This is a genomic window from Thiocapsa roseopersicina, from assembly GCF_900106925.1.
Lineage (GTDB): Bacteria > Pseudomonadota > Gammaproteobacteria > Chromatiales > Chromatiaceae > Thiocapsa > Thiocapsa roseopersicina.
This window is the reverse complement of sequence record NZ_FNNZ01000023.1, coordinates 1-57,671: the sequence shown is the minus strand read 5'-3', so window position 1 is coordinate 57,671 and position 57,671 is coordinate 1. Positions and strand designations below refer to the sequence as shown.

Below are 57,671 nucleotides of genomic sequence, written 5' to 3'. Positions count from 1 at the left end.
CGCCCATGACGAGAACATTCGTTGCCTGTAGACAGAAGGTCCACAATCGTGGCAAGCCCCCGGACAGCTTTCTCAATGAGCTGATCAATTGGGGAAGCGCTGCGCCGGACGAGATCTTCGAGCGCAACCCGAACGCGGATGTTTACTTGCGCATTCCACGCCATTCGGCCACCTGTTCCACCGACATCCGGCCGGCGATTCCACCGGCATTCGGCCACCCGTTCCACGGCCATTCGGCCGGGGCAGTCGGAGCGAAGCGACGCAGGTGGGTCATTGTTACTCGGCGGGCACGCTCGGCGTCAACGTCCGGGCGTGGCGTTTGCGCATCGACTCGCCTTTGAGGGTGATCCGGTAGGCGTTGTGGACCAGCCGGTCGAGGATCGCATCGGCGAGGGTGGGATCCCCGATCAGGTCGTGCCAATGCTCGAGGGGCAGCTGGCTGGTGATGAGCGTGGCGCGCTGGCCGTGGCGATCGTCGAGCAGTTCGAGCAGGTCGCGCCGGGCCTCGGCGTCCAGCCCCATCAGTCCCCAGTCGTCGAGCAGTAGTAAATCGGTCTTGGCGAAGCTGCGCATGAGCTTGGGGAAGCCGCCGTCGGCATGGGCGAGGCGCAACTCCTCGAACAGGCGCGGGGCGCGCAGATAACGGGTGGTGAAGCCCTGGCGGCACGCCTGCTGGGCCAGTGCACACGCCAGCCACGTCTTCCCGATGCCGGTCGGGCCGAGGACCAGGCAATTGAGACCCTCGCGGATCCATTGGCCGGTGGCCAGTTGGGTGACGAGGCCGCGATCCAGACCGCGCGGGGTGGTGTAGTCGAGGTCTTCCAGGCAGGCGCTGTGCTTGAGCTTGGCCTGGCGCAGACGGGTCTGCAGGCGGCGATCCTCGCGCAGGGTCAGCTCTCTGTCCACGAGCAGACCGAGGCGCTCCTCGAAGCCCAAGGTGTGGATGTCGGGCAGGTCGAGCTGCTCGCGCAGCGCGGTGGACATGCCGAGGAGGCGCAGCTGTTGGAGCTTATCCAGGGTGGGATGATGCAACATAGGGTCGGACTCCTCTGTGTGGGTATGACGGTCAGTGGAAATAGCCCGGACCACGCAGGTGGTCGTGGGCGGCGGGTAGATCCAGGCTCTGCTGTTCGGGGAGGGCTTGGCGGTCGAGGCCGCGTTGCAGCATCGACTCGATGCTTTTGTAGCGGCAGGCGTTCAGACGCAACGCCCGCGCACAGGCGGCCTCCAGACGATCGTGACCGTAACGCTCGCCCAGGCGCAGGATCCCCAGGCAGGAGCGGAAGCCCTGCTGAGGATGCGGACGGTTGGCCATGATGTGGCCGATGACCCCGGCGGTGGCCGGTCCGGTCTTTTCGGCCCAGCGCACCAGGCGTTCCGGGGTCCACTCGGCGAACTCCCGATGCGCCTTGGGCATGTGCTCGGCCACGGTGGTGTGGCGGCCCTTCAGCGGCGAGCGCACGTGGCTGGCGATGCGTTGGCGGTGGTGAAAGCACTCGACCGTGTGGTCGGTGAGGCGCACGTCCAGCGCCTGCTTCACCAGGGTGTAGGGCACGGAGTAATAGTGCCCGTCGACCTCGACGTGATAATCGATGTTCACCCGTACCCGTTTCCAGGTCGCGTAGACGTAGGGGGTCAGGGGGAGCGGGCGCAGCGCCGGACGATCGATCGTCTCGAAGGCGGTGCGGCGCGAACCGGGCAGTTTCTTGAAGGGCCGCTGATTGAGCCGTTCCAGCAGGGCGGCGATCGCCGTGTTCAACGCGCTCAGGCTGAAGAAGCTTTGGTGGCGCAGGGCCGCCAGGATCCAGCGCTCGACGATCTGCACCCCGGTCTCCGCCTTGGCCTTATCCCGCGGCTTGCGCACCCGCGCCGGCACCACGGCCAGGCCGTAGTGGTTGGCCAACTCCAGGTAGGTGGGATTGAGATCCGGCTCGTAGCGGTGCGCCTTGCTCACGCCGCTGCGCAGATTATCCGGGACCAGAATGGCTGGAACCCCATCGAAGTAGGCGAAGGCCCGCACATGCGAGCCGATCCAGTCGGACAGACCTTGCGACCAGGTCGCCTCGGCGTAGGTGTAGTTCGACGCCCCGAGCACCGCCACGAAGATCTGCGCGGTGCGGATCTCCCCGCTGGCCGGATCGACGACCTCCACCGTGTGCCCGGCGTAGTCGACGAAGAGCTTCTCCCCGGCGCGGTGGGTCTGGCGCATCACCACGTCGAGCGAGCCGCTCCAGTCCTCGTAGCGCTTGCAGAACCAGCTGTAGCCGAAGCCCTCGGGATGGGCGGCCCGGTACTCCTCCCACAGCAGCATCAGCGTCACGCCCGGACGGCGCAGTTCCCGATGCACCGCCGCCCAGTCCGGCACCACGCGGGTGTCGGCCGGTACCGCCGGTGGCGGCGGAAACAGCCGCCGCTCCAGCTCCCGATCGCTCAAGGCCTCGGGCAAGGGCCAAGTCAGCCCCGCGGCGGCAAAGCGCCGTTCGTACTCCCCGACGCTGCTGCGCGACACCTGCAGGCTCGCCGCGATCTGCCGGTGCGACAAGCCGCCCTCGAACCGCAGGCGCAAATACTCGCGAATCTTACGCATGGACAAACGCTCCATCTCGACCCCTTGCTTCGAAAAAGGGGTCGATCCTAGTGGATCGTGGTCCTGCGTCGCCCCCTGCCCGGGGGGTGGCCGAATGGCCGTGGAATCAGTGGCCGGATCGCCGTGGAACGGGTGGCCGAATCAGCGTGGAATCAGTGGCCGAATGCCCGTGGAATGGGTGGCCGAATGGGCGTGGAATACGCATTTACTCGCTGGCGGTCGGCGCCCTTGGCCCTTGGCGGGACCTTAAGCACCGACGCGCGGCGATGCTGGAGGTGCTGCGAGTGCTCGGCGGTTTCGAGAGCAGTTGGGATTGGAGCGAAGGTCGGGATATCAACAATCCCCACTCCGGCACACCGGAGACCGAGGAGGCCGGCATTTTCCAGTGCTCGTGCAACTCCATGGGCTTCGACGCCAGCCTCAAAGAGTTGCTCCAGCAGGCCGCGGGGGACACCAAATGCAAGACGTTCATCGCAGTTACCAAGTCCGACCACCACTTCGCGCTGGAGTACTGCGCGCGCCTGTTGCGGTTCACGGTCAAGCACCACGGCCCGCTCAAGCGCGCGGAGGTTCTGCCATTCCTGTCCCGCGATGCGGTGGCCGAGATCGAATCCTTTCTGAAATGAGGGCCAAGAGTCAGAATCCGCGAACCAAGACGATCCGCAAGGGCGCCGTCTCGGTCGCTTCGATGCAACCGTTCCCCCGGCGCACCTTGCCGCAGTGAGATTGGTGCGCACCCACTTGGACCGACACTTATCGAGGTGAGCCATGGCCTGCACGAAGCCCAACAACACCTTCAAGACCCTAGGCGGCGGTGTACCCGTCCACTACGACCGCATGAACCCACCGTTTCACTATGGTTCCAAGGGAAAGCAGTTCACGCTGGCCGCGGAGAAGTCCCTGGAGAACCTGCTCGACGCGGCCTTTGCGGAGTTATGGCAGAAGTGCCCGCTGGGAAAGGCGGACATCATCCTCACCGCCGGCGCTTTCGTTTGTAAATCCGGCCAGCACGGCAAGGGCAGGGCCTTCGACTGCGACGGGATCTGGTGGGGTGATCGGCTGCTCCTGACCAAGAATTATCGCGCCGATTCGCAGGCCTATCTCGGCGTCGAGGCGATCCTGCGCAAGCACATCGGCACCGTGTTGAACTTCGAATACAACCGGTCGCATGAGGACCACTGGCACCTGGATACCGGCACCAAGCCGGGCTTCAGTGCCTCCAGCAAGTCCCGGGTGCTGTTTCTGCAGATGGCATTGGGAAAGCTGTTTGGTCGCCGCGTGGACGTGGACGGGCGTGTCGGTGACGAGACCCGTGGCGCGGTCCGGGATGTGCTCGAGGCGCTTGGTCTGGCCACCGCGGCCGAGATGAGTACCGACAACAAGACCGACAAGGAACTCGCCCGGAACTGGATGGCGTTCCTCGACGCCGCCGCCGAGAGGGGCCTTGCCACGCTGGCACCCCCCGGCGCGGGCGCCGGTGCACCCCCCACGGAGCCAGACCCGCTGCAACTGCTGGCCCGCCTCCACGATCTGCTGAAAGACGAGCTAGAGGACCATCCGGCTCGCAAGGAGATCGAGCGGGCGGTGGAGAACTTCGCTGAGCACCCGGAGATCGACGCGGTCCTGGCGCGCTTCCAATGATCACACGCCGAGCATCAGGGATCCCGGCAGGTTACCCGCTGCGGCCCGCACACCGCCCGGGCGGGGCTGCGCTGTTCCTGGCGGCGCTGCTCGGAGCTGCCGGCTGCAGCGCGGCGCAGACGTCGCCGCGGGCCATCGTCGATGCCGAGACCGGGCAGCTCTATGGCGGTGTCCGGGATGGTCGCTGGATCGCCGCAGAGGCAATGGATAAAGGTACCTTGGAGGGCGCCGAGCTGGTGCGCTACGCGAATGACGGAACGCGTGGGAACAGTTCGGTTCTGCGCCCAGTGCCGACGGACGAGACCTGCTCCAACCCGACCTATCGGCCGCAGTCCGGGGCGGGGGCGGAAGCGGGAACCTACTTGGCGCCCGATTGGGATGCCGCGCCGCGGCGGGCGACAGTCCTGTCCACCGACAACCCGACCTACCGAGCAGCGCTATCCGACTGGCTGTCGGCCCGGGGCATCGCCGATCCGGCCCCGGCCATTGCGCAATTGGTCCGCGTGGACCTGGAGGGGGACGGTCGCGACGAGGTCGTGCTGACCGCGGAACGCCAACGGGGCAGCATCACCTCTACCCGCGCCGGGGACTATTCGGTGCTGTTGCTGAATCGGCTTCAGGGTGAGCGGGTCGTCACCGTCGCGCTGCGGGCCGATGTTTATCCGGAGGACTGTGTCGCCGAGTGCGCTCCGACCCGCTACCGGCTGTTCTCGACCTTGGACCTCGACGGGGACGGCAGGCTGGAGTTGATCGTCACCAGCGAGGACTACGAGGGCATAGGCCGTGCCGTCTACGGGCTCGATGATCTGACGCAACCGGCCCTTGCCTGGCATTGCGGCCCTTGAGCAAAGCCTTCCCGCGAACCGAAAGCCCGACGAAGGAGGTAATCGATGCAACCGATGACTGTCCGCAACGCAGTAGCGGCAGTTCTATGGCCCTGCACCCAGCTCGCGAGCGCCGCGACATGCACCACTTGGCCAGCGGAGGTCTATCTGCTGCGCCATGCCGAAAAGCTGAATTAGACGAGCGATAGCCCCCTCAGCGGCGCGGGCTGGCAGCGCGCCGGCGGTCTGCCCAAGGCGTTTTAAGGGGTCGAGGTCGGCGCCGTTCTGGTGAGCGACAAGCTCCGCACCGAACAGACCGCGTTGGCACTTATAGAGGCAACCGGCATCGGCTTGCAACCATTTGCCCAACACGCGAGTCGGGGTATCGCCAAGCTCGCGGACGCGATCTGCGAAGCCGGCAGCCAGAGCGCCAAAGCCGTGGTGGTGGTCGGCCATGAGTCGACGGTGCCGAAGATCATGACCGCGATCGGCGTCGCCACGGAGGAAGAGAAGCGCCCGTTGTTCGACGACCTTTTCCGGGTCGCCCCGAGCACCGGCGCTACGCAACCCGGCAGGTACGGCGATTGTCCCTGATCTTGACCGCCTGCCAACCATCCTCAACTGAGGACTGAGCACCATGAGCACGACACTGAACGGCACCTGGATCCATCGCAGCTTTCGCAACGACCTGCCCGTCCCCGCGCCTGCACCGGCGCTGCAACCGATACATCCTGGTCGCCCCCTGGGCGCGGCCGGGCCGCTTCGAGGCATCAACCGAGAGCGACGGCACGGTTCACGGCGAGCTGACGTTTCCCGGTGACATTCGGCTCAGCGTCTCCGGCCGAGCTCACGAGCCCATGCCGGCAGGCAACGGGGACCGTGGACAATGCCTGGCTCCGTGGAGCTGACCGCGACCACCGGCGAGACCGATTACCGCCTCCGCGTCTGGCTCATTACCGATTCCAACGCAATCGCCGGCACTGTCCTGTCGGTCCAAAACGACCTGGCCCACCCGACGGCACCATGGGCTCGTGGACTTTGGTCAAGACAGCGTGAATCGATACCCGGCGTTGGCCGCGACAGTAACGGCAGCCGGGAAGACAGGCGCCCCGCGGCGTCGCTATCTGGAGCGAAGCGACGATGTACAACGCCATTTCTGCGACAGGTCATGGAGTCGGGACGGTGAGTACGGCCACTTTCCCTGATGGGTTTTTCCCCTTAAATCGTCATCTTTCATGAGGGAGAGCGGTGGGCCTCCCTCGGGGTGCTTGAACAACAGCACCCGTCGGGAGAGTCTCTTGTTTGCGAAGACAAAGAGACTCCATCAGTGTGCCACGCCTTCCTTGAAAGCCCCACGTTTTTCGCCGTGTTGCTGCACATCGACGAAGATCTCGCCGAGGCCGCCCGAGAGGCCGGTTGCCCCGCCTGCGGCGGCACGCTGCATCAGGCCGACTACCCCCGTAAGCCGCGCGGCTGTCCGGAGCCATGGCGCGAGGCGTTCGCCACGCGTCGCAGCTTTTGCTGTGCGCAGTGTCGGCGACGCCTGACGCCGCGCTCGGTGCGGTTCCTGGGCCGGCGGGTCTATCTCGGCCTCATCGTCGTGCTGGCCTGCGTGCGTCATCGCGGACAGCACCCCCAAGCGGCAGCCTTGGCCGGTCCCGATCCGTACCCTGCGGCGCTGGCAGACCTGGTGGCGGGAGCAGTTGGCGCAGACCCCGCTGTGGTGCGGCGCGCAGGGGGGCTTTGTGCCGCCGGTGGATCTGCAACAGGCGCCGGGGAGTCTGCTCGAGCGCTTCCTCGGTGATGCCGCGGAAGCCCTGGTGGCGTTGCTGCGCTTTTTGAGTCCCTTGACGAGTCGTTCGTGCAGGCTGCACGAGGGCGGCTGACGCCACGCAGAGGATGCAGCTCGAAGGCGCCGGGGCACCCCGCTAGGCTGATCGCGAAGGTGCCGGAACCCCCGGCGCCGCAGCCTGGAGACCCCTATGTCGATCCCCATCGAGGTTCCGCAACGCGAGCGGTGGGCCCGCGTGCGCTTTGCGATCATTGGCCCCCTACTCGCCGCCCCGCCGCCGGAAGGCGACCTGCAGGCGGCACTCGCCGCCTTGGCCGCCAAGACCTGGCGCCATCCCGTCACCGGCCTGGATGTTCGGTTCGGTGTGTCGACCCTTGAGCGCTGGTACTACGCCGCGCGCGCCGCGCCCGATCCGGTGGCGGTGCTGCGCAATCGCGTGCGCGCCAACCGCGGGGCCTTCCCGAGCGTGCTGCCCGCCGCACGCGAGGCCCTGCAGACGCAGTACCGCGATCATCCCGGCTGGACCGCGCAACTGCATTGCGACAACCTGGCGGCGACACTCGCCGGCACCGCCACCGCGGTGCCGTCCTATCCGAGCGTGCGGCGCTATTTGAAGGCGCACGGGATGGTGCGTCGCGCCACCCCCAAGCGCGATACCGCCGGCGCGCTGGCCGCGCGCGATCGCCTGGAACAACGCGAGGTGCGCAGCTTCGAGGTCGAGCACGTCTCGGCGCTCTGGCACCTGGATTTCCATCACGGCTCGCGCAAGGTGTTGACCGCGGCCGGGACCTGGCTCACGCCGCTGCTGTTCGGGGTCATGGACGATCGCTCGCGCCTGGTTTGTCACCTGCAGTGGTACACGCAGGAAACCGCCGAGGTGCTGGTGCACGGACTGTCGCAGGCGTTCATGAAGCGCGGCCTGCCGCGCGCCCTGATGACCGACAACGGCGCGGCGATGCTGGCCGAGGAGACCGTGGCCGGATTGGCCCGACTGGGCGTCCTGCACCAGACCACGCTGCCCTATTCGCCCTATCAGAACGCCAAGCAGGAGGCCTTTTGGGGCCGCGTGGAAGGGCGCCTGATGGCGATGCTCGAAGGGGAGTCCGGGCTGAGCTTGGACACCCTCAACCACGCCACCCAGGCCTGGGTCGAGCAGGAGTATCACCGCAGCACCCATTCGGAATTGGCCACCACGCCGCTGGCGCGTTATCTGGAGGGGCCCGCCGTGGCGCGCCCCGCCCCGGACGCCGCCGCCCTGCGCGCGGCCTTCCGCATCGAGGTCGCCCGACGCCAGCGCCGGGCCGACGGCACCGTCAGCCTGGCCGGCATCCGCCTGGAAATCCCCGCACGCTACCGCGCCCTGGAGACGGTGCATCTGCGCTACGCGCGCTGGGATCTGGCCCATGTCGATCTGGTGGATCCGCACAGCGGCGCGATCCTGAGTCCCCTGCGCCCGCTCGATAAGGCCGCCAATGCCGGGGAGTCCCGCCGGGCCCTGGTACCCGGCGCCCCGCTCCCGGAACCGAGCGCGCCCGGCGGCATCGCGCCGCTGTTGCGCCAACTGCTCGAGACCCATGCCGCGACCGGCCTGCCGCCGGCCTATCTGCCCCTGAACACCGCCGAGGACGCCCGATGAAGACGCGACTGCTCGCCCTCTACGGCCTGAAATGGCATCCCTTCGCCTCGGAACTGCCGATCGAGGCCCTCTACATCCCCCCGCGCGTGGAGCACTTCCTGTGGCGCATCGAACAGGCGCAGATCCGCGAAGGCGGGTTTGCGATGATCCACGGCGAACCGGGTACCGGCAAAAGCGTCGTGCTGCGCCTGCTCGCCGAGCGCCTCGCCCGGCTCCCGGATCTCACCGTCGGCGCCATCGATCACCCGCAAAGCAGCCTCGGGGATTTCTACCGCGAGCTCGGCGAGCTGTTCAGCGTCCCGCTGCGTCCGCACAACCGCTGGGGTGGCTTCAAGGCGCTGCGTGCGACCTGGCTCGGCCATCTGCAGACCACCCGCCGGCGTGCCGTGCTGCTGGTGGACGAGGCCCAGGAGATGAGCCCCGCCGTGCTCAACGAGCTGCGCCTGCTCGCCAGCGCCCGCTTCGACTCCCAACCGCTGCTGTGCGTCGTCCTCGCCGGGGATACCCGCCTCACCGATCACCTGCGCCGCGAGGAGCTGCTGCCCTTGGGCTCGCGCATCCGCACCCGTCTGGCCACCGAGCACGCCCGCCGCGAGGAGCTGCTCGCCTGCCTGCAGCACCTGTGCGCCAGCGCCGGCAACGCAGCCCTCATGAGCGAGCCCCTGCAGCACACCCTCTGCGACCACGCTGCCGGCAACTACCGCATCCTCGCCACCCTGGCCGCCGAGCTGCTCGCCGTCGCCGCCCAACACGAGCGCCCCCAGCTCGACGAGGCGCTCTTCCTCGAGGTCTTCACCCCGCCCGCCACCGCGACCCCGCGGCGCACGGCCTTGCCACGTTGACCGACTCGGAGTAGCCCATGACACAACCACAACCCCGCCAGACCCTGCAACCGATCGACCTTCCGCCGCTGCCCGACGAGGCCGCTGTTGCCCTGATCGAGGTGCTCCGGGAACTGCTCTTCCAGTTCGAAGGCCACTACTTCGGACAGCTGTGTCGGTATCACGCCGAGCACGCCGCCGAGCACCACCGGCGACAACCCGATCTGTTCGATGACGCCCCGGACTTCGACGATCCGCTGTTGTTCTGATCCCCATCACCGCGCTTGCCCCATCGCGCGATGCCGGCTCGACACGCCGGCCGCGCGAGGCGGGGAGACCGCTTCGCCGACCCCCATCACGCAACTTGATCGCGCCACCATCAAATTGGCTGACCGCACTCAACGGCCGCGACGGGTCGCGGCCAGGTTGTCGTGCGGGCCGCTTGGGCCGCCACGGCGCTGCTCGCCGCGGCCGGCTCCTGGCTGCCGGCGCAGGCGCAGTGCGTGCTGGGCGGGCAGCCCCCTGCGAGGCGTCTGCGGCGCTGATCATCGACTGCCTGGGCGAGGGCGGCCAATGCCTGTTGGTGGGTGACAACGAGATCCGGCGCGCTGTTCCTGTACGGGCTTGATCGGGACGGTCGTCCCCGCGGCGAGACCCGGACGCTGGAGTTGGCGCTGGATGACGACAACGAGCTGTCCGACATCGAGGCACTGACCCGAGCGGCGATGGCACTCTGCTCGTATTCGGCTCGCACAGTCGCAAGTCCGTCGGCGACGCCGCGAAGAGGCGGAACCTTAGCCGCTTCGGGATCATCCGTGCGCTCGAGCCGGAGCCGATTGCCGTTGCGGTCCGCCAATCGGACAAGATCAAGTGCGCTAACCTGTTCGATGACGACATCCGCGACGAGCCCTTGATGAAAGCCGTCTGCAAGGTGATCAAGCGTACCGAGGCCGAAGCCATGGCCGTTGCCAAGGACATCAGGGACAAGGCAATCGACAAGGATGAGGCCAAGCGGCGCTGCAATGCCATTACGCCATACAACGCCGAGGGGGCGGTCGACGTCGCGGCCGCCAGCAGCACCCCGAGCGTGTAGATCGGGCTGCGCTCGCCGCTGCTCGATGCCCATCCCGCAGAGCCCGAGCGGCGCGACTTGGCGTTGCTGCTTCACCTGAATGACCTCAGTGCCTACGAATTCGACCGGGTCGGCGTGCTTGACCTGGACGGACGCGGCGTCCGCGATCTGGCCACCGCTGCCGGTTGGGTCTAGCTCATTGCGGGTCCGCCGCAGGACATGGGCGCGGGCAACGCGCAGCCGTTCCAGCTCAGGCGTTTTCGGGCCGACGACTTGGCCGGGGATGCGATTATTCTCCCCGAGCTGGTGCGCGATGATCTGCCCACCTCGTCCGAACGGCTGGCGCTGATCGGCAACCGCGCCATCGTCGTCATCGTCGTCATCGACGGTGACGAGGGCAAGAAATGTAAGGACACCTGCGCGGTGGCGCGCCGCTACCTGATCGTGACACCGTAACGACAATCTGCAATGCAAGGGTTATCAGCATGATGGACAAACGACCACTCCCCGATCGCCCGACGGCTTACCTGCTGCTCTACGTGCTCGTTTGCTCAGGCTGCGCTACGCGCCTGGCCCCGGCTTACGACGAGCACATCGTCGTCGGCCTGACCAACGCGAATACCCAAGCCATGACGCTGTTCGCCGCTTTTTCGGCAGGGGCGAAACAGGATCAATTCGCCGCTTACAAGGATCGATACGACGGGCTCATCGGCTCGTTGCACGCATTGGAGATGCAGATTCACGCGCGCCCTGCTCCGGCAACGCCTTTGAGACTTGCCGCCGATTTCTCTCGGGACGAGGTTGATGCCTCCGGCCCGCCGGTGGAGCCGATCCAGGGCATGGCGAGAACCATCACCACCACGCGCGACGTGCACGGCGCCAATGGGCTCACCGCAACCGAGGTCGAAGCGATGCGAAGGCAATGGATGATCTATGCGGATCAAGCCTTGACCTACGAAGCCTACCTAGAGCGCTAACGCGGAGGATTACAACATGAGTATTGATGTGCAACAGGTAACCGACGCCGTGATTGCGACAGCCAGCGAGGTCATCGACGCAGACGTGACACTGATCCGCAGTTTTCAGCGCCGGCAGGTGGAAGCCTTGGCGCAGCAGGCCGCCTTCATCGCCGCCGGTATCGCCTCCGGCGACATCACGGAGAATACGCGGGACTTTTTTCTCGACGAGTTGGAGCATATGGCCGAGTCCTTCGTGAAGACCTTGGTGCGGCTATCCCATGTCTTGTTCGAAAAGATCTGGAATGCCGTCATGCAGGTGCTATGGCAGGCGATCGAAGGCGCAATCGGTACTGCCCTGCCCTTGCCGAGGCTTGCCTGAGCTGCGCCAGGTCGGAGTCGCGGTCCACGAGGAAATCGATACAGTGGCGCAGCGAGGGAGGTCCAAACGGGTGCCATGCAGGCGAAGGCCGTTGCGTCCAGCTCGTGTGAGGATAGGAAATTCAACCGTCCTTGGGCGTCTAGAAGCTCGGTGAGGACGGCTCTAGCGGGGGCTCGAAGAGCGGTCAACGCCCCGCCAAGGGGCTAATGGCCGCGCGAGCGGTGCATTCGCGTGGTGGTCCGAGAAATGGGTCGAGATTAAGGGGCGTAGCGGGGGCTCGCGGACGAGGGGACCATACCCTCTCGCGCAGGCTGTCGATTGCCCCATACTGGATGCTGTCAGGCCAGAGGCTGTCGTAAGTCGATGTTTTCACGAGGTCGTGGTTGCCTGTTCGAGCCAGTGTCCAGCAAACACGATACTGAGCCCGAAACGAAGAAACAATGAGTTAACGACCTCTGGCAGCGCAATTTCCGGCCCCTATTGTTCAGTTGTCCGCTAGACAGCGCGCAGAAGACAGCGGCTACCACGCGATACGCTAATCGACTTCGAGCTCGGGCTGAGCGACAAGGTCCCAATCCGCCACCGGCTCGGGCACCTCGTCCCAGGCGGGCGGTCCACGGGCGGGAGAGATCGGGGGTGGGCGTGGTGGCTCACCGATTTGGGTGAGGATCTGCTCGACGGGCGCGGCATCGGCGATGAACGCAGCACTCGGCTCAGCGTCCGCTACCGTTCACAATCCGGCCGTTGCCTCTCTGAGGGCCAATGTCGCTTCTTGGGTCGTGACCGGTCCATCGGTCGCACGACGGCGGGTGACCGTTATCAGGATCGAACGGTCACTCGTGGCCTCTCCGGCACTGACCGGTTGCGGGGCCGGCTCACCCCCACTGACCCGGAGAGGGGAAATCGGGACGCCCGACGGCCGAGCCTGCGCGTCTTGATTGGGTACTGGCCCGTCGCTGATCTGCCGCCCTTCGAGCGCCGTGTTCCTGCGGAGACCGGATCGAAGAGAGCCGGACTCGCGACAAGCCCGACCTCGGTCTATGGTGATCGTTCGGAGCACAGAGCATCCCCGAACCGAAAAGGGCGATGCGCCTGAATCCGAGGAGACTCGCGAGCTTACACGGGGCGGTGTGTCGAGAAGATGCGCCCCGCCGCACCGAGACCCGCACACCACAGGAGGCCAACCGATGACGAAGACACCGACCACCCTGCCCACCCTGTCCATCTTGCTCGCCTTGGTCGTTGCCAGTCCGAGCGGACCGATCCATGCCGACACCGCCGCTGCGCCGATCCAAGCGACCGGCTCGGATTTCGGCAAAGAGCTGCGTTGGCGCGAGCAGATCGTCGACAGCTTGATGGACGGCGAGGCCGTCGATCTCACGGCCGGCGAGGCGACCTTCCTCGGGCTTTATACCGAGGCCGAAGAGGACGCGGGCCGGGGTGCGATCATCGTGCACGGCATCGGCGTTCACCCCAACTGGCCACAGGTGGTCTATCCGCTGCGCACCGCTCTGCCCCGCGACGGATGGAGCACCCTCGCCATTCAGATGCCGGTCCTGGCGAACGAGGCGACCGGGGCCGATTACGCGCCGCTCATCGCCGAAAGTGCCCCCCGCCTCGCTGCCGCCGTCGCCTATCTGAAGGCACATGGCGCCGAGCGCATCGTCATCGTCGCGCACAGTCTCGGCGCCACCATGGTCAACGACGCCCTCGCCGCCCGTCCCGACGACGTCGATGCTTATGTGGCCATCGGCATGTCCAGCAGCGGACTTCAGGCCGGTCGCGACAACGTCGAACTGGTGCGCAGGATCACCATCCCGATGCTCGACCTGTTCGGCGAGAATGATCTGCCGGCGGTCGTCTCGGGGGCCCGGGAGCGCGCCGAGACCGCCGCTGCGAACCCCGGCTATCATCAGGTGCAGATCCCCGGCGCGGACCATTTCTTCGAGGGATATGAAGAGCCCTTGATCGAGACCGTCGTTCAGTGGCTGGAACAGACTGTGCCGACCCCGTAATGGCCGGGGACCGCCTCATGGGGCGACCGCGCAACGACGGCGACGCGGGCTTGGTGACGAGTCGACGACGCCGACTCCGATCAAGTGGCGTGCCCGCCTGACGCTCGAACCGCAGGCACAGGACAACAGGCGAACGCCGGCGATCGCCATGACCGGACCTACGGATCTACGGAGCTTCGGGGAAGCGGATTACGTGGCAACCTCCTCCTCGTCTCCCTCCAACTCGCCCTCCTCGTCCAACACCACCACGGAAGTTGCTGCAGCATCCCCGGCGGCGATCTCCTCCTCCTTGCCTTGGCGGCGCGCGAAATCACGGGCACGCGCTTCGATTTCGACGATGCGTCGACCGACGGAGAGGAGCTCGTTGCGCCAGGTATAGACCGCATCGGCGCGTTGGCGGTTGCTGAAGAGGCCGCTCAGCCAGAGGGTGTCGATGCCGACGGTGAGTCGATCGAGGGCTTGAATCAGATTGGCGTACTGGGAGAGCTGGGGCGAGGAGATGCGAAAGGTCACCCGACTCGGGTTGGTGTAGCGCGGCACGGCGGCGATGCCGTTGGCACTCTTCAATGTCTCCACGCGGGCAATCTCTTCGTCCAAGCGTTGGGCGAAGGCGCCGAGCAGGCCATCGACCAGGCCCTCGACCTCCTCCATCTGCCGGGCATCGCCGATCGCGTGGAGCACCACGTCGATCCCGTAGAGGGCGCGCGCGACACGGATCAGGCTGCGGCCGACGACGCGGTGGGCATGTGCCGATTGCAGGGTGACGGGGACGTGGAATTCGGGGCGGCTGTAACCTCTCGGGGCGGGCATGGGGATGCTCTTTGCGGCTGATCGGGGTCTTCAGCCTATCCCGGTCCCGAGCGCGCTCGCATCGGGGAAAAGACCTCCGAAACGCTGCTTTTCGACCAGATCACGGCCTTGCATTCGCCGTGCGCCTGCGCTGGAATACACAAGCGGTAGCTGGCCGCGGCTCCCCGGGAGCCGAAACGTCCGCCCGGACGTAACAGCCGAAGCCAGGTCCCCTTGATCGCGAGCGGTCGCCGCGAAGGCAACAGGCCTTCAGGTGTCGTCGACAGTCCTTCACGTCGATCGCGCACCCGTCTCCGTCGAACGTTCCGCAACGCACCGACCTCGCCCCGAGGATCGACACCGCGCCGTGTCGCTCCATACGTCTGCACGCCATCCTCCGAACCCCATCGATTCCCCTGTCCCCTGCGCCCGTGACCCGCACGGTCCGCAGCGGACAGGCGATTCTCGAGTCATCCGTTCGGTTCTCCCTGCACGAGACCGACCGACGGGGCCGCTGACCCCGGGCGTTTGCCCGAACACAGCCGAAACCAACCGCCGGCCCTGCCGGCTCACCCGTCCCGGGGAGACTGCCGCTCCCCCGGGGAGAGGTGTGTCTCCTCGGGTTCACCCACCCAATGGAGACCACGCCATGGCTACACGCCGCAGCAGCCCGACCCAAGCCTTGACCACCTCGCTCGTCCCCAGCCGCCTCCCGGTCGCCCCGAGCGTCCTCGCCGAGATCGGCTTGGACGCCGGAACCTGGGCGGTGCTCGCCGACTCGATCTTCCCCAACGCCAAGACACCCGAGGGCGTGATCCTCGCGGTGCGCTATTGCCAGGCGCGCGGCCTGGACGTGATGAAACGCCCGGTACACGTCGTCTCCATGTGGTCGACCGCTCTCGGACGTTACGTCGAGACCGTGTGGCCCGGCATCGCCGAGGTCCAGATCACGGCGGCGCGCACCGGCCTGTGGGCGGGGCTCGACTCGCCGCGGTTCGGACCGGAGCTGACCAAAACCTTCACCGGGACGGTCAAGCGCGACGACAAGTGGACCGAGGTCGCCGTCACCGTGACCTTCCCCGAGTGGGCCGAGACGACGGTCTATCGGATGGTCAACGGGGTGCGCTGCCCCTTCTCCGAGATGGTCTTCTGGGAGGAGACCTATGCCCGACAAGGCCGCGCGGAGGTGCCGAACGAGATGTGGCAGAAGCGTCCGAAGGGACAGCTCCTCAAATGCGCCAAAGCCGCGAGCCTGCGGGCGGCCTTTCCCGAGGAAGCCGGCTACACCGCCGAGGAGATGGAAGGCAAGGCCATCGAGGGCCATGCCCCCGTCGACGGGGCCGTGATCGAGGGCGAGATCGTGACCGCGCAACCGACCACGATCCAACCGCGGGTGACTCCGACAGTCGTCGACACCGCGTCGGTCGACACCGCTCGGCCGAACGGAATCGACGAGACCGCCGTCTCCGAGACCGCCCCGGCGGATCCCGCACAGCGGGATGCCGTCATCGACGCGCAGGTGGCCAAGCAGGTCGCCACGCTCGTGGAGCGGGCCTGCAAGGTCGGCGCCTGGGGTCAGGCCGAGGACTATGCCCGCGCCCGCTTCAACGGGGCGCATCTGGCTTACGCCCTCGCCGAGTTGGAGCAGGCGGCCGCGCTGTCGGTCGTTACGAGGAAAGCCAAGACCGCCGAGGCGCCCGTCGCCGAAGCCGCCTAGATCCCATGACCGCCACGGACGGCGGTCATGGGATTCCGATCATCCACCCCATGGGGCACGCGCTGCCCCTCGGGGACGGTGCCCCGTTCTGTTCAGGAGCACCCATGCACGTCATCGACATCACCCAACGCACCCCCGACTGGCACGCCTGGCGTAACGCCGGGGTCTCGGCCTCCGATGCCGCGGTCGTTCTCGGCGTCTCGCCCTACAAGACGCCGTGGCGGCTCTGGGCGGAGAAGATCGGGATGCTGTTGCCCGAAGACCTGAGCGGCAACCCGATCGTACGACGCGGCAACGCGCTCGAAGACACCGCCCGCCGGGGCTTCGAGGAACGCCACGACACCTTGCTGCTGCCGCTCTGCGGCGAGTCCGACACCCATCCCGTGATCCGCGCCTCGTTCGACGGCCTGGACAACAACGGAATCCCGGTCGAGCTCAAGGTGCCGCACGAGAGCACCTATCTGCAGGTCCTGGAGCACGGCGTCGCCTCGGAGGCTTACCGCCTCTATTGGCATCAGGTCCAGTGCCAGATCCATGTCGCCGACGCCGCCGAAGGCTGGCTGGTGTTTCATCGGGCGCCGGGCATCGCGGTCGACTTTCGCATCCCGCGCGACGAGACCTTCATCCGAGACACCCTGGTGCCGCGCTGCCTGGAGTTTCGGGCGCGCGTGGAGAAGAAGCAGGAACCCGAGCGCGATCCCGAGCGGGATCTCTACACCCCGTCCGGCACGGAGCTGGCCACCTGGACGCGGCTGTCCGGGGAGTACCGCAGGCTCGCCGCCGAGAAGGCCAAGCTCGACGCCGCGCTCAAGACCCTGAAGTCGGGTCTGGACGGCATCGAGTCGCAACTGGTGGCCCTGCTGGGCGACTTCGCGATGGGCGAGAGCGCCGGGCTGAGGGTCCTGCGCTACGCCGTGGCCGGAGCGATCGACTACAAGGCCGCCCTCGCGGACGTTGCACCCGATGTCGATCCGATGCGCTTGGAGCGCTATCGCCGCGCGTCCTCCGACCGGGTCAGGATCACGACCCTGAAGGAAGGCACGGCAAGCGGCCCGTTCAGTGAGGCCGAGGTCCAAGCGCTGCGGCACGCCACCGAGACCGACATGGGCTTTTACTTCTAGCCATGCGGAACCAGGCCCAAGGACGGGCCCCGGATCCGCGGATCCATTCCAAGACACCCCGGCCCCGGTCGGCGGCTGTCCCGTCCTGACTGATGTTTAAGCAGTCTCGATCGGACAACCGAATGACGTGATGTCCCTGCCGGACATGACGACTCCGCGTGCTGAACGGGCCGACTCTCGGCGACACAGCCAATCCCAAACCTCTGCAACCCAAGCCCCCGGGGAGACCTGCGCTCCCCCAAAGGAAGCGTGCGTCTCCTCGGGATCACCCACCCGATGGAGACCACACCATGACCGCCAGCCAACGTTTCGATGTCGCGACCACCTTCAACGTCAAGGCCCGTCCGGGTCTTGAAGTGATCGGTTTCGCCGACGACACCCATCCGCACATCCCGGTGCGCAAGCCCTACGTCTTCAGACCCGAGCTGCTGCGCGACGTGCTGGCCTTCCTGCACGAGGCCGGCGGCGACGGCCTGTTCCTGACCGGCCCGACCGGATCGGGCAAGACCAGCCTGATCCTGCAGATTGCCGCCCGGCTCGCCTGGCCGGTGCAGTCGGTGACCTGCCACGGACGCATGGAGCTGGCGGCCCTGGTCGGCCAGTTCGTATTGGTCGACGGCAGCACCCGCTTCGTCCACGGACCCCTGTCCACGGCGGCGCGCGACGGGCACCTCCTGGTGCTCAACGAGAGCGACCTGATGGACCCGGCCGAGTTGGCGGGTCTGAACGACATCCTCGAGGGCCATCCCCTGGTGATTGCCGAGAACGGCGGGGAGGTGATCCGGCCGCACCCGAAGTTTCGGGTCGTCGCGACCGGCAACACCGCCGGTGCCGGCGACCGCTCGGGGCTCTACCAAGGGGTGCTGCGACAGAACCTCGCCTTCATGGACCGCTTCCGGGTGGTGCAGGTCGGCTATCCGGAGCCCGAGACGGAGCAGGATCTGATCGCCGCGGCGGTCCCGAAGCTGCCCGCGGAGATCATCGCGAAGATGATCCTCGTGGCCGAGGAAGTGCGGCGCCTGTTCCTGGGCGCCGGAACGGAATCCGGAGAGCTGACCGTGACCATGAGCACCCGGACCCTGGTGCGCTGGGCCACGCTGAGTCTGGCGTTCAAAGGCGCACCGAACGTCTTCGAGTATGCCCTGGAGCAGTCCTTGACCGCCCGCGCGGAGCCGGAGCAGCGCGAGGCGATCCACCGCATCGCCGCCGATGTCTTCGGCGACTACTGGGGTGCGAAACCGTGAGCCCTCTGTATCGGCTCTATCGCTACGAGCACGGGGACGGGACCGCCAAGGAATGGGCCTACGCCGATCTCGGCAACGGGACAGCGCAGATCCGTTGGGGACCGGCCGGTCGTCTGCGCCAAACCCAATCCAAGCCGTTGCCGATCGCCCTCGAGCGGGCACGCGAGAAGCGGCTGAAGGGCTACGTCGCCATCGGCCGGGCGGACATCGATGCGACCGGGGCCGTGGCGCTGCTGTCGCGGGACGGTCCGGATCAGCGGGTGACTCCCGCCGGATCCGCCACACCCACGCCCGCCCCCAAGCCAGCCCGCGACATCGCCGCCCTGTTGGGCGCCGATGACGACGGGTTTTACTTCTAACCCATCTCGACACACGGCCGACCGCGGCGCACGTCTTCGCCGCCCGGCGATCGCGTGCGTCCCGGTTCGCCGGGGAGCCCAATTATGCACACGATCACCCACGTCACCGACCGGATCACTCTGGTCATGTTGAACGTCGCCATCTGGTCCGGACGCAAGAAACTGCGTGCCGAAGACCTGAAGCTCGGGACCGAGGTCCCGCCCGAGGAGCTGGTCTCCTTGGGATCGAAACGGGTCTGCGACCCCGAGCCGCTCAAGATCTTTCACCGCATCAAGAAGGGTGCGGAGCGCACCTGCCTGCAGGTCGGAACCCGCTTTCTCGGCGGGTTTGCCGTGCCGCATGCGCACGCCGAGTCGATCGCCGAGAGCTTGGCGGTGCTGAAGATGGAATTCGACACGGAAACACGGTCCTTTCTGGCCGGTTACGACCGGGCGTTGGAGGAGTGGATCTCCAATCTGCCCGCCTGGGAGGAACCGATCCGCCGGGCGATCGAGCCGGCGGAGGTCGTCGGCACACGCCTGCGCTTCGGCTACCAGATCGTGCGGATCGCCCCGGCCGAACAACCGGGGACGCTCGAGGAGGAGGTCCAGGGGCTCGGCGACGGCATCTTCGCCGAAGTCGAGCAGATGGCCCGCGAACTCGAAGGCAGCTTCGAGGGCAAGGAAAAGCTGCATCGCCGTGCGCTCGGAACCTTCCGACGCATTCGCGAGAAACTCGCCTGCCTGTCCTTCGTGGACCGGCGCATCCATCCGGTGGTGGACACCCTCGATGACTGGATCGCCCGCCTGCCGGACGGCCCGATCGACGGCCCGATCTTCAACGAAGGCATGGGGCTCGCACTGCTCCTCTCGGACGCCGAGCGCATGGCACGCCACGGGGCGGGCCAGTGGGCGGTGCAACAGGGCGGCGTACCGAACGAAAGCGACATGGCATCGGACGCTACGCCGAACGAGGTCACGCCGTTGCCGCTCGTTCATGCGGGCACGGAGCTATCCGCTCCGCGCGCCGTGCAGTCTGCGATGGACTTCGAGGCCGAGATGGACGCCTTATTCGGCGATATGCCGATTGAGGCCGAGACAGGCTCCGAAGCGCGGCTCAACCAGCCGGACAACCCGCCGGAGCCCGCGTTCGCCAGGCCCGTCGAGGAGACGATCGCGGACGTCGAGGGCTTCTTCTTCTGATCCGAGCCTGAACCCGAGCCGGCGCATCCGCGCCGGCTTCGCATCATCCCACCCGACCGGGGTACACCGACCCCGCCGGGGTGGTGTGCCCCTTTTTTCACTCAGGAGCACACCATGACACCCAAGACCTTGACCGACGCACTGCCGATCGTCGCCGCCGCCTACGGACGCAAATTCGGTATCCCCGTTCGGGTCGGCGGCACGCAGGCCCGTACCGACGGCGGCGTGATCGTCATTCCCGCGATCGGGACCGACCCGACGGCCCGGACGCTGGCGTGGGGCTATCTGGCCCACGAAGCGGCCCATGTCCGCTACACCGACTTCGCCCTGCCGAGGGCGCACGCGCCGCTGGAGCGGTTTATCCAAGGGGTCATCGAAGACATCCGGATCGAGGGCGAGCTGATCGCCGCCTATCCGGGGACCCGCAGGACGCTCGATGCGGTCGTGTCCGCCTTGGTGGCCGACGGGTCGCTGTCGGCAGTGGACGAGACCGAGAGCCCGTCCGACATCCTCGGCAACGGGGTCCTCGCCCTGGCGCGGCACCGTTACCGCAAGCAGGAGGCGCTGGCGAGTCACGCCAAGGAGGCCGACCGCGCCATGCGGGCGGTCTTCCAACCGCGCTTCGTCCACCGGCTGCAGGGACTGATGTCCGAGATCCCGAGGCTGGCGGGCACGGCGGCGTCGATCGACCTCGCGCGGCGGATCGTCGGGTTGATCGAGGAGGAATCGCAGGAGCCGCCGCCTCCGGCGCCGCAACAGTCCGACGCGGATCGCGGTGCGGGTTCCGACCCGGCATCCAATCCGGACACAGGGAATGGAGCGTGGCAAAACGATGACGATGCGCGGGAAACGTCCACGAACAGTCGGTCCGGAGACGACACCGAACAGGGTGATGCCGGAGACGGAGGATCCGAGAACGACGCATCCGCAGACGATGGAGTTGACGATCGGGACGAGGAAGGCGAGCAGGGCCAAGACGGTCGACCTGCAGACGCCGGGACCAACGACCCCGGCAGGACCACGGCAAGCAACGACGCCCGCCGTGCACTGCAGCAGGCGCTCTCCGCCACCGACGACGAGCTTCCGGAGGATCTCTTCGCGTCGGTCGCCCAAGCCCTGAACGGGCAACACCGCGATTCGGCGACGCTGCTTCCCGCAGCGGAGGCGTATGTCGGGGACCTGCAATCGGGACGGATGGCCCTGGACCGCGTCAAGGGACACTCGGCGAAACTCGCGGCCCGTCTGCAGGGCTTGATCGAGACCCGCACCCTGGAACGCGCCCGAGCGGGTCGACACGGACGATCCTTGAGTCCACGTCACCTGCACCGCGCCGGTGTCGGCGACCCGCGGGTGTTTCGGATCCGGGAGCAGGCGATCGCGCCGAATACGGCGCTGCACCTGTTGGTGGATCTGTCCTCGTCCATGAGTGCAGGCCGAGATGCGATCGCGTTGGATGCGGCCGCGGCGTTGGCGCTGGAGCCCGTCAAAGGCGTCTCGCGCGCGGTGACGGCGTTCCCGAGCCTGCAGGGTCAGTCCGACAAAGTGACCCGGATCCTCGCGCACGGCGAGCGGGTGGCGTCCCGCGTCGGGGCGTTCGTCCAACGCGGTCGCGGCGGCACGCCCATGACCGGGGCGCTGTGGTTCGCCGCGGCGGACCTGCTGGCCCGTCGCGAGACGCGCAAGGTGATCATCACCCTCACCGACGGACAACCCGACGACGTGTGCACCGCCGCCGACCTGATCGAACGGGCCGGCGCGGCCGGCATCGAGATGATCGGCGTGGGCATCGCCGTGGACGTCGGGCGTCTGTTCCCGGTTGCCGTGCGCATCGATGCCGTCGCGGATCTGAAGACCGTGTTGTTCGGGATTGCCGAGCAGCTCCTCCTGACCTGACCCCTGAACTGACCCCATCCATCGGACCCGCGGGCCGGCCGTCCTTCTCGGACGGTCGGTCCGGGTCCGGGAGGTGTGCTCGCCGTGGGCGCGCTCCCGCGTTCATCGCAAGCACGGTTCCCCGGATTCTCGCTGTCGAGGATCTCCGAGAAGCGGTCGCTGGCCGCCCGGTCCGCCGGAAACACAGCCGAACCCACTGATCCAATCCACCCCGCGGGGAGAGGCACTCTCCCCCGGGGACGGTGCGTCTCCCCTTCACCGGAGAGACGCATGACCACACCCCACCCCGCCCGCGCACTGACGGGCATGATCGAAACCCTTGCGCGTCGCGGCGACCATCGCCCCGACGAATGGCTGCGCTTCCTGACCATGGATGTCCTCGCCGGCTTCGGCGAGCGACTCGAAACCCCCTGGGACGAGCGGCGCCACACGGCGCTGTTCGAGCTCTCCGGCCTCTACGGACGGCTCGTCGCCGAGAACCCCTGGCGCGACATCCTGGGTACCGTCTACATGGAGCTGAGCGCGCACGGCCAAAGCAAATGGATGGGGCAGTACTTCACGCCCCAATCGGTCGCGGATTTCATGGCCGAGATCAACACCGGCGACTTGGATCCGTCCGCGCATCCGAAGGACCGCTTCATCACGATCCTGGAGCCGACCAGCGGTGCGGGAATCCTGCTGCTGTCGGTCTGCAACAGCGTCGCGACGACACACGGTGTCGAGGCGCTGCGGCGTCTGTCGCTCACGGCGATCGATCTGGATCCGCTGTGCGCGCGCATGACCGCCTGCCAGCTGCTCGCCAATGCGGCCCTGCACGGTCCGCTCGGGGAGATCCTGGTCTACCGCGGCAATGCGCTCGGCAACCCGGCCGATCTGGAGGTGGTGACGCATCGCCTCGCCTCACCCCGACACGTCGTCGGTACACCCGAGCCGATCCCCGAGATCCTCCCGGCCCTCGCACCACAACGCCTCGCGGCCGTCACGGCGGCCACCGAGAGCCGTCAGTTGAGCCTCTTCGACGACGCGGCGCTGCCGCCGCTGCAACGCACGGCCTAGCGCGCCGACAGCCATCCACCCCGCGGGGACATCCTTCCCGCACGGGGGGACATGTCTCCCCGCTCGACCCCGGAGACACGACCCATGAAGAAACCCCAGCTGTCACTGCCCCTGGAACCCGACCACATGCGCCGGGCCGACTTGCCGGAAAGCGATCGGGAGCTGGTGGCCAACGCCATCCGCTGCCTGGAGCAGAAGTACCTGGTCAAGCAGGACTGCCTGACCAACCCGGAGGCCACGCGCAACTTCCTCAAGCTGCGGCTCTACGGCCTGCACTACGAGGTGTTCGCCTGCCTGTATCTGGACAACCGCCATCGCGTCATCCGCTACGAGGAGCTGTTCCGCGGCACCATCGACGGGGCCAGCGTGCATCCCAGAGAGGTCCTGCGCAAGGTGGTGGAGACCGGTGCGGCGGCGGTCATCTTCGCCCACAACCACCCCTCGGGCGTTCCCGAGCCCTCCCAAGCCGATCTGCGCCTCACCCAGCGCCTGCGCGAAGGTCTGTCGCTGTTCGACGTGCGGGTGATCGATCACATGATCGTCGGCGACGGCGAGGCCGTCTCCATGGCCGAGCGCGGCGTGCTCTGACAGTCGATCGACCATCGCAAAGAACCCGATCCACTCAACCCCGCGGGGCCCATCTCCCCGTCGGGGAGGTGTGCCCCGCCCGACCTCGGAGACACACCGCATGAACCATTCGAGACGACAGATGACCATCGACGCACAGACCGTCCGCGAACAGGCCCGCGGACGCTGGAGCGGCATCCTCGCTCGGCTCGCGCCGACCCTGGAGCCGGCACTGGCCCGGCCGGGTCGCCACGTACCCTGCCCGGTCCATGGCGGATCGGACGGGTTCCGGGTCTTCCGCGATGCGGCGGAGACCGGCGGCGGGATCTGCAACAGCTGCGGCCCCCGTCGCGACGGCTTCGCGCTGCTGATGTGGGCCAACGACTGGGGCTTTCGCGAAACCCTGGAGGCAGTCGCCGGGGATCTGGGCATCGACGCGGGACACCCGCGGACCATCGATGCACGGCCGAGACCCGTCGTCGTCTCTCCGCCGGCCAACGATGTCGGAAAGGACGCCGGCTCGGCCGAGGCCGCGCTTCGGCGCGTCTGGTCCGAGACCCTGGACCCGGACGACCGGCAGGCCCTCCCGCTGCGGCGCTATCTGTCCCGGCGCGGAATCGATGCCGAACCCGACCCGCGCGTGCTCCGGTTTCATCCGGGGCTCGCCTACTACGAGGGCAGGACGAGAGTCGGCACCTTCCCGGCGCTTGTGGCCAAGGTGTCGGATGCCGAGGGTCGGTCGGTGTCGCTGCACCGGATCTACCTCGATCGCGCGGGACACAAGGCCCCGGTCGCGCACCCGAAGAAGATGATGCCACCGATCGGCACGGTCTGCGGGGGAGCCGTGCGGCTCTACCCGGCCGGTCCGACACTGGGGATCACCGAAGGGATCGAGACCGCACTGGTGATCCGCCAGCGCACCGCGATGCCGGTCTGGGCCGGGATCTCCGCGACCCTGCTGCAGCGGTTCGTGCCGCCGCCCGGGGTCGGGCTGATCGTGATCTGGGCCGACCTGGATCGCTCGGGAACCGGGGAGCAGGCCGCCCTCGCGCTGCGCGAGCGGCTTGTCTCCCGAGGCGTCCGCGTGGCGCTGCACCTGCCCAAAGGGCCGATCCCGGAGGGCAGCAAAAGCCTCGACTGGTGCGACCTGTGGCGCCTCGACCTGCGCGCCGTGGCCTGACCAAGCGGTGAGCTCATCGACCCGCACCCCGACGGGTGCGCGATCGGCGAGGTCATCCGTCAACCCAAGCAAACCCGCCGGGGCGCAAGCTCCGGCGGGTTTTTTGTTGCGGCATCGAGCAGCGCGCGATACTGAGCCCCTTTCGGCTGTTCACCGACGATGCCCGATGAGCGAAACGACAATATTTGATTGGTTCGACGCCGGCAGTCGCGTCCTCGAAGGCGCTCGGACGTCCGACCTGTTCCCGCCGCTCGACGACGCCCAGGCCCAGCGTGCGTGGCTCGCCGGGTTCGCGGGCGCTTGGGCGGAACGCAGCGGCGACGAGGCCGCCGAGGATGCCCTGGTCGCGGCGCTGGAGGGGCGCCCTGCCCTGCTGAGACAGCTTTGGGATCGGGGTCCGGGCAAGATCGCGCGCAGCTGGTCCTGATCTCGAGGGATCCAGCGGCATCGCCGGTCATGGCCGGGGTGTCAGTCCGACAGGTGGAGCGCGAGAAGCGGCACCAGGTTCAGCAGCAGGATGGCCAGCTTGTAGGCGGCCATGCCCGCATAATGAATCGCGTCGAAGGTCTCGACCGAGAGCCTGAACCATCGACTGTGCAGGCGATACATCCAGTCGTGAGCAAAGGCGAAGCCCACGAACCACAGAAGCAGAAATCCGTAGTTGATGCCGACACACCAGAGCAGGAAATCCGTGATGCCTGTCGTCGTCATACATCACCCCCTTAGCCGCTGATCGAAGAGCGTGCGCCGAGCGGGCGGATCCACCGCAAGGGCATGCGCACTCGGAATATGGCGAGGCTCGCGGTGATTGCGGACGCATCCTCGCCGTGCTCGGTTCTCTCGCCTACAGCAACTCTATCCGGAAGCCTTGGTGTCGATATTCATGTTGCCCTCGTCGATGAACAGGGCACGAGGTCCAAGCGAAACGCGCCCCTTTCGATACCACCGCCAAGGTGGTTCGGATCACCAGCCTGCCGGGCCTAGCATACGTGAGCGATGCCAGGTCGGGCGGCAAACGCTTGCCGCCCCGTGGAACCGAGACGGAAGATCTAGCCCTCCCGGACAGCTCCCAATCCCTCGAGTTGGCTCACGAGCGCCACCTTCACGGCGACGGGAAGGACCCAATTCCGATAGGGCGCTCCTTTGTAGCGGCCACCGAAGGACTTGGCAACCGCCTTCAGGATCGGGTTCACTCGCTCGTTGAACGGCCACCAGAGGCATAGCCCCCACGCCTGAGACACGAGATGGACCGGCGTCCCATAGAGCCGAAAACGAGTGCGCTCAGGCACTCCGGACATGATGACCGGTTTCTCGAAGGCCCTGGCAACCGCCTCGCATCGCGCCTGATCGACGAGCTCGGCCAAGTCGGGATGACAAAGCCAAGTGCGGTTCTCCGGGCACTCCAGGACTTCCCTACGCAGCCCGTCCCAAGTCCAGGTCTCGTGCAGGCTTGGTTCGAGCACGATCTCGAAGCAGCGCACGCCCAGAGCGGCCAAGGCGCTTCGCTTGATCTCTCCGACAGGATGGGTAACCGCGATCTCGATGAACACCGGAGTACCGTCGCGTGTTCCCACCACATCGATCCGATAATCACCGACCGGCACCTCGTCCCGCATCGACTCAAATGCCCAGAGCTCCGGGGGTCGTACCAAAGTCACTTCACCCGTGCGGCCGTCGTCCAAGTGGTGCGACGCCTTGGCTTCAAGTGCCGGTACAAGAACCGCCGACTGACTCAACAGCACCTGCTTCGCCGCTCTATGCAGTGCACCTTCGGCGCCGCCACCGCAGTCCGCGCCACCGGCGTGAGCGAAATGCCAGGCACGCACCTCGCCTTGACGCGCAATCAGGACCTCGCCGCATTCCGGACAGCAGCACTCGCACGCCTTGCCGCGGCTGACTTCCTCGACGGACACTATGCGACCGTCTTGGTCGACACCGAACGATTGAAACAGACCGATGGTTCCCATTGATGACTCCCCGATTGAGGTTGATGTGACTGATCAAGCGAATGCAAAGGTGGCAGAGGATGCCGGCGTGGAACAGGAACCGAACCGGTTCGAAACCGGTTGGGATAGTCAGGAAGTCTCAAGGACTGCGAGGTCTGTCGAGCGAATCGCGGCCGGTTGGGGTGACCGTTCTCAGGCCATCAAGGTGCTGCGCGTCTTGTGCCACCTGACGGAGGAGGAACCCGACCGACTCAAACCGGACGGGGATCCTGATCAATGGGGGTTTCTTGCGACGGAGGTCCTCGGCGGCATGGTGCGATTCAACACGCCCGGGGCGGATCAATGGTCAAAGGATCACGAGAAAGCCAAGAATCGCATGAAGGCCCATTGGCCGACGATCGAGAAGACTTGGCAGCGGCAGGCAGCGACCATCGCAGACGGTCTGGAAGCCGAGGGCCTTTCGCTGCAACCGAGGCTCCATCGAGCTGAAGGGGGCGGGACGGGTAAAAGCAACCGCTACGGTTTTCAGTTCGACAACCCGAACGGCATGACCGAAAGCGCGCGGCCGACCGAGATCGATCTGCTCCGGGTTGCTCAAGTGCACTATCGGCGAGCACACATCTCCGGCAACCGCTTCGTGCGCTGGTTGTGGAGTAGGAGCTTCGACCTTGCAGGCTGGGGCGGGCGGATTTATCTCGCTTTCGCCTTCGCCGCCCTGCTCGGTGTGGTGTCGATCACCTGGATTTACCTGATCGGGATGAGTGCCGCGGGCACTGCCTTGACCTTCCTGAAAGCCGGTCTGGGAATCCTGCTGATCCTGTCGGCGAGTTGGTTGGTTTTCGGATGGCTCGTGCGCTTGACCATTGATCGAGTCACGCTGGCCCCGGCATTTCTCGATCCCCTATCGAAAGAAACGAACTATCTGCTGGAGGTCCGAGAGAGCCCCGAGGCGCAAGGCAACGCGATTTCGCTCGTGCGATACGTCGCGAATTGCCCGCTCTGCGGTGCGCATGGTCGCGACAAGATCCACGTCGGATCCGGCCGTCTTGAGTTTTTCGGCCGTCTCGTCGGGCGCTGTGATCGGGCCCCGAATGCTCATGTCTTCTCGTTCGACCATGTCACTCAGCGAGGGCGATTCCTGCGTTGACCGCGCTGGCCTTGCTTAGCCGCCGAGGAGGATCCCGAGCCGCACGCGGACCCGTTCCTCAAACGCCGACCACTCGGCCTCGTCCAACCCCGCGGCAATTCCGAGACGGCGCAGATTCGCGCGCAAGTCCGATTCGCTTCCCATGTGTACGGTTTGACCGAGCCCGCCCTCCCCGCCGGAACGGCCGACGAGATGGCCATCCGGCGTGACGGTCAGCTCGACCAACGCCGGCGTCGTGTAGGTGTGTTCCAAGATGTACCCGAGGATGGCGCCCATCTGCGGGGTCATATTGGGGAAACGCTTCGGATCGAGTTTACGACACAGGTCCGGGTCCGGCATGTGTGCTGATATGCCCGTGGGTGATATGCTCAAGCCACGTTACGGGAAAATCTCGAAGGGGTCCAGGTGCCTGTGGACGCACCGATGGGGCAGCGCTGGATCAATCCAGAAAAGGCCCGCTATTACCGGGTCGTCCTTGAACAGGACCTGTTCGGTGTCTGGAACCTGATCGCCTGTTGGGGTGGTCTGCACTCGCGCCGCGGCGGGATGCGGGTCACCGCGCTGGCATCGCTCGATGCCGGGGTCGCGGCACTGGACGGGATCGCGAAGCGACGACGGCAGCGGGGGTATGTGCCGATGCTTCCTCCGCCCGACCCCTCGGCGTGGTGAACGCGTCTATTGCAAAACCCTTGGAGGCTGTGGCTTGGATCCGGTTGTCGTAATCGACTTCGAGACGACGGGGCTGTCGCCCGACGACGGGTATCGTGCGACCGAGATCGCAGCCGTCTTGATCCGCGACGGGTGCATCGTGGATCAGTACCAGAGCTTGATGAACGCCGGTCGGCGCATCCCCTCCTTTGTCGAGCATCTCACCGGAATCAGCAACGCCATGGTGCGCGAAGCACCGCCGGCCAGCCAGGTCATGGCCGAGATCGCGGACTTCGTCGGTGACGATCACCTGGTCGCGCACAACGCCTCGTTCGATCGTAAGTTCTGGTCGACATCCGTGACTGCACAGTTATAAATGTTATATTTTTCCGCACTCTAAACCGCGCCAGCTCCGACCATCGTCGATGCTGCCGGGGCCGATCCGATCCAAAAACATCACATACCGCGCCGGGCGCGGTTTAGGTCATAAGGACTTGCATGGATAGAAACATTGCCCCCGGCGCACGGGTCACCATCCGCGACGAGGACTGGATCGTTCGCCGGATCGATCGGTGCGACGACGGCGGACATGCGCTGACCTGCGACGGTCTGTCCGAGCTGGTGCGCGGCACCTCCGCGATCTTTCTCGACCGACTCGAAGACGACATCGCCGTGCACGACCCGGCGAGCACCCGATTGTTCCAGGATGAAAGCCCCTACTTCGGCCAGGCGCTGCTTTACCTCGAGAGCCAGCGCCTGCGCACGGTCGCCAACGACCAGCAGATGCATCGTGCCCACCAGGCGGCGATGCAGAGCGCCGACTATCAGCGGGTGCCGGCGGAGAAAGGTCTGAAACAGGTCCGCACCCGCATGCTCATTGCCGACGGCGTCGGGCTGGGCAAGACCCTGGAAGCCGGGATGCTGGCGACCGAGCTGGACATCCGCGGTCGCGGCCGGCGCATCCTGGTGGTGACCCAGAAGAGCATGCTGACCCAGTTCCAGAAGGAATGGTGGTCGCGATTCACCATCCCGCTGGTGCGGCTCGACTCGGTCGGTATCCAGCGCATCCGCAACAAGATCCCCTCGGGCCATAATCCCTTCAACTATTACGACAAGACCATCATCTCGATGGACACCCTGAAGGGGAACAACGAGTACCGCAACTATCTGGAGAAATCTCGTTGGGACATCATCGTCATCGACGAATGTCACAACGTGGCCGTCCGCAAGGGCGATGCCGGATCCTCGCAGCGGGCCCGTCTCGCCAAGAACCTGGCCACCAAGTCCGATACCCTGATTCTGCTGTCGGCCACGCCCCATGACGGCTCGGCCAACAGCTTCGCCTCGCTGATCTGGCTGCTCGATCCCACCGCCATCTCGGACCCGGACGACTACACGCGCGCAGACCTCGACCGCAAGGATCTCTTCGTGCGCCGTTTCAAGAAAGACATCAAGGCGCAGGCGCAGGGCCAGTTTCTCGAACCCATCACCCGGCGTCTCTCGGCCCGGGCGACTCCCGAGGAGGAGACGGCTTATCAGGCGGTGCTGGCGATTCCCTTCACCCAGAAAGGCGAGCACCAGGCCGGCAAACCATCCGAGCTGCAACGGGTCGGCCTCCAGAAGGCACTGTTTTCAAGCCCCGCCGCGGCCGACGCCTACGCCCGCCACCGCATCGACAAACTTTCGCGAAAGCCGATGCCCACACCGGCCGAGGACGCGGAAGTCGCGGCCCTCCAGACCCTGCGGCAGGCACTGACGCGCATCACGCCGGAGCGTTTCAGCAAGTACCAACGCCTGATCAAAGCCCTGGGTGACCCCGACGCCCGTTGGTCGGGGACGGACACCGCAGACCGCCTGGTGATCTTCTCCGAGCGGATCGAGACCCTGAAATGGCTGATGGCCAACCTGCCGGGTGATCTGCGCCTCAAGGTCGACGCCTTCAGCGTCCTGGACGGCAGTCTCTCGGACATCGATCAGCAGGAGATCGTCGAGCGCTTCGGGCAGGAACACGACAGCCTGCGCGTGCTCTTGTGCTCCGACGTGGCGTCCGAGGGACTGAACCTGCATTACCTCTGCCATCGCCTGGTGCATTTCGATCTGCCTTGGTCGCCGATGGTGTTCCAACAACGCAACGGGCGTGTCGATCGCTTCGGTCAGCAACATCGGCCCTGCATCGACTATCTGCTTACCGAATCGGCGATCGAGACCGTCAAGGGCGATCTGCGCGTCATCGAGGTGCTGGTGCGCAAGGACGAGCAGATCAGCAAGAACATCGGCGATCCCGCCTCGGTGCTGCGCAAACACAGCATCGAGGACGAGGAACAGACGGTCGCCGAGGCACTGGCCGACGGCATCACCGCGGAGGCCTTCGAGCGCGACTTTATCGACCAGGCGGCGTCGGATGATGAAGATTGGGAAACCGCGCTCTTCGGCTCTGTCGAAGAACCCCCGCCCGCCGCAATCCCGGCCGACCCGCATCGCCTCTTCCCGGACATCTACGCCTTCGCCAGACAGGCCATCGCCACCATCCCCGAAGCTGCAGGCTACCGGGTCGACGACGCCGCGAAGATGCTGCGCCTCACCCCGCCCGCCGACCTGCGGCGACGCCTGCGCCAGCAATTACCGGCCGAGGTTCTGCGCGAGACGGACGAATACGTCCTCTCCGCCCGAGTCGGCCTGGTCGAGGAATCCATTCAACGCGCCCGCGAGACCGACAAACAGGGCGCGAGTTGGCCCGAGATCCAGTATCTCTGGCCGCAACACCCCATCTCCCAATGGCTGATCGACCGGGTGATCGGGGCCGTGGGCCGCCGCCGCGCCCCGGTCATCCTCAGCCCGGATCTCGGCTTAGAGGAAACCGCCTATCTCATGCTGGGCCTGATCCCAAACCGCAAGGGTCAACCGCTGATCGCCGAATGGAAGGCGGTCGTGCGCCGTGGCGAGCAGGATTTCACGATCGAGGACTTCGATACCTTTTGCCGGCGAGCCGGGATCGGCGTGCGCGACCTGCCTAACCCCAAACGCCCGGTCGACCTCGCGGTACTGCAAGGCGCACTCGGCGACGCGGTCGCCACCATGCAGCTCTTCGTCGAGGGACAGGTGAGACACTTCACCACCACCCGAACCGCGGAGGTCACACACAAGCTCGCCGAGCTGTCGCAACTGCGCGGTGCCCAGGAGCGCCAATTGGAGCTGCGGATCGCCGGTCTGCCCGAACCCATCCGTGAGGGTCGCCGGGCCCGCCGACTCAAGGATATCGAGGATGTCTTCGCCGAATACAGCCAATGGGTCAAGGACAGCCTCGAGGTCGAGCCCATGCCCTTCGTGCAGGTTCTCGCAGCCGTCACGCGACAGGTGTAGCCATGGCCGCCATTGAAACCACGGACAAGTTCGATGTCTTCCCCGGCATCCTCAACGACAACGAATTCTACAGCCACCACTTCCTGGCCCACGTCTTTCAGTCGCGGATCAAGGCGTGGCTGGACGCGCGCACGCCGACCGATCCAGGCGCCGGGCAGACATCCGAGCCACCGGCCGATCCACCATCCAAACAGCTCTCGCGTCTCGCCGCCGACTTCTTTCGCCGCCACGCCGCCTATCCGCAGGACGAGGACTTCGCCGCCCAACTGGACTGGCACCGCGCGCTGCATCGGCCGCTGCTGCACACCCTGGGTTACGCCATCGAGCCTCGCGAGCACCCCCTTGAGAACGAGTGGACGGCCGGCCAGCCGATCCCGGTCTGGACGCTGCTCGGCCGCAAACCCGGTCTGCCCGACGTCGCAATCCTCCCCGCGTTCAACCCCCAGGAGCGAGTCGAGAGTCAGGACCGGTCCATCGACCCGCTCGATTCCAGACTCGACGCGCGCCATTTTCGCATCGAGGAGATGCCGGCCGCCTACCTGGGCAAGGATCGCAAAACCCCGCGCACCCTCGCCGAGCTGCTCACCGACTCGGTCTTCGCCGCCGATCATCCGCCCCGTTTCCTGTTGCTGGTCGGCGAGACCCAATGGATCCTGCTCGATCGCTTCAAGTGGCCCTCCAACCGCTTCCTGCGCTTCGACCTGACCGAGATCCTCGGCAAGAAACAACCGGCCACGCTCAACGCCACGTATGCCCTGCTGCATCGCGAGGCGCTCTTGCCGGACCAGGGCGAGGGTCTGCTCGACAGCCTGGATGCCGAGTCGCACAAGCACGATGCCGGGGTCAGCGAAAACCTCAAATACGCCCTGCGCGACGCCATCGAGCTGCTCGGCAACGAGGCAGCGCGCCAGCTCATCACCGAGCACGGCTACAGCTACAGCGGCACCCTCAAGCCGCTGGACGCCGGAGCGCTCAGCACCGAATGCGTGCGCCTGGTCTACCGCCTCATCTTCCTCTTCTATATCGAGGCGCGGCCGGAGCTCGGCTATGTGCCCATCAACTCAAGCGACGTCTACGCCCGCGGCTACAGCCTGGAGGCCCTGCGCGACCTGACCCTGACCGACTTGCGCTCCACCGAGGCGCAGAACGGGGGCTATTTCGACACGAGTCTGCGCAAGCTCTTCGCCCTGGTGGCAGAGGGCACCACCATCGATCGCACCCAGGCCGAGATACACCTCGGCGCGTCCGTCAACGCCTTCGAGTTGGCCCCGCTCGACAGCAAGCTGTTCGACCCCAAGAGCACCCCGCTGCTCAACCGGGTCCGCTTTCCCAACCACATCTGGCAGGCGGTGCTGCGGGGGCTCTCCTTCGCCAAGGACGAGAAGACCAAGCGCACGCGCCGCGTCAGCTATCAGGCGCTGTCCATCAACCAGCTCGGCGCGGTCTATGAATCCCTGCTCTCCTATCGCGGCTTCTTCGCCGCCGAAGACCTCTACGAGGTGATGCCCGCGCCCAAGGAGGGTACCCGCCAGGCGCGGGAGGACGACGCGGAGGGCGACCTCGAAGAGGACGAGGATACGCAGACACAGGACGCCTATGGCGGCAGCACCGACCTGCTGGCCAACGGCTGGTTCGTCACCCGCAACCAGATCGGCGACTACCGCAACAACGAGAAGGTCACCTTCACCAACGCCGAGGGCCGCAAGGAGCTACGCGTCTATCCCAAGGGCACCTTCATCTACCGCCTGGCGGGGCGCGACCGTCAGAAGAGCGCCAGCTACTACACCCCCCAATCCCTGACCCAGTGCCTGGTCAAATACGCGCTCAAGGAGCTGCTGCCGGGCATGGCCGCCGACGACATCCTCAAACTGCGGGTGCTGGAGCCCGCCATGGGCAGCGCCGCCTTCCTGAACGAGGCGGTCAATCAGCTCGCGGAAACCTATCTCGAGCGTAAGCAGCAGGAGCTCAAGCGCCGCATCCCGCACGATCAGTATCCGCAGGAGCTGCAAAAGGTGCGCATGCGCCTGGCCGATGCCAACGTCTTCGGCGTCGACCTCAACCCCATCGCCACCGAGCTGGCCGAGGTCAGCCTTTGGCTCAACGCCATCTATGGCGAGAGCGACGAGCAGGGCCGACCCAAGGCGGCACGGGTGCCCTGGTTCGGCTACCAGCTCTTCATCGGCAACAGCCTCGTCGGCGCCCGCCCGCAGGTATTTCCGGTCAGCCAAGTCACCGCCCCGAGGCGGATCAATCATTACCAGAGCGACTATCACTCAAAGACCAAATCGGAGCCCAATCCAAACTGTTACCTCTACGCCACGCCGCGCCATCTGACCTCGACCGAGCCGCGCCGTGACGACGAGATCTATCACTTCCTGCTGCCCGACGAGGGCATGTGCAGCTACACCAATAAGGCCGTCAAGACCTACTTCGGCGACGACCTGGACCGGATCAAGCTCTGGAAAAAGCCGTTGATCGCACGCTTCTCTCAGACGGAGATCCAGCGCCTGCTGCAGCTCAGCAAGAAGATCGATCAGCTCTGGCAGGAACACGCCCGCCAACTGGCGAAGGACCGCGCACGCACTGAAGATCCCTTGCCCGTCTGGCCCGACATCGATACCGGCAGCACCAGCAGCCGCGCCAGCAAGGAGGAGACCCGCCAGGCCGGGATGCTCAGCGAGGACGGCGACAAGGCCACCGCCTACCGGCGTCTGAAGCTGGTGATGGACTATTGGTGTGCCCTCTGGTTTTGGCCGCTCGACCAGGCAGCCCGATTGCCCAGTCGCACCCAATGGATCACCGAGATCGGCGCCATCCTCGACGGCAACCTGATGGAGATCGACGAGCAGCAGGAGCTGGATCTCTCGCCCGAGCCCGCCAAGGTCGAGCGTCAAGTCCTGGTGCCCGAGGTGCAGGGCTCGCTCTTCGACGATCAGCCGGGACAACTGCCGTTGTCCGCCCCGACACCTGAAAAGACCCTGCACGATCGCTACGGCGAGCTGCGCATCAAGCGTCTGCGCGACTACTTTCCGCGCGTCGCGCTGGTCGAGTCACTGGCCGTGCGCTTCAAATTCTTCCATTGGGAGCTGGCCTTCGCCGACGTCTTTCGCGAGTCCGGCGGCTTCGATCTGATTCTCGGGAATCCGCCCTGGATCAAGGTGGAGTGGGAAGAGAAAGGCGTGCTCGGCGAGGCCGATCCCCGGATTGCGATCCGCAAGATGAGCGCGTCGGATCTGGCGAAACGCCGCGCGGACCTCTTTGCCGAGCGCCCGGAGATGCGCACGGCTTGGCTGGCCGAGTATTGCGAGCAGGAGGGCTTTCAGGCGTTCTTAAATGCGATGCAGAACTATCCGCTTCTCATGGGGCAGAAGGTCAACCTCTATAAGTGTTTTTTACCACAGGCGTGGATGCTGGGCAATGAGCGGAGCGTATCAGGATTCCTGCATCCGGAGGGAATTTATGATGATCCAAACGGTGGGCACTTCCGAGAGGCAGTTTATCCACGATTGAGGGGGCATTTTCAGTTCCATAATGAGATGGGCCTTTTTGCAGAGGTACATCACGCGACGACTTACAGCATCAACCTCTACGGTCCGATCCAAGCAACCCCGCAATTCACGCATCTAGCCAATCTCTTTCTGCCTCAAACTGCCGATGCCTGTTTCACCCATGAAGGGAATGGGGCGGTACCCGGCATCAAAGAAGAGAACGAGGGCGGGCGGGTCAAATGGAATACCCAAGGCCATCATGATCGCCTAATACCAGTTGGCGCGCACGAGTTAAAATTGTTCGCTCAACTCTTTGACGACGCGGGTACGCCGTACTTGGAAGCGCGCCTGCCGGCCCTACACGCACGTCCTTTGATTGCTGTGCTGGAAAGGTTTGCCGCTCAACCGCGTCGCCTCGGCGATATCAAAGGAGATTATTTCACCACCCCGTCAACTTGCTGGAATGAAGTCACTTCTCAGAAAGATGGCACTATCCGCCGCGAGACACGTTTTCCTGATACTCCCAAAGATTGGATCCTTTCCGGGCCGCATTTTTTCGTCGGCACATCCTTCTATAAGACGCCTCGTGCTCACTGCACCCAGAATAGTCACTATGACATCCTCGACCTAACTAACCTGCCCGACGACTACTTGCCGCGAACCAACTATGTGCCGGCTTGCGGTGCTGCGGAATATGCCGATCGTACCTCACGGGTGCCCTGGATCACTGGCGTCGAGAAGCACGCGCGTCGGGTGACGGAACACTATCGTTTCATCAATCGAGAGATGATTGGCTCATCGGCTGAAAGAACGCTAATTCCATCCCTAGTACCCCCAGACGTTGCTTACATCCACACCTGCCTTGGAACAGCGTTTAAGACGAACCGGTCCTTACTCGATTACTACGCCATGTGTTTATCAATCACAGTCGACTTCCGCGTCAAAAGCACGGGAATGGGGCATGCCAATGCAAATTTGATCAATCAATTACCCGTTGTGTCTGTTGACCGCTTACGGCCGTTGCTAGATGCGCGCGCCCTGGCGTTGAGTAGCATCACGACCCACTACGCGGATCTCTGGCAATCCTGCTATCAACCCGCGTTTAACCAACAACGCTGGTCGGTCCACGCACCCACAGATCGGCAACCATCCCCTTGCGCGGCTGAAACCCGAACAACCGTCTCAAAGCCGGACAGACCGGCACGTCCGTCGCAGGACGATCCGCCGGCGGTGCCGCTCGACACCGACTTCTTCACGAATCTGACGCCACACTGGCAAAGCCACTGCGCCCTGCGCACCGACTACGCCCGCCGTCAGGCCCTGCTCGAGATCGACGTCCTGGTCGCCCAAGCCCTCGGCCTGACCCTGGATGAGCTGCTCACCATCTACCGCGTCCAATTCCCCGTGATGCGCCAATACGAGGCCGACACCTGGTACGACCAGACCGGCCGCATCGTCTTCACCCCCAGCAAGGGCCTGATCGGCGTCGGCCTGCCGCGCAAGGCACGCAAAAGCGATCTGAAGGCGGGCATCACCTACGGCATCCGGACCCCCGACCGCCCCGATCAGAACCCGCAGCAGGGCATCGCCCTCGGCTGGGAAGACGTGCGCGACCTGCCCGCCGGCAGCACCCTCACCAAGACCTTCCCCGACGACACCCTACCCGGCGGCCCGGTGCAACGCACCATCACCTACCAGCCACCCTTCATCCGCCCCGATCGCGAGCAGGACTACCGCATCGCCTGGGCCTTCTTTACACAGGATCCAGAAGAGCAGGCCACGCCATGAAGTCCCGTGTCTATATCGAAACCTCGGTGATCAGCTATCTCGCCGCGCGCCCCAGTCGGGATCTGATCGTCGCCGCACATCAACAAATCAGCCAGGAATGGTGGCTGGTACGCCACGAGTGGGAATTGTCGATCTCCGCCCTGGTCATATCGGAATCCAGGGCCGGAGATGCGAACGCAGCCCGCCGTCGCCTGGAACTGCTGGACGGACTCCCAACCCTGCACCTGACCAATGACGCGCTTGAGCTCGCCCAACGACTGCTCGCTGGAGCGGCCCTTCCGGAGAGGGCCAAGGAAGACGCCCTGCACATTGCCGTTGCCGCCGTGCATGGCGCCGACTACCTGCTGACTTGGAACTGTAAGCATATCGCCAATGCCAGCAAGCGCCCTCTGATCGAAGCCATCTGCGAAGCGGCAGGCTACCAACCGCCCATCATTTGCACCCCGGAAGAGCTGCTTGGAGATCGCTATGTGGACTGACCCCATCGTCGAAGAACTGCATCGCGTGCGTGAGGCGCATGCCGCTCGCTTCCATAACGACCTACAAGCCATCGCTGCGGACCTGCTGAGAACCGAGCGGGAGTGGCCTGGGCCGAAGGTCGAGCCACGACCACGGCCGCCGATCATCCGGCCGAGAACCTCACCTGAAAATACACAAAACGCTGACCCGCGCACCTTGCGCGATCGACAATAACCGGGCGACGCACGGAATAGGCTCCATGAGCATCGAGCGATGCGTCGGGCATCGGTGGCCACGCGTCCGCTGTTCCGGGACCGTGATGACGAGGAGGTGCGGGGCTACCGCGACGCACTGGCCCTGATTCACAGGCACGCGAAAGAACTCCCGGTCGGCAACGAGACCATCTGCCGGCTGCACGCCCTGACCCGCGGCCAGATCTGGGATGCGGGGGAGTACAAGGTGCCGCCGCCGATCCCCCTGGCCGCATTCAATCTCGATTTCCTCTGTATTCACCCATTCCGCGACGGCAAAGGGCGTGTCTCCCGCCTGCTGTGGCTGTTGCAGGGCTATCAGCTTGGTGACGAGGTCGGACGCTACATCAGCCTGGAGCGCCTGATCGAAGAGAATAAAGATCGGTATTACGAGACCTTGGAGCAAAGCTCCCGGGGCTGGCATGAAGGGGCACACGACCCCTGGCCCTACATCAACTTTGTCCTCTCGATCATGAAGGATGCCTACCGCGACCTAGTCGACCGTGTCGGGGCGCTCAAGGCACCCCGCGGCGAGAAGCGTCAAATGGTGGTCGACGGCATCGAGCAGCTCCTAGCCAGGTCCCGGACCACGCTTTCTAGATCAGCGAGCTGGAGCAGCTATTTCCGGGCGTCAGCCGTGACATGTTGCGTCACGCCCTTCGGGAGCAGCAGGAGCAAGGAGTCGTGAGCTGCTCCGGCCGCGGCGCCGGTGCCAAGTGGACGCAGGGACCAGGCGGAAAAGAGGGTAATCAATGACCCTATAATGAGAGTAAAGAAGGGGGTAATAGACCTGCCGCGCCCCGATATGACAGGAAGAAGACACCTCCCTGAAGGACTGCTGGTCCGTGAGCAGGCACCGCTGTGGTTGGAGACCGTCTGGGTGATCGGGCAATCTGGGCAAGCGCGAGGGGCGGCCCGTGCCGACTGAGGAGGGTTCGGCGCAGCGGGGTCGGGCGGCTGAGTGAGCGTGCCCATCGCCTTGTGACCCCGGTGTCTTGCTCGGTGTCTCACGTATCGCGCCTCGGTTTTGCCTTGCCTGCCGAGAACCCGTTGACGCTCCGCTCCGGATTTCGCAACCAGCTTCGCACCAAAGGAACAAATCCGCTCGAGACCGCCGCATAGACACGCTCGACGAACACATCAGACCACCCCATCCGGTGGATGCGAATCCATTGTGATCTACCGTTAGCTAACGGCTAGCCCGTTTCGGTAGCCAGGACGCAACATTAAGTGGCTTGCTCAGCTATTTGGCTACATAACGCCCCGGCGGTATACTCCTCGCACCAACCAAAGCCTTTGACGAAAAGACGTATTACTGAGAAACCTAGCCGCCGCACCCAAAGTATCGGGACCGACCCTCTGAAGAATACTCGTTAGGTGCAAGAATGACCTATATGGAACTCAACAAGAAAGCGAACCAGAAAGTCGAAGTTGAATGTAGAGAATGTAAACGCAAAACTAGGCATCTCATACTTGCATCCGCAGATATCAGCGGTAGCGAAAGATTGTCATGGGATTACGAGATGCACTGGACCTCGAGTAGTCAAATTGTGCAGTGTCAAGGATGCGAGACCGTTTCATTCCGGAGAGTCAGTTCAGATTCCGAAAATACACCTATTCAAGTTGGCCCGAATGAATATGTCGACGATGAGCTTATTGAGCTCTTTCCAGGCCCTATCCAAAGCAGGGACCCCCTATCAGACAGTCATATCCTTCCAAGCAAAGTACAGCGGATATACGAAGAAACCATAAGAGCCTTGAATGGCACTCAGCCAGTTCTTTGTGGTATTGGAATACGTGCTCTGATCGAGACCGTTGCGAAAGAAAAGCGAGCGTCAAGTAGAGATCTTTATGGAAAGATTAACGATCTCGTGAGTCATGGCGTACTCACCCAAGAAGGCGCAGATATTCTGCACAAACTGAGAACCTTAGGTAACGATGCCGCCCATGAGGTAAAGCCACATTCCGAACGGCAGTTGGGCTTGGCTATGGATGTTGTGGAAAACCTATTACAAGGGGTTTACATTCTTCCTCATCATGCAAAAAGCACGTTCTAAGGACATACCATGCACCTCAAGCCTAGTCCCTTTTAAGCTGTCGAACTGGTCGCTTTTTCTTTGGCGCCATCATGGCAGCAGTAAGGCCCGGCTTAGGTTTCACGTAAGGCGTAGAAATTCACTGACGTAATCTGGAGGCGCGTGTTCATGACAAAGGAGTTTGATGATTATCAGGAACGGATTCAAGATGACATTGCAACGTGCATGGATACGATGGGGGTCCAGCCTATCCTTTTCATCGGATCTGGGCTTTCACGCAGATATTTCCTCGCCCCATCATGGGAAGGCTTGCTGCAGAAATTGGTGGACGAATGCCCGTTAATCGAAAAGGACTATGCTTATTATAAACAGAAGTTCCACTCTCCGATAGAAATCGGCACTGCATTTGCCGACATTTACCGGGAGTGGGCGTGGGGCGAAGGTAAAGACTCCTTCCCTGATGAACTATTTAGCCCCAACCAGCCTGCTGAGATATACATCAAGTACAGAGTCGCAACTTTTTTCGAGGGCCTGTTATCCTCTGCTGATGCAAAGGACGCAGGGGAGGCTCATAGGGAAGAACTTGAATCGCTTCAGAAGGTAAGGCCGCACGCGATTATTACAACGAACTATGATCGGTTTCTTGAGCAGCTATTTCCCGAATACAGCCCTGTTGTCGGCCAGAAGATCCTAAAGGCGAACTATGCCCAGATTGGGGAGATCCTGAAGATTCATGGCTGCTCCTCTGATCCCGCTAGCCTTGTGTTTGCTCGCAATGACTACGACGAGTTTCAAGCAAAGAAGAAGTATCTCAGCGCCAAGCTGCTTGCTTTCTTCGCGGAGCATCCGCTTTTCTTTTTCGGCTACAGCGCTGAAGATCCGAATATTCGCGCAATACTTGCAGATATCGACGAAATACTATCACCCGAAGGTCAGCTTATACCCAACATTTACTTGGTTGAATGGAACCAGCAATCAGAGAAGATGACATCATTTCCATCTGAGAGGTTAATTGCAATCGACGCCGAGCATAGCGTAAGAGCAAAGAACATCATCTCTCATAGCTTCCAATGGATCTTCGATGCTCTCGGCTCTAATAATGCATTGCAATCCGTGAGCCCCAAAATCCTTCGCGCATTAATGGCGCGCACGTACGACCTAGTTCGCCACGACATCCCTAAGAGAACAGTGGAGGTAGATTACGATACTTTAGAGCGCGCTGTCTCGAGCGAACAAGAACTAGCGAGATTATTTGGAATCACTACGCTTGACGACCCCTCCTCCGTTAATGCGATTTACCCATTTTCTTTGACGTGTGTAGGCCAGAAGCTAGGCTACTCAAGTTGGCATCAGGCAAATCAGCTAATTGATCAAATAAAGAGCCAAAAGGGTGTGAATATTAAGGCTACCGACAATCGGTACCATATTGCCATCCTCGCAGGAAATACTATGCAAGCCCACAAGTATTCGCAAAACGCTGTTGACTTGCTTACAAAGGTCAGAGATGGCGAGGACTACGAACTCGAACATTGATACCGAGCATATATCCAGCGGAGGCGCCAAGGACGCTCGACACTGCTGCATAACGCTGAACTATATTTGGAGCGATGTCATAGCCGGTCACCATTTAAGGCATTTAAAGCCAAAGACCGAGATTTGACTTTCGCTGATCTTGATCTACCGGGAGCATGGGCGTGAATAGGGGGCGTACCACGGGATTACTTGCCGGGATCAGTTTCACCAGTGCCCCGCGACTAGAGGCCCTCTGCTGTACTGTGGGGTTCATGACTCAACCACGAGTGCATCACCATGACCACGATGACCCTGTAACTTGATGACAGCAAGGCCGATGGCTTTCGGCAAAAAGGCGTGTCGCATCGAACGCGAGCCCGAGCAACTGCTGGCCGAATTCATCGATGACCTGATCAGCCAAGCCAACACCGATTTCGAAGAGACGGTCAATCGCGTACTCGCGAAGAACCGGGAGCTTTATCGGCGGCTCGGCTGATGCGTTGTCTCTCGCGCGCCGAAGTGCTCGAACTGTACAGTCGATTGAAAGGCCATGAAATTGATTGTGACGTGGACGAGCAGGAGCGCATCATGCTGGGGCTTGCGGCAGGAAATCTGTCCCGCGAGGTTTTCACCGAGTGGCTCAGGTCGCACAGAATCGTCGAGTCGAGGTCGATCGCGGCGGCAGTCGATCGACGTTAAAGCAAACGCTCGCAAGCCGAGCGCAACAGGGATCCGGTTATGCTTCCATCGCTGGTCGTCGACGAGGTTCGACGCGGGGTCGCCGAGACGCTGCGCGCCCAGTTCGAGCCCTCCACGGCACTGTTCAAAGACGCCGTCCGCCGGCTGATCGACGAGCCCACCTGGGTCAAAGGCCCCTATATCCAACTGGGTATGCCCTTTGTCGCCGGCACGGCCGGTCAAGATTTCTTCAAGGACTTCCAGACCGAGCACCCGGCCCACCTGCATCAGGAGCTGGCCTGGCAACGCTGTGCGGTGACGGGCAAATCCACGCTGGTCGCGACCGGGACCGGCTCGGGCAAGACCGAGTGCTTCCTGTACCCGGTGCTGGATCATGTCGCCCGCGCGCGGCGGACGCCGGACGCGCCCCGCGGCATCAAGGCCATCATCATCTATCCGATGAATGCCCTGGCCGACGATCAGGCCGGGCGCATCGCCGAGCTGGTCCATCGGACTCCGGCGTTCGCCGGCATCCGCGTCGGTCTCTTCGTCGGCTCGGGCAAGACGCGTTATCGGCCCGGCAAGGCCGGGCAGAATCCGGAGCCGGATCATCCCGCGATGGGGCCTGACCACGTCATCACGGACAAGGAAGTGCTGCGGGACAACCCGCCGGACATCCTGCTCACCAACTACAAGATGCTCGACTTCCTGCTGATTCGTCCGCGGGATCAGCCCCTGTGGCGGTTCAATTCCCCCGAGACACTGCGTTATCTGATCGTCGACGAGCTGCACACCTTCGACGGCGCCCAGGGCACGGATCTGGCCATGCTCATTCGCCGCCTGCGCCAACGCCTGAAGTGCGACGACGAGAAGCTGATCTGCATCGGCACCTCGGCCACGCTGGGCGATGCCGGTCCGGGCGATGCGGGCCGGGACGATGCCGGCGGCACCCGGCCGTTGCGCGACTATGCGGGCCAGATTTTCGCAGCCGAGTTCGATGAGGATGCGGTGATCACCGAGCGCCGCCAAGGCTTCGATGCCTTCATCGGCAACCGGGTGGTGGAATCCCTGCTGGCCGATGACGCCGGCGTGCTGCGGGCCATTTCGGTGCGTGATTTTGCCGGCCAGCCGGAGGCGGTCGCGACCTTTTTACCGGCCTTTTTCAATGATCCCGGTCTGCTTGCGGTGCTGATGGCCGGGATCGAAACCGCCGAGGGGCGGATACGGCTCGGCGAGGAGCTCAAAAAGCACCTGCTGTTCCAGACCCTGTTGCGGATCGCCACCCAAGCGCCGGTCAGCGTCCACGAGATCGCCGACAGGATGACGCGCACCCTGAGTGCCGGGCTGCGTCCGCACGCCGACGGGATCATTATCGCGCTGCTGACCCTGGTCGCCTGGGCGCGCGCACCCTATGCGGGGCAATCGGTTACTGCCGACACACTCACGGGTCAGCTCAATCACCTGGTCACCCTGCGCGTGCAGATCTGGGTCCAGGAGCTGCGCCGGGTGCTGGCTACGGTGAGCGCGAAACCGGAGGAAATCGAGCTGGCCTCCGAGGCCAGCGTGCTGAGCCGGCGCGAACAACTGCGACTGCCGGTGGTGCAATGCAGCAACTGCCGGGCGACCGGCTGGCTGACGCTCAAAGCGCCGCAGGAGAGCCGGGTCGAGCAGAGTCCGGACAAGATCTATGCGGCCTTCTTCGCGCGCAATCGGGATACCTTCCTGGCACGCCTCTATCCGCGCTCCGATGCGTCGGGCGGCCAGCGGCTCGCCATGACACCGGTTTTGGAGCAGACGCTCTGCGGCCAATGCGGTGCCCTTGGGCATGATCATGTGACCCAGTGCCCGCACTGCCGCAGCGAGGACATCCTCCCCGTGTTTCGGGTCTCGGCCACCCGCACCAAGCGCCTAGGGGGTGAGATCGACGGGGGCAAGAACGGGAAGCAAGCGGCGCGGGAGGTGCAGGTTCACGACGACATCTGCCCGGTTTGCGGCGAACGCGACCGTCTGCTGATCATCGGCGCCCAGACCACGAGCATCGCGGCGCACGCGGTCGAGCGACTGTGGGCGGCACCGCTGAATCACCAGAAGAAACTGATCCTGTTTTCGGATTCGGTGCAGGACGCCGCCCACCGCGCGGGCTATATCGAGTCCAAGACCGAGGGCCATCTGATGCGCGCCGGTCTGGCCAAGGCGTTGGCCACGCTGCCGCCGACGCTGCCCTGGGATCAGGCCCTGGAACGGCTGGGACGCTCCTATCTGGATCCGGCCAGCCCGCTGGCCATGACACCGCGCGACTTCGTGGCCCGCTTTATTCCGCCGGCGATGGAGTGGCTGAGGGACTGGAAGCATCTGCTGCTGCACCACGATCTCCCGCCGGGCGGGTCGCTGCCGGACCTGCTGTGCCGGCGTCTGCAGTGGCGCGCCGTCGAGGAGCTGACCTATCGCTCCGATCGGGGGCGTACCCTGAGCAAGGTCGGCGTGGCGGTCTTGTTTCCGGATCTCGACGCGCTCCGGGCCGTGAACACGCGGCTTCTGCCGGTTCTGCACGAGGCCGGCGGCGGCTTGGAGCATCTCGACGAGGAGCACCTTTTCCACTGGGTCCTCGGCACCCTGCTGGCGCTGATCCGTGCCGGCGGTGTCTTTCATCTGGATCTGGAGAAACTGGCCGAAACCGGTGACTTCGGCGCCTTTGAGTTCGCCCAGCACCGCAAGCGCTGGATGCCCCATCGCGGTAAGTCGTCCCCGCCCCGGTTCGTGACGCGCGAGGCCGGCCGACACGGTTTCCTGGTCCTGGAAGAGCGCCCCGGCAACCCCTTGCTGACCTGGGCTCAGCTTGCCTTGGGGCTGGGTGTGTGCTCGCCCGGCATCCTGACCCTGGCTTACGAGGAATTACTCAAGGCATTGGAGCAGTCCGGTCTCGGACGCTTCGTGCAGATGGATCATCGCGGCGAGCAGGCGCGGGTGTTTGGTTTGAATGCCGATCGGCTGAACCTGCATCAGCAATTGCGCCGTCTGGTCACGCCCTCGGCGGCGCAGGCCCTGTGGGTGCCCGAGGAGGCCGCCGATGCGCTGGACGGTCTGCCGGCCTGGAACAGTCCGGGCGAACGCTTGCGGCCCGATTCGGCGGCCGCGCCCGACTGGTGGCATAGCCGGTTCAAGGGCGGCGACCTGACCCGGGTGATCGCGCACGAGCACACCGGCCTGTTGGAGCGCGACGAGCGGCTCGCCTTGCAGACCCGCTTCATGGCCAAGGCCGAGGAGACCCAGCCTTGGTTCGAGAACCTACTCTCGGCCACCCCCACGCTGGAGATGGGCATCAATATCGGCGAGCTGGCCAGCGTGATGCTGGGCGGGGTGCCGCCGAATCAGGCCAATTTCATCCAGCGCATCGGTCGCGCCGGCCGGCTGGACGGCAACGCGGCGGTCTTCGCCATCGCCGACGCCTCCCCAGACGGGCACGACCAGTATTATTTCGCCAACCCGCTGGAGATGCTGCACGGCGCGGTGGAGGCGCCGGCCATCTATCTTGGCGCCGCCGAAGTGTTGCGCCGGCAGCTCTATGCCTTCTTCTTCGATCACTGGGTCGCAGAGGGGACGCCCGCGCTGCCGGATAAGCTCAGCGAGGCATTGGATCAGGTCGCCAGCGGAGACGGCGACATCAGACGTTTTCCATTCAATTACCTGGACTTCGTCAACCGCCACGAACCGATCCTGTTCGACGCCTTCTGTCGGATGCTGGGCAGTCACCTGAGTGACAGTACTCGGACGAAGCTCGAGGGTTTCATCACCGGCAGCGAGCAGCACAAGAACCTGCGTGCTCGGTTTCTCGCCTATTTCGAGGAGACGCACGCCGAGCGCGAATCCTGGAAGGCCCGTCGCAAGAAGATCACCCAGGAACTAGGCCGGCTCAAGAAGCGACCCGAGGACGAGCAGACCCTGGCCGAGATCGAGATCCTCGAGGCGGAACGCGCCGGCTTGGGCCAGCGCATCCAACAGATGAACAACGAGCATCTCCTGGAGGCCATGACCAACGCCGGTCTGTTGCCGAACTATGCGTTTCCGGAGGAAGGGGTGTCGCTCACCACCATCGTGCACGGCGCCAAGTCGGCCACCGGCGAGCCCTATTCCACGCCTGTGCATCGCTACAGCCGCCCGGCCCACGCCGCGCTCGCGGAGTTCGCCCCGCTCAATACCTTCTTCGCCCACAAGAGCAAGGTGCAGATCGACCAGGTGGACATGAGTGTCGAGCCGTCGCTGGCGCATCGCTTTTGCCCGAGCTGTCACTTCCTGAGCCCCTTGACCGAACCTGCCGCGCACCGGGATCGCTGTCCGCACTGCGGCAATACCGGCTGGGCGGACACCAGCCAGGTGCGCCCGCTGCTGCGTCTGCGACGCGCCGTGGCCAATATCGACCGTGCCGACAGGACGCGGATTACCGAATCGGACGAGGCCCGCAACCCCCGCTATTACGCCCGGCGACTGCTGATGAATTTCGACGCCGGCGACGTGCGCAATGCCTGGCGTCTGGAGTCGAGTCAGGCGATCTACGGCTTCGAGTTCATCACCAAGGCGGTCTTTCACGATCTGAATCTGGGCCAGCCGTCGGTGGCCAACCCGGCGGTGCCCTCCACCATCATCGCCGGAGACGACAGCAACAAGTCCGGATTCGCCTTGTGCGGCGAGTGCGGCAAGGTGCAACGCGCCGTTCGCGCGGGGCAAGAGGACACCCGCGAGCAAGCCCATACCCCGGATTGCCGTCATCGCCATGCGACCGGCAGCGAGCATCTGCTGAGCGAGCTCTTCCTGTATCGACAGTTCGAGTCGGAATGCCTGCGCATCCTGGTGCCGAAGGGCTTCGGGTCGGGGGATCGCACGACCTACTCGTTTATGTCGGCGCTGCAGCTGGGATTGCGCAAGCGCTTCGGCGGCAAGGTCGATCATCTGCGCTTCGAGACGATGAGTGAGCCGGGGGCCGACGAGAGTACCGGCAAGAGTTATATCCTGGTCTATGACTCGGTGCCCGGCGGGACCGGCTATCTGCAGCAGATGCTGGCCGGGGAGGCGGACACGCTGACCGAGGTGCTCGCGGTCGCCCATGCCGTCATTCGTGATTGCGGCTGCAAGGACAAGGACGGTGTGGATGGCTGCTATCAATGCGTGTTCCAGTATCGTCAGGGCCGACACCGCAAGAACATCTCGCGCAGCGCCGCACTGGAGATGCTCGACGAGCTGGTTCAGGGCGATTTCAAGCGCGAGCAGGTACCGTGCCTGTCGGAGATCTATATCAATCCGGCGTTCGGGTCGGAGCTGGAACGGCGTTTCCTGCCCGCGATCAAGGCGCTGAGCGGACACCTGGATTCGGACAACAGCCGCTTCCCCGTCGTCGCGGTGACGCAGGACGTCAAGGCGGGGAGAACGGCCTATCTGCTGACGTTGGGCAGCAGTACCTACTGGGTCGACACCCAATGGCCCATCGAGGATCCGGCATCGGGTCAAGTGCTCTGCCAGCCCGATTTCCTGATCACGGCGACCAAGACCGCAAGCCCGATGCGGCCGATCGCCGTGTTCGTGGATGGCTGGGAGTTCCACCAGAAGACGCTGTCCGAGGACGCGCGCAAACGTGCAACCCTGATGCTGCGCGGCGACTATCGGGTCTGGTCGGTGACCTACGAGGATATCGAGGCGGCGCACGCATTGAAGGCCGGCACGGATCTGCCCGGCCCGCTGGATGTGCTGGAGACCGACTCGGGGCGCGCGATTCCGCTGAATCGGCTGCCGCCGTTTTCGCCGAAGGACCTGGCATCCAATGCCATTGCCCTCTTGTTGCGGTTGCTGGAACAGGCGGATTCGACGGAGCAGGATCCGCTGGATCAGTTGCGGGAGACGGGTCGGTACCTGTTGATGAAATCGGTCAGACGGCCGAACGAGATCGACGCTGCGGTCAAGGCTCGCCATGATGCGGTGCTCGGCGCTCTGCCGGACTGGCTCGGGACGGAGGATCGCGCCGTGCATCTGCACAGCCCCGGGAAGACGCCCCTGCAGTGGGTCGGGAGCGCGGAACCCAAGTTCATGACCGGCAAGGATGACTCGACCTACCCGCAGGCCGGCGCGCTGGTGCTGGACGACGCGGCGGTGAACGCCGATCTGAAGATCGGACGCCAGCATTGGCGGCAGTGGCTACGCCTGGCCAATCTGTTGCAGGCCGTTCCCGGCGCGGCACTCCTGACGCAAAGCATGCTCGACGCCGGGGCGACGCTGGCGGTGCCGGAGCCGTTGGCCGCTCGCCCGGCAACCGTCGGCGCGGACTGGAACCGGATCCTCGATGAGAGCGAATTCCTGGATCGGTTGAGGACAGGCTTCCTGTATCTGGCCAACAGCGACCGACCGGCGCCCGAGCAGATCGGTGCGGAGATCGAGGATGATGGCGGCTATCGCATGGCCGAGGCGCTGTGGGAACAGGCGCGGATCGTCTTTCTGAGTGCCGGGCAGGCAGATTTCAGCCCGGCGTGGCAGGCCGCCGGCTTTCGGGTGATCGAAGAAGGCGATCACTGGTGGCTTGCCGTCGAAGCGGCGCTGACAGGACAAGGATCATGATCGAAGACGTCAAAATCATCGTCAGCAATGATGTGATCAAGCGCATGACCGCGCTGCCGGCCGCGGTGCAGACCAAGGCGCTCGAGTTCATGCTCAAGTTTCAGACCGATCCGCGCAGCCCCGGCATCAACTACGAGACCATCCAGGGGGCCAAGGACAAGAACTTCCGCTCGGTCCGGGTCGATCAGAACTATCGCGGCATCATCTTCCGGGCACCCAAGGACAACGTCTTCATCTGGTTGCACATCGATCAACACGATGACGCCTACTCCTGGGCGACCCGCAGAACGATGAGTGTCAACCCGGTCAACGGGGCCCTGACACTGACCAATGTCGGTTTCGTCGAGAGCACCGTGCAACGCACGGCGGCGCCTCGAGCATCCCAACCCGAACCCTGTTACGGGGCCTGTTCCGACCGCGATCTGATGGCCTTGGGCGTGCCCGAGGCGATGCTCCCGGCTGTGCGGACGATCCGTTCCGAGGGTGATCTGGATGCCATGCAGGATGAGTTACCCGTCGAGGCTTACGAAGGGCTGTTTCTGTTGCTGGCCGGTGATGCGCTGTCCGGCATCCTGGCGTCGCGCGAGACGCGCGTCGATCGGCCGATCGATACCGAGGATTTCGCCACGGCGGCGGAGCGCGACGAGAGCCGCTCCCGGTTCTATGTCGTCGAGGGGGAGAACGATCTTCAAGAGATCCTCTCCGCTCCGCTGGAACAATGGCGCGTCTTTCTGCATCCGACCCAGCGCCGGCTGGCGACCCGCAGCCTGAACGGTCCGAGCCGCATCCTCGGCGGCGCGGGGACGGGTAAGACGGTCTTGGCGATGCATCGGGCAAAACATCTCGCCTCCAGTCTGATCGGGGCCGAGGGCAGTTCGGGGCGCAAGCTGCTGTTCACCACCTTCACGACCAACCTTGCGCTCGACATCGAGGACGGACTCCGGTCGATCTGCAGCCCGGAGCAATTGAAACGGATCGAGGTGATCAACCTCGATGCCCTGGTCTTTCGGTTGCTGAAGGCCCAGCGCTACGAGCATGAGATCGCCTTCGACTACGAGGCCAGATGCGCGCCGATCTGGGATGCGGTGATGGTGGATTTTGACAGCGCGCTGGGCGTGTCGCGCGAGTTCGTCAGGGAGGAGTTCGAGCAGGTGGTGCTCGCCCGGGGGCTGGAGACGCGCGACGCCTACCGCGAGGCGCCAAGACGCGGCAGAGGCGTCATCCTGTCGCGCAAAAAGCGCGATGCACTCTGGGAGCTCTTCGAGAACTATCGCCTCCAGTTGAGCGCCAAGGGTCTGAAGGAGCCGGACGATGCCTACCGCGACGCCTGCGCGATCCTGGCCAAGGAAGCCGAGCCACGCTATGCGCATGCGCTTATCGACGAGACACAGGATTTCGGTCCGCAGGCGTTGCGACTGATCCGCGCCCTGGTTGCCCCCGGCGCGAACGATCTGATGTTCGTCGGCGACGGGCACCAGCGCATCTACGCCAAGAACAAGGCCAGCATGAGCAGTTGCGGCATCGATATCCGCGGTCGGGCACGGAAGCTCTATCTGAACTATCGCACCACCGAGGAGATCCGTCGCGCGGCGGTCTCGCTGTTGGAGGGCATCGAGATCGATGACCTGGATGGCGGCAGCGACGAGATCACGCGCTACAAGTCGCTGATGCACGGCCCGGCGCCGGAACGGATCCAGGGTGCGTCCATGGAAGCCATCCGAGACGGCGTGCTGGAGTTCATCCGGCAGTGCCTGCGGGAGAACGCCGACAACACCATCGGCGTCATGGCCCCGACAATCAAGCTGCGTGATCAGTTGGCCAAGCAGATTCGCGAGTCCGGATTGAAGGTGGCGACGGTCAATCACCGCGAGCGTTTGAGCCGCAAGGATGCCCGGATCTTCGCGATGACCCTGCACCGGGCCAAGGGCCTGGAGTTCGATGCGGTGGCGATCGTGGTCAATCGCGAGCTGGACGAGAGCCTGCGAAAACTAGTCTATGTCGGAATGACGCGCGCCAAACGGATGGCAAGGATGTATACCGGGCTCACCTGAGTTTTTCTTTTCGCAGTCGGACGCGTGACCGCCCATTCTTCGACCCCCGCCCCGATCGAGCCGCTCAGCGGCGCCGTCGAGCGCGTCACCTACCACAGCCCCGAGAGCGGGTTCTGCGTGCTGCGGGTGCAGGTGCGCGGTCATCGGGACCTGGTCACCCTGATCGGCTCCGCGGCCAGTGTCTCCCCCGGCGAGCATCTCGAAGCCGAGGGCCATTGGGTCAACGATCGTCAACACGGGCTGCAGTACAAGGCGACCAACCTGCGGATCGTCCCGCCGCGCAGCCTGGAGGGGATCGAGCGTTATCTCGGCTCCGGGATGGTCAAGGGCATCGGACCGCACTTCGCCCGCACCCTGGTTGCGGCCTTCGGCGAGGACGTCTTCACCGTCATCGAGGAGACCCCGGAGCGGTTGCTGACGTTGCCCGGGATCGGTCGCAAGCGACAACAGCGGGTCACTTCCGCGTGGGCCGAGCAGAAGGTGATCCGCGAGATCATGGTCTTTCTGCAATCCCACGGGGTCGGCACGGCGCGCGCGGTGCGCATCTACAAGACCTACGGGGACGCCGCGGTCGAGAAGGTCCGCGAGAATCCCTATCGTCTGGCGCTCGATATTTGGGGTATCGGCTTCAAGACCGCCGATGCGATCGCCGAGCGCCTCGGCATCGCGCGCGATGCGCCGATCCGGGCGCAGGCCGGGGTGCGGCATGTGCTCCAGGAGCTCTCGACCGAAGGCCACTGCGCCGCCTGGCGGGATGACCTGAGCACGCAGGCCGCGCGTCTCTTGGAGATCCCCGTCCCGATCATCGCGGCGGCGATCGACAGCGAGCTGGCCGAGGAGCGCTTGGTCGCCGAGACGATCGAGGACCGTCCTGCCCTGTTTCTTGCGCCCCTGCAGCGCGCCGAGCGCGGGGTCGCCGGGCATCTGCGCCGGCTTGCGCAGGATCCGCCGCCCTGGGGTCCGATCGATGCCGAAAAGGCCCTGCCGTGGGTCGAGACACGCACCGGGCAGGTGCTCTCGGCATCCCAGCGCGCAGCGGTCGCGACGGTGCTCGGGGCCAAGGTCGCCATCATCACGGGCGGCCCGGGCGTGGGCAAGACCACGGTGGTCAACAGCCTGCTGCGGATCCTCGCGGCCAAGGGCGTGGAGGTCCTCTTGTGCGCCCCGACCGGGCGCGCGGCCAAGCGGCTCTCCGAGTCGACCGGCCGGGAGGCCAAGACCATCCACCGGCTGCTCGAGTTCGATCCGCAGGTGATGGGCTTCAAGCGCGATGCCGAGCACCCGCTGGAGGCCGATCTGGTGGTGGTCGACGAGACCTCGATGGTCGACATCGTGCTGATGAACCAGTTGCTGCGCGCCGTGCCGAGCTTTGCGGCGCTGCTCCTGGTCGGGGATGTCGATCAGCTCCCCTCGGTCGGTCCAGGCGCGGTGCTCGCCGACCTGATCGCCTCCGGAACCCTGCCGACCCTGCGCCTGACCGAGATCTTCCGCCAGGCCGCCGCCTCGCGGATCATCGTCCACGCCCATCGGATCAATGCCGGTCACCTGCCCGCGGCGGCGGCCCCGGACGGCCCGGACAGCGACTTTCATCTGATCCGGGTCGACACGCCGGAGGCGATTCACGAGCGGCTCCTGCGGGTGGTGACCGAGCGCATCCCGGCACGCTACGGTCTGGATCCGGTACGCGACATCCAGGTGCTGACCCCGATGAACCGCGGCGGTCTCGGAGCGCGCGCGCTCAACGTCGCCCTGCAGGCGGCGCTGAACCCGGAGGCCCAGCCGCGCATCGAGCGCTTCGGCTGGACCTACGCCCCGGGCGACAAGGTCATCCAGTTGGTGAACGACTACGACAAGGAGGTCTTCAACGGCGACATCGGACGGATCCGCACGGTCGATCTCGAGGAAGGGATCCTGACCATCGACTTCGACGGGCGCCCCGTCGCCTACGAGACAGGCGAGCTCGACGCCCTCGCGCTTGCCTACGCCACCAGCGTGCACAAGGCCCAGGGCTCGGAGTACCCGGCGGTGGTCATCCCGCTGGCGACCCAGCATTACACCTTGCTGCAGCGCAACCTGCTCTACACCGCGGTGACCCGCGGCAAGCGGCTGGTGGTGTTGATTGCCCAGCCCAAGGCGCTTGCCATGGCGGTCAAGCAGACCGGGGCCGGGCGGTTGACCCGGCTGCGGGAGCGGTTGGTGGCGGGGTGAGGTGGTTGACCAGAGCAAGGAGCCGCGGAGCATGCGATCAAGTTTGCGTCGCATGGAAGACTGAGCGATCAGGCGTGACGATTCGGTCCAGGACTGCGGGGCAGCGGCATTCGGCAAAAACCTGACCCCCGGCCAATACGCTCCAAGGGCAGGAAGACGCGCTATGCGGACGCTGGCGGTCATGCTCCCGAAAGGCCAGTTACGACTCGTCGCGGCCGGTCGCGCCGCCAGGGGTTTAACGGCAGGTAACAGAGTAATCCCGTCACCCAACGGCGCACCTCACGACCAGTAGTTCGGTCATGGCTGTCGTTCGAACTCGACGCCGACAAGGTGCACTGCTGTCAACTTCCGGTTACTTTCCGCGCGTCGGTCAGGAACATCGCTCTGAAAGACGCTCAGTGGTCGATGGTTTCCACTAGCTCCAACTGACTGGCGACAGCACGTTGTTTGGTGCTCGACCCGCTCTGCTTACAAAGGAAGGCAATCCCGCACTTAGGCGCCCTTAGCAAACCGACTAAGTTCTTCAGCCTCCTGGCTTGGAAGCAAGAAGGTCGTTGAGCGACTTCCCGGACTCTGATGCATCCTTCACCCACTTGGGCCTGGGACCACGGCCGATTCAGGTATTTCCTGCATCGTCAGCGAATCTTGGTGCGGTCGCGGCGCCAGCGGCTTCAGTTGCACTCCTAGCAGAACGGAAGTTCTCCTTAGCGGCGGCATCGATGCCAATCACGCGCAGGTAGACGGAGCTGTCATCAATCTCCTTCTCCCGAGCCTTGTTCTTCAGGATGCCGAGGAGTTCATCAAACCCAATGCGGTTGCCGTCCGGTCCTTTCCAAGCGCGCTGTTCTTGGAGCACGACAACGAAGAAGCCAATCTTCGAGTTCGGCGCCATCATGTACTGCCCTTGGAGCTGCTTCTCCAGCGCCTCGATGTAGTCCTCTAGGGTCCACCTGAGCGACATCTTGAGTTCGACAGTTGCCCGCAGGGAGCCGGACTGGCACAGCACATCGCGGCGCGTCATCTCTGGGAGGATGGGCTCAAGCGTCACCGCGTAGCGTCCGCCCGCGGCGTGGTTGAGCTCGCTGCCCAGCAGCGCCTGGAAGTCCTCTTCGAGCGCAAGTCCGTCGTTGTGGGTCTTGATGCGTTTGAAGTTCAGGGAGTTGAAGAATCGCCGCAGGCTGAAGTCCCCTGTCTCAATCTGGCTCTTCACGGTGAGCAAGTCAGTTTCCACGGCCATGGCGAAGTCCATGTACTCAGACACGCGCGGTGCAAAGCTGCGCTCGAACTCGTGGTAGTCGGTCTGCGCAATGGGCTTCTTGGCATACTGCTCCTCGCGCATCATGAACTGCAGGTAGCGCAGATACTTGGCTGTGGGGCCAGCGGCTTGCTGCCGAAGTCCCTCGAGCACCTCGTAGGCCTGCTCGGACTTGGCATGCGAGATGGCCGGGGCTAAGGCATTTCGCAGGCGCTGGGCGTGGTCTCGCTCACCCGGCGAATAGATGCGGCCATCCTTGCGGTTGATATCGTCTTCCTCCCTGACCACCGAACGCACCCACTCGTAGAGCATCTTGAGGGTGTTCAGGCCATCGCTCCCCGTTTCGGCCGCCCGCTTAAGGCGCGCGCCACTGTCTTCCCTCCCACGGTCTTCGCCTAAGTATGCCGCCAGCGACAGCATAAAGCCCTCGGCGGACTGTGGCTTGTCCGCTCGCCATGATTCCCACCGCTGGCCAAGGTTGCGTGGGTAGGTCCACAACCAGTAGCCTCCCCAGACCACGGCGTCTGAGCGCTTGCGCCTGAGTTCATGAATCCGCCTATCGAGCGCCTGCCGCGCCTTCTGGGCATCGGCGTCCATCACGTCCGGCGTGTCGCCGAGCGAAGGAATCTCCTCATCAAACGCGGTACCCATCCGGCGCCAGGCTTCCGCCTCGAATGTTGCTTGGTCGATGACGCCAGAGTTGGCAGCTGCAACCTTCAGGGCAGCCTCGGATATGCGCTCAGCGGGCTGGGGATGGCCCAGGACGAAATCCCAAGCTGCGCGAGCAAGGCTGTGCCTGACGCCTTCAGACGCTTCGTCGAGACGCCGAATGAGCGTCTCGGCCTTGACCATTGACAGCTGCCCCTTGCCGGCACCTGCCAGGATCACACCAAGCTCCTGCGTCGCGACCTGCTCGTGGGCACCTACCAGGCGCCAGAACCACTTGGGGTAGCCGTTTATCTCAAACTGGGCGTAACGAATGGCTCGCCGAACTTCCTGCTCGCTGAGCACAGGCAGCCGCGCGCCGTCGCCCAAGTTAAGCCAAATCCCCTGCAAGCCCGCTATGGTGATGTAATATGTGGAGTCGGGTTTGTCCTCATCCCAGGTTGGGTCCCTGCTACGCCAAAGAGTGCTAAGGCCTTCGCGAACGGCCTGGGCGATCTCGCTACCTGCAGCCTGCTCGAAGAGTGTGAAGTTGCACTCGCCGTGGTGCGATTGCTGAACCGTGCGAAGGAGCCACTGGGCGACCCAGGCCAGAGCGCTCTCCTCCGACGCATCGCGAAGCCCATCGAGCATGCCTCGCAGCGTCGCCTTGGAGTTCTCTTCGAGGAGGAGTTCCCGGTCGCGCCGCTCGGTCGGCCTGCGGGGTAACGCAACAGCGCTCTTCTTTCGATTCTCAAGGAACTCACTGAAACCGGGCTCCCCAAGCTCCACCTCGTCGCCGTCGACATATGGGCATAAAGGGTGATACCAGCCCATTACCCTGCAGATACTTTCAGCCGTCTTGTCGGTTGCGTGGATGAGTCCCCTGAGGAACTCTAGGCGGACCACCTTGTTGGCTTGGAGCGCAGCTTGCAGCTTGACCGTGTCCGGGCTGACGTCATGGTGCTTATTGACGAATCGGCTGAGCACCAGACAAAGCTTAGCCGCCCGCGAGGGGTCCAGAGCAGGACGTTTGATGACTAGCGCGAGCAGATCAATCACGAGTTCCAAAAACTTCTGGTCGGCCCAATACCTCTCCGAACCGAGTTCTCGGCCAACTTTGGAGTTCACCAATCGCAGCAGTAACGAGCGAGTCAGCCGGTACAGATCAACATCGCTCGCCTCTTCTGCGACATCACCCGTGAGCACCCAGTCAATCGAGAAACCGCTCCGCTCCCTACGAAACTGCTCTGCCGCAATCTCTGCGATGGACCTAGCGTCAAGCACTTTCCATGCGAGCTTTGCCACGAGACCAGCCACACTGGTCTCGGACAGATCAGCCTTGTCACGCAAAGCAGCCCCTAAGGCGAACAGATCGACTTCTCGTCCAAGCGACAATATGTAGTGCAGATCGAGTTGCTCATCCATAAGCTTGCCGTAGTCCCCACCGTGCACAGACAGCACCGCATCGCGCAAGACGTCCAGTCGCGCATGCCCGGCAATATTTAGGAGCGCATCTCTGGCGTCCCAATCGGCGCTGTACTTTTCGAACAGGCGATTGAGCGTCGGCTCGATGCCAGGCTTGGCGGCCTGCCAGTAGTTCTCATCCGTGAGGGTGTAGTACGAGCGCCCGAGCGAATCCCCGGCCGAGACAAGACGCTCGATGGCGCGCTCGAGCGCATTCGAAGCTTCGGTCACTTGGACTTGCGGGTTCCTTAAGTCTCCGAAGAACGCGACTGCCTGAGGCTCCACCCTCAGGAGCTCTTGGCGGCTGTGCGTGCTAAAGACGGCCAACCAGCCCGCCAGGGGAAGCAGCGGTCGGTAGACCCCGCACTCACCCGTGGTCGAGTGCCAGGTGAAGTTCGCAAGTAGCCGACGAGCGTGCTCTGGCGACTTCACGAGAGCGGCCAAGCGCTTGGCCGCGAGGAACGGCAAGAGCTCATCCGGGTAGAGCTTGACCTGGTACTGTCCTGAGTCAATAAACAGTCGCGAGCCCAGCAGATACGTCAGCGAAGACTCTGACAGGAGTGAGGCAATGATGGGGCGCGCGGAGAGCACGCCGTCCGAATAGCGAAGTGCTTCGGGGGATAGCTCAATGTTGGGTAGCTGGCAAACGACCGATGCGCTGGCAAGGCGTTCAATGGCCCCGTCCAGGCTCTCAGGCAGCGGACTCCCCACCTGCCGCTCACGAGGGTCGGTGCGCTGTTGCTGCTGCACCGCTTCAACCATCTTCTCGAAGACCTGAGTCAGGCACTGGGGCGGATTTCGAACCGGGTCGATGTAGGCCAGTATGTCCAAGCCCCCAGGCCCTTCGGCAAGGCGACCGAGCCCGTACTGCCTAGCAGCGATCAGAGTCTGCTTCGGTTGATGCATGCCACGGTGACTGCCCAGGTAGAGCGCTGCCCCAGCCTTGTCGAGCGGTAGCAGCGCATACACCTTCACCTGCTCATGAGCAGGCGCGGCGTTCTCCGTCTTGCTGGCCGCGTCTACGGACGCCAAGTCGCCAATCGCGTTATCCGGCTTCTCAGTTTCAGTTGTCTCCCGCTCGTCTTCACTATCATCTTCGGAGGCAGCGACTGCTTCAGCAAAGGCAGTGTCGAACTCCTCCTCGTCGGAGGAACTCTTGCGGACCCCCGTGTAAAGCGTGGTGCGCAGCTCTGCCTTGAGCAATGCGAGTGAGTACGGCCACCTTCCCTGATGGGTTTTTCCTCTTAAATCGTCAACTTGTATGAGGGAGAGCGGTGGGCCTCCCTCGGGGTGCTTGAACAACA

45 protein-coding genes are annotated in these 57,671 nt (G+C 64.4%); 37 read left to right on the top strand and 8 right to left on the bottom strand.

Annotated elements, in window-relative coordinates:
* Positions 1–276 precede the first annotated feature (276 nt).
* Both istB and istA read right to left on the bottom strand, forming a co-directional pair.
* On the bottom strand, positions 277–1,035 hold the full coding sequence (gene istB, locus BLV04_RS19430; RefSeq protein WP_093036283.1) for an IS21-like element helper ATPase IstB: 759 nt from the start codon (positions 1,033–1,035) through the stop codon (positions 277–279).
* A 31-nt stretch (positions 1,036–1,066) separates the two neighbouring features.
* On the bottom strand, positions 1,067–2,602 hold the full coding sequence (istA, locus tag BLV04_RS19425) for an IS21 family transposase (protein ID WP_093036279.1): 1,536 nt from the start codon (positions 2,600–2,602) through the stop codon (positions 1,067–1,069).
* Positions 2,603–2,853: 251 nt separating this feature from the next.
* Between istA and BLV04_RS19420 the strand changes: the two genes are divergently transcribed.
* The 14 genes from BLV04_RS19420 to BLV04_RS19360 all read left to right on the top strand — a co-directional run bounded on the left by BLV04_RS19420 (position 2,854) and on the right by BLV04_RS19360 (position 13,726).
* On the top strand, positions 2,854–3,213 hold the full coding sequence (locus BLV04_RS19420) for a hypothetical protein (protein WP_175534710.1): 360 nt from the start codon (positions 2,854–2,856) through the stop codon (positions 3,211–3,213).
* Positions 3,214–3,355: 142 nt separating this feature from the next.
* Positions 3,356–4,228 carry a hypothetical protein gene (locus BLV04_RS19415; RefSeq protein WP_093036277.1) on the top strand — a complete coding sequence of 291 codons (873 nt, stop codon included), beginning with the start codon at positions 3,356–3,358 and terminating at the stop codon, positions 4,226–4,228.
* Positions 4,225–5,073 carry a hypothetical protein gene (locus tag BLV04_RS19410; RefSeq protein ID WP_093036274.1) on the top strand — a complete coding sequence of 283 codons (849 nt, stop codon included), beginning with the start codon at positions 4,225–4,227 and terminating at the stop codon, positions 5,071–5,073. Before BLV04_RS19415 ends, BLV04_RS19410 begins: the two co-directional genes overlap by 4 nt.
* 45 nt (positions 5,074–5,118) lie before the next feature.
* Positions 5,119–5,250: a hypothetical protein gene (locus tag BLV04_RS25940; protein ID WP_281241871.1), complete on the top strand. Its 132-nt coding sequence runs from the start codon at positions 5,119–5,121 to the stop codon at positions 5,248–5,250.
* A gap of 90 nt (positions 5,251–5,340) precedes the next feature.
* Positions 5,341–5,646: a histidine phosphatase family protein gene (locus tag BLV04_RS19405; RefSeq protein WP_093036271.1), complete on the top strand. Its 306-nt coding sequence runs from the start codon at positions 5,341–5,343 to the stop codon at positions 5,644–5,646.
* Positions 5,647–6,418: 772 nt separating this feature from the next.
* A complete protein-coding gene (locus BLV04_RS19400; protein WP_245731956.1) occupies positions 6,419–6,856 on the top strand; it encodes a hypothetical protein in 438 nt (145 codons plus the stop codon).
* A 178-nt stretch (positions 6,857–7,034) separates the two neighbouring features.
* On the top strand, positions 7,035–8,480 hold the full coding sequence (locus BLV04_RS19395; RefSeq protein WP_093036268.1) for a DDE-type integrase/transposase/recombinase: 1,446 nt from the start codon (positions 7,035–7,037) through the stop codon (positions 8,478–8,480).
* Positions 8,477–9,322 (top strand): ExeA family protein, encoded by an 846-nt coding sequence (locus BLV04_RS19390; RefSeq protein ID WP_093036265.1) that lies wholly within the window; start codon positions 8,477–8,479, stop codon positions 9,320–9,322. The genes BLV04_RS19395 and BLV04_RS19390 overlap by 4 nt, the downstream gene beginning before the upstream one ends.
* Positions 9,323–9,339: 17 nt before the next feature.
* Positions 9,340–9,570 carry a hypothetical protein gene (locus tag BLV04_RS19385; RefSeq protein WP_093036262.1) on the top strand — a complete coding sequence of 77 codons (231 nt, stop codon included), beginning with the start codon at positions 9,340–9,342 and terminating at the stop codon, positions 9,568–9,570.
* 644 nt (positions 9,571–10,214) lie between these two features.
* Positions 10,215–10,394 carry a hypothetical protein gene (locus tag BLV04_RS19380; RefSeq protein ID WP_093036259.1) on the top strand — a complete coding sequence of 60 codons (180 nt, stop codon included), beginning with the start codon at positions 10,215–10,217 and terminating at the stop codon, positions 10,392–10,394.
* 198 nt (positions 10,395–10,592) lie between these two features.
* Positions 10,593–10,829: a hypothetical protein gene (locus BLV04_RS19375; RefSeq protein ID WP_093036255.1), complete on the top strand. Its 237-nt coding sequence runs from the start codon at positions 10,593–10,595 to the stop codon at positions 10,827–10,829.
* 29 nt (positions 10,830–10,858) lie between these two features.
* Positions 10,859–11,350 (top strand): hypothetical protein, encoded by a 492-nt coding sequence (locus BLV04_RS19370; protein ID WP_093036252.1) that lies wholly within the window; start codon positions 10,859–10,861, stop codon positions 11,348–11,350.
* A 16-nt stretch (positions 11,351–11,366) separates the two neighbouring features.
* Positions 11,367–11,711 (top strand): hypothetical protein, encoded by a 345-nt coding sequence (locus BLV04_RS19365; protein ID WP_093036249.1) that lies wholly within the window; start codon positions 11,367–11,369, stop codon positions 11,709–11,711.
* Positions 11,712–12,898: 1,187 nt separating this feature from the next.
* Positions 12,899–13,726, top strand: a complete 828-nt coding sequence (locus BLV04_RS19360; protein WP_175534709.1) for a DUF3530 family protein — start codon at positions 12,899–12,901, stop codon at positions 13,724–13,726.
* Between the two features lie 189 nt (positions 13,727–13,915).
* Here BLV04_RS19360 and BLV04_RS19355 read toward each other — a convergent pair whose 3' ends face one another.
* Entirely contained in the window at positions 13,916–14,536 is a 621-nt protein-coding gene (locus BLV04_RS19355) for a plasmid stabilization protein (RefSeq protein WP_093036243.1), read from the bottom strand.
* 628 nt (positions 14,537–15,164) lie between these two features.
* Here BLV04_RS19355 and bet point away from each other — a divergent pair.
* From bet to BLV04_RS19305, 10 genes are all read left to right on the top strand, one after another.
* Entirely contained in the window at positions 15,165–16,232 is a 1,068-nt protein-coding gene (gene bet / locus BLV04_RS19350; protein ID WP_093036240.1) for a phage recombination protein Bet, read from the top strand.
* A 104-nt stretch (positions 16,233–16,336) separates the two neighbouring features.
* Positions 16,337–17,353, top strand: coding sequence for a YqaJ viral recombinase family nuclease (locus tag BLV04_RS19345; protein ID WP_093036237.1), 1,017 nt, complete (start codon positions 16,337–16,339; stop codon positions 17,351–17,353).
* Positions 17,354–17,643: 290 nt separating this feature from the next.
* Complete coding sequence (locus BLV04_RS19340; protein ID WP_093036234.1) at positions 17,644–18,597, top strand: AAA family ATPase; 954 nt, start codon at positions 17,644–17,646, stop codon at positions 18,595–18,597.
* Positions 18,594–18,956: a hypothetical protein gene (locus BLV04_RS19335; RefSeq protein ID WP_093036231.1), complete on the top strand. Its 363-nt coding sequence runs from the start codon at positions 18,594–18,596 to the stop codon at positions 18,954–18,956. Before BLV04_RS19340 ends, BLV04_RS19335 begins: the two co-directional genes overlap by 4 nt.
* Positions 18,957–19,040: 84 nt before the next feature.
* Positions 19,041–20,138: a DUF3150 domain-containing protein gene (locus BLV04_RS19330; protein ID WP_093036228.1), complete on the top strand. Its 1,098-nt coding sequence runs from the start codon at positions 19,041–19,043 to the stop codon at positions 20,136–20,138.
* A gap of 114 nt (positions 20,139–20,252) precedes the next feature.
* Positions 20,253–22,031 carry a VWA domain-containing protein gene (locus BLV04_RS19325; protein WP_093036226.1) on the top strand — a complete coding sequence of 593 codons (1,779 nt, stop codon included), beginning with the start codon at positions 20,253–20,255 and terminating at the stop codon, positions 22,029–22,031.
* Positions 22,032–22,301: 270 nt separating this feature from the next.
* Positions 22,302–23,087 (top strand): N-6 DNA methylase, encoded by a 786-nt coding sequence (locus BLV04_RS19320; RefSeq protein WP_093036223.1) that lies wholly within the window; start codon positions 22,302–22,304, stop codon positions 23,085–23,087.
* An 84-nt stretch (positions 23,088–23,171) separates the two neighbouring features.
* Complete coding sequence (locus tag BLV04_RS19315) at positions 23,172–23,675, top strand: JAB domain-containing protein (protein ID WP_093036220.1); 504 nt, start codon at positions 23,172–23,174, stop codon at positions 23,673–23,675.
* A gap of 100 nt (positions 23,676–23,775) precedes the next feature.
* A complete protein-coding gene (locus BLV04_RS19310; RefSeq protein ID WP_093036217.1) occupies positions 23,776–24,834 on the top strand; it encodes a DUF7146 domain-containing protein in 1,059 nt (352 codons plus the stop codon).
* Between the two features lie 166 nt (positions 24,835–25,000).
* Entirely contained in the window at positions 25,001–25,261 is a 261-nt protein-coding gene (locus tag BLV04_RS19305; protein ID WP_093036214.1) for a hypothetical protein, read from the top strand.
* Between the two features lie 41 nt (positions 25,262–25,302).
* Here BLV04_RS19305 and BLV04_RS19300 read toward each other — a convergent pair whose 3' ends face one another.
* Positions 25,303–25,545 (bottom strand): DUF6868 family protein, encoded by a 243-nt coding sequence (locus BLV04_RS19300; RefSeq protein ID WP_093036211.1) that lies wholly within the window; start codon positions 25,543–25,545, stop codon positions 25,303–25,305.
* A 338-nt stretch (positions 25,546–25,883) separates the two neighbouring features.
* Positions 25,884–26,801 (bottom strand): competence protein CoiA family protein, encoded by a 918-nt coding sequence (locus tag BLV04_RS19295; protein ID WP_093036208.1) that lies wholly within the window; start codon positions 26,799–26,801, stop codon positions 25,884–25,886.
* Between the two features lie 67 nt (positions 26,802–26,868).
* On the opposite strand from BLV04_RS19295, the gene BLV04_RS19290 reads away from it, so the two are divergent.
* Entirely contained in the window at positions 26,869–27,927 is a 1,059-nt protein-coding gene (locus tag BLV04_RS19290; protein WP_139191969.1) for a hypothetical protein, read from the top strand.
* A gap of 15 nt (positions 27,928–27,942) precedes the next feature.
* On the opposite strand, the gene BLV04_RS19285 is transcribed toward BLV04_RS19290, so the two are convergent.
* Complete coding sequence (locus BLV04_RS19285; protein WP_245731955.1) at positions 27,943–28,215, bottom strand: hypothetical protein; 273 nt, start codon at positions 28,213–28,215, stop codon at positions 27,943–27,945.
* A 135-nt stretch (positions 28,216–28,350) separates the two neighbouring features.
* Between BLV04_RS19285 and BLV04_RS19280 the strand changes: the two genes are divergently transcribed.
* The 12 genes from BLV04_RS19280 to recD2 all read left to right on the top strand — a co-directional run bounded on the left by BLV04_RS19280 (position 28,351) and on the right by recD2 (position 53,003).
* Positions 28,351–28,596, top strand: a complete 246-nt coding sequence (locus BLV04_RS19280; RefSeq protein ID WP_175534708.1) for a WGR domain-containing protein — start codon at positions 28,351–28,353, stop codon at positions 28,594–28,596.
* A 34-nt stretch (positions 28,597–28,630) separates the two neighbouring features.
* Complete coding sequence (locus BLV04_RS19275) at positions 28,631–28,951, top strand: 3'-5' exonuclease (RefSeq protein WP_245731954.1); 321 nt, start codon at positions 28,631–28,633, stop codon at positions 28,949–28,951.
* Between the two features lie 122 nt (positions 28,952–29,073).
* Positions 29,074–31,935 (top strand): DEAD/DEAH box helicase, encoded by a 2,862-nt coding sequence (locus BLV04_RS19270; RefSeq protein ID WP_093036196.1) that lies wholly within the window; start codon positions 29,074–29,076, stop codon positions 31,933–31,935.
* A 2-nt stretch (positions 31,936–31,937) separates the two neighbouring features.
* Positions 31,938–37,211 carry an Eco57I restriction-modification methylase domain-containing protein gene (locus tag BLV04_RS19265; protein WP_093036193.1) on the top strand — a complete coding sequence of 1,758 codons (5,274 nt, stop codon included), beginning with the start codon at positions 31,938–31,940 and terminating at the stop codon, positions 37,209–37,211.
* Positions 37,208–37,690, top strand: a complete 483-nt coding sequence (locus tag BLV04_RS19260; RefSeq protein WP_093036191.1) for a type II toxin-antitoxin system VapC family toxin — start codon at positions 37,208–37,210, stop codon at positions 37,688–37,690. Before BLV04_RS19265 ends, BLV04_RS19260 begins: the two co-directional genes overlap by 4 nt.
* A gap of 253 nt (positions 37,691–37,943) precedes the next feature.
* Complete coding sequence (locus tag BLV04_RS19255; RefSeq protein WP_217633744.1) at positions 37,944–38,609, top strand: Fic family protein; 666 nt, start codon at positions 37,944–37,946, stop codon at positions 38,607–38,609.
* Positions 38,610–39,315: 706 nt separating this feature from the next.
* Entirely contained in the window at positions 39,316–39,978 is a 663-nt protein-coding gene (locus BLV04_RS19250) for a DUF4145 domain-containing protein (protein WP_217633743.1), read from the top strand.
* Positions 39,979–40,125: 147 nt separating this feature from the next.
* Complete coding sequence (locus tag BLV04_RS19245; RefSeq protein WP_093036185.1) at positions 40,126–41,490, top strand: SIR2 family protein; 1,365 nt, start codon at positions 40,126–40,128, stop codon at positions 41,488–41,490.
* Positions 41,491–41,806: 316 nt separating this feature from the next.
* Positions 41,807–41,965 (top strand): DNA-binding protein, encoded by a 159-nt coding sequence (locus BLV04_RS24520; protein ID WP_139191968.1) that lies wholly within the window; start codon positions 41,807–41,809, stop codon positions 41,963–41,965.
* Between the two features lie 242 nt (positions 41,966–42,207).
* Positions 42,208–48,744: a DEAD/DEAH box helicase gene (locus tag BLV04_RS19235; protein ID WP_093036179.1), complete on the top strand. Its 6,537-nt coding sequence runs from the start codon at positions 42,208–42,210 to the stop codon at positions 48,742–48,744.
* Complete coding sequence (locus BLV04_RS19230) at positions 48,741–50,795, top strand: UvrD-helicase domain-containing protein (protein ID WP_093036176.1); 2,055 nt, start codon at positions 48,741–48,743, stop codon at positions 50,793–50,795. Before BLV04_RS19235 ends, BLV04_RS19230 begins: the two co-directional genes overlap by 4 nt.
* A 24-nt stretch (positions 50,796–50,819) precedes the next feature.
* Positions 50,820–53,003: an SF1B family DNA helicase RecD2 gene (recD2, locus tag BLV04_RS19225; RefSeq protein WP_093036173.1), complete on the top strand. Its 2,184-nt coding sequence runs from the start codon at positions 50,820–50,822 to the stop codon at positions 53,001–53,003.
* 523 nt (positions 53,004–53,526) lie between these two features.
* On the opposite strand, the gene BLV04_RS26095 is transcribed toward recD2, so the two are convergent.
* Both BLV04_RS26095 and BLV04_RS19220 read right to left on the bottom strand, forming a co-directional pair.
* On the bottom strand, positions 53,527–53,619 hold the full coding sequence (locus BLV04_RS26095; RefSeq protein WP_371828656.1) for an H-NS family nucleoid-associated regulatory protein: 93 nt from the start codon (positions 53,617–53,619) through the stop codon (positions 53,527–53,529).
* The gene (locus BLV04_RS19220; RefSeq protein WP_139191967.1) at positions 53,620–57,570 is read right to left on the bottom strand and encodes a hypothetical protein; all 3,951 of its coding nucleotides are present in this window, start codon (positions 57,568–57,570) and stop codon (positions 53,620–53,622) included.
* Between the last annotated feature and the right edge of the window lie 101 nt (positions 57,571–57,671).

Coding starts and splice junctions, on each gene's coding strand:
- BLV04_RS19265 (WP_093036193.1), top strand. CDS start 31,938: ATGGCCGCCATTGAAACCACGGACAAGTTCGATGTCTTCCCCGGCATC.
- BLV04_RS19420 (WP_175534710.1), top strand. CDS start 2,854: ATGCTGGAGGTGCTGCGAGTGCTCGGCGGTTTCGAGAGCAGTTGGGAT.
- istB (WP_093036283.1), bottom strand. CDS start 1,035: ATGTTGCATCATCCCACCCTGGATAAGCTCCAACAGCTGCGCCTCCTC.
- BLV04_RS19255 (WP_217633744.1), top strand. CDS start 37,944: ATGCGTCGGGCATCGGTGGCCACGCGTCCGCTGTTCCGGGACCGTGAT.
- BLV04_RS19410 (WP_093036274.1), top strand. CDS start 4,225: ATGATCACACGCCGAGCATCAGGGATCCCGGCAGGTTACCCGCTGCGG.
- BLV04_RS19315 (WP_093036220.1), top strand. CDS start 23,172: ATGAAGAAACCCCAGCTGTCACTGCCCCTGGAACCCGACCACATGCGC.
- BLV04_RS19260 (WP_093036191.1), top strand. CDS start 37,208: ATGAAGTCCCGTGTCTATATCGAAACCTCGGTGATCAGCTATCTCGCC.
- BLV04_RS19355 (WP_093036243.1), bottom strand. CDS start 14,536: ATGCCCGCCCCGAGAGGTTACAGCCGCCCCGAATTCCACGTCCCCGTC.
- BLV04_RS19245 (WP_093036185.1), top strand. CDS start 40,126: ATGACAAAGGAGTTTGATGATTATCAGGAACGGATTCAAGATGACATT.
- BLV04_RS19320 (WP_093036223.1), top strand. CDS start 22,302: ATGACCACACCCCACCCCGCCCGCGCACTGACGGGCATGATCGAAACC.
- BLV04_RS19235 (WP_093036179.1), top strand. CDS start 42,208: ATGCTTCCATCGCTGGTCGTCGACGAGGTTCGACGCGGGGTCGCCGAG.
- BLV04_RS24520 (WP_139191968.1), top strand. CDS start 41,807: ATGGCTTTCGGCAAAAAGGCGTGTCGCATCGAACGCGAGCCCGAGCAA.
- BLV04_RS19390 (WP_093036265.1), top strand. CDS start 8,477: ATGAAGACGCGACTGCTCGCCCTCTACGGCCTGAAATGGCATCCCTTC.
- BLV04_RS19380 (WP_093036259.1), top strand. CDS start 10,215: ATGAAAGCCGTCTGCAAGGTGATCAAGCGTACCGAGGCCGAAGCCATG.
- BLV04_RS19375 (WP_093036255.1), top strand. CDS start 10,593: ATGGGCGCGGGCAACGCGCAGCCGTTCCAGCTCAGGCGTTTTCGGGCC.
- BLV04_RS19305 (WP_093036214.1), top strand. CDS start 25,001: ATGAGCGAAACGACAATATTTGATTGGTTCGACGCCGGCAGTCGCGTC.
- BLV04_RS19270 (WP_093036196.1), top strand. CDS start 29,074: ATGGATAGAAACATTGCCCCCGGCGCACGGGTCACCATCCGCGACGAG.
- BLV04_RS19365 (WP_093036249.1), top strand. CDS start 11,367: ATGAGTATTGATGTGCAACAGGTAACCGACGCCGTGATTGCGACAGCC.
- BLV04_RS19340 (WP_093036234.1), top strand. CDS start 17,644: ATGACCGCCAGCCAACGTTTCGATGTCGCGACCACCTTCAACGTCAAG.
- BLV04_RS19325 (WP_093036226.1), top strand. CDS start 20,253: ATGACACCCAAGACCTTGACCGACGCACTGCCGATCGTCGCCGCCGCC.
- BLV04_RS19345 (WP_093036237.1), top strand. CDS start 16,337: ATGCACGTCATCGACATCACCCAACGCACCCCCGACTGGCACGCCTGG.
- BLV04_RS19385 (WP_093036262.1), top strand. CDS start 9,340: ATGACACAACCACAACCCCGCCAGACCCTGCAACCGATCGACCTTCCG.
- BLV04_RS19415 (WP_093036277.1), top strand. CDS start 3,356: ATGGCCTGCACGAAGCCCAACAACACCTTCAAGACCCTAGGCGGCGGT.
- BLV04_RS19310 (WP_093036217.1), top strand. CDS start 23,776: ATGAACCATTCGAGACGACAGATGACCATCGACGCACAGACCGTCCGC.
- BLV04_RS19330 (WP_093036228.1), top strand. CDS start 19,041: ATGCACACGATCACCCACGTCACCGACCGGATCACTCTGGTCATGTTG.
- BLV04_RS25940 (WP_281241871.1), top strand. CDS start 5,119: ATGCAACCGATGACTGTCCGCAACGCAGTAGCGGCAGTTCTATGGCCC.
- BLV04_RS19360 (WP_175534709.1), top strand. CDS start 12,899: ATGACGAAGACACCGACCACCCTGCCCACCCTGTCCATCTTGCTCGCC.
- BLV04_RS19370 (WP_093036252.1), top strand. CDS start 10,859: ATGATGGACAAACGACCACTCCCCGATCGCCCGACGGCTTACCTGCTG.
- BLV04_RS19295 (WP_093036208.1), bottom strand. CDS start 26,801: ATGGGAACCATCGGTCTGTTTCAATCGTTCGGTGTCGACCAAGACGGT.
- BLV04_RS19285 (WP_245731955.1), bottom strand. CDS start 28,215: ATGACCCCGCAGATGGGCGCCATCCTCGGGTACATCTTGGAACACACC.
- istA (WP_093036279.1), bottom strand. CDS start 2,602: ATGGAGCGTTTGTCCATGCGTAAGATTCGCGAGTATTTGCGCCTGCGG.
- BLV04_RS19395 (WP_093036268.1), top strand. CDS start 7,035: ATGTCGATCCCCATCGAGGTTCCGCAACGCGAGCGGTGGGCCCGCGTG.
- BLV04_RS19230 (WP_093036176.1), top strand. CDS start 48,741: ATGATCGAAGACGTCAAAATCATCGTCAGCAATGATGTGATCAAGCGC.
- bet (WP_093036240.1), top strand. CDS start 15,165: ATGGCTACACGCCGCAGCAGCCCGACCCAAGCCTTGACCACCTCGCTC.
- BLV04_RS19300 (WP_093036211.1), bottom strand. CDS start 25,545: ATGACGACGACAGGCATCACGGATTTCCTGCTCTGGTGTGTCGGCATC.
- BLV04_RS19280 (WP_175534708.1), top strand. CDS start 28,351: ATGGGGCAGCGCTGGATCAATCCAGAAAAGGCCCGCTATTACCGGGTC.
- BLV04_RS19250 (WP_217633743.1), top strand. CDS start 39,316: ATGGAACTCAACAAGAAAGCGAACCAGAAAGTCGAAGTTGAATGTAGA.